The 57,671-nt window shown below is 37.5% G+C and carries 44 protein-coding genes and 1 pseudogene (2 of these 45 cut by a window edge); 17 read left to right on the forward strand and 28 right to left on the reverse strand.

Annotated elements, in window-relative coordinates:
• Window positions 1–60, forward strand: partial view of a DUF2256 domain-containing protein gene (locus AC0L3W_RS05970; protein WP_290037993.1) — the end only. It extends 93 nt beyond the left edge of the window; the window shows 60 of its 153 coding nt (coding positions 94–153); its start codon lies off the left edge, out of view; the stop codon is at window positions 58–60.
• A 23-nt stretch (window positions 61–83) separates the two neighbouring features.
• A complete protein-coding gene (locus AC0L3W_RS05975) occupies window positions 84–1,634 on the forward strand; it encodes a cryptochrome/photolyase family protein (protein WP_409439413.1) in 1,551 nt (516 codons plus the stop codon).
• A 39-nt stretch (window positions 1,635–1,673) separates the two neighbouring features.
• On the opposite strand, the gene AC0L3W_RS05980 is transcribed toward AC0L3W_RS05975, so the two are convergent.
• Window positions 1,674–2,216, reverse strand: coding sequence for an NUDIX domain-containing protein (locus tag AC0L3W_RS05980; protein WP_290037990.1), 543 nt, complete (start codon window positions 2,214–2,216; stop codon window positions 1,674–1,676).
• A gap of 975 nt (window positions 2,217–3,191) precedes the next feature.
• Between AC0L3W_RS05980 and AC0L3W_RS05985 the strand changes: the two genes are divergently transcribed.
• Window positions 3,192–3,947: an SDR family NAD(P)-dependent oxidoreductase gene (locus tag AC0L3W_RS05985; protein WP_290037989.1), complete on the forward strand. Its 756-nt coding sequence runs from the start codon at window positions 3,192–3,194 to the stop codon at window positions 3,945–3,947.
• A 122-nt stretch (window positions 3,948–4,069) separates the two neighbouring features.
• Here the strand turns inward: AC0L3W_RS05985 and AC0L3W_RS05990 are convergent, their stop codons facing one another.
• Together AC0L3W_RS05990 and AC0L3W_RS05995 are read right to left on the reverse strand one after the other, a co-directional pair.
• Complete coding sequence (locus AC0L3W_RS05990; protein ID WP_409439412.1) at window positions 4,070–4,765, reverse strand: tRNA (adenine(22)-N(1))-methyltransferase TrmK; 696 nt, start codon at window positions 4,763–4,765, stop codon at window positions 4,070–4,072.
• A gap of 13 nt (window positions 4,766–4,778) precedes the next feature.
• Complete coding sequence (locus AC0L3W_RS05995) at window positions 4,779–6,965, reverse strand: Tex family protein (RefSeq protein ID WP_409439411.1); 2,187 nt, start codon at window positions 6,963–6,965, stop codon at window positions 4,779–4,781.
• A 138-nt stretch (window positions 6,966–7,103) separates the two neighbouring features.
• Between AC0L3W_RS05995 and AC0L3W_RS06000 the strand changes: the two genes are divergently transcribed.
• On the forward strand, window positions 7,104–8,105 hold the full coding sequence (locus AC0L3W_RS06000; RefSeq protein WP_473574770.1) for a Gfo/Idh/MocA family protein: 1,002 nt from the start codon (window positions 7,104–7,106) through the stop codon (window positions 8,103–8,105).
• A gap of 90 nt (window positions 8,106–8,195) precedes the next feature.
• Here AC0L3W_RS06000 and AC0L3W_RS06005 read toward each other — a convergent pair whose 3' ends face one another.
• Together AC0L3W_RS06005 and AC0L3W_RS06010 are read right to left on the reverse strand one after the other, a co-directional pair.
• Window positions 8,196–8,534 (reverse strand): hypothetical protein, encoded by a 339-nt coding sequence (locus AC0L3W_RS06005; protein ID WP_290037983.1) that lies wholly within the window; start codon window positions 8,532–8,534, stop codon window positions 8,196–8,198.
• 20 nt (window positions 8,535–8,554) lie between these two features.
• Window positions 8,555–8,923 carry a thioredoxin domain-containing protein gene (locus AC0L3W_RS06010; RefSeq protein ID WP_290037982.1) on the reverse strand — a complete coding sequence of 123 codons (369 nt, stop codon included), beginning with the start codon at window positions 8,921–8,923 and terminating at the stop codon, window positions 8,555–8,557.
• Between the two features lie 234 nt (window positions 8,924–9,157).
• On the opposite strand from AC0L3W_RS06010, the gene AC0L3W_RS06015 reads away from it, so the two are divergent.
• The 4 genes from AC0L3W_RS06015 (at window position 9,158) to AC0L3W_RS06030 (ending at window position 13,505) form a co-directional block, all read left to right on the forward strand.
• Complete coding sequence (locus tag AC0L3W_RS06015) at window positions 9,158–10,450, forward strand: DEAD/DEAH box helicase (RefSeq protein WP_290037980.1); 1,293 nt, start codon at window positions 9,158–9,160, stop codon at window positions 10,448–10,450.
• A gap of 242 nt (window positions 10,451–10,692) precedes the next feature.
• Window positions 10,693–11,694 (forward strand): class 1 fructose-bisphosphatase, encoded by a 1,002-nt coding sequence (gene fbp / locus AC0L3W_RS06020; protein WP_290037978.1) that lies wholly within the window; start codon window positions 10,693–10,695, stop codon window positions 11,692–11,694.
• A 425-nt stretch (window positions 11,695–12,119) separates the two neighbouring features.
• Entirely contained in the window at window positions 12,120–12,689 is a 570-nt protein-coding gene (locus AC0L3W_RS06025) for a DUF2057 family protein (protein ID WP_409439409.1), read from the forward strand.
• A gap of 213 nt (window positions 12,690–12,902) precedes the next feature.
• Window positions 12,903–13,505, forward strand: coding sequence for a hypothetical protein (locus AC0L3W_RS06030; RefSeq protein ID WP_290037976.1), 603 nt, complete (start codon window positions 12,903–12,905; stop codon window positions 13,503–13,505).
• A 60-nt stretch (window positions 13,506–13,565) separates the two neighbouring features.
• Here AC0L3W_RS06030 and AC0L3W_RS06035 read toward each other — a convergent pair whose 3' ends face one another.
• From AC0L3W_RS06035 to cynS, 10 genes are all read right to left on the reverse strand, one after another.
• A complete protein-coding gene (locus AC0L3W_RS06035; RefSeq protein WP_290037975.1) occupies window positions 13,566–14,084 on the reverse strand; it encodes a VF530 family protein in 519 nt (172 codons plus the stop codon).
• 120 nt (window positions 14,085–14,204) lie between these two features.
• The gene (locus AC0L3W_RS06040) at window positions 14,205–14,660 is read right to left on the reverse strand and encodes a GNAT family N-acetyltransferase (protein ID WP_409439408.1); all 456 of its coding nucleotides are present in this window, start codon (window positions 14,658–14,660) and stop codon (window positions 14,205–14,207) included.
• 14 nt (window positions 14,661–14,674) lie between these two features.
• The gene (locus AC0L3W_RS06045; protein ID WP_290037973.1) at window positions 14,675–15,106 is read right to left on the reverse strand and encodes a VF530 family DNA-binding protein; all 432 of its coding nucleotides are present in this window, start codon (window positions 15,104–15,106) and stop codon (window positions 14,675–14,677) included.
• Window positions 15,107–15,114: 8 nt separating this feature from the next.
• A complete protein-coding gene (locus AC0L3W_RS06050) occupies window positions 15,115–16,755 on the reverse strand; it encodes a PfaD family polyunsaturated fatty acid/polyketide biosynthesis protein (protein WP_409439407.1) in 1,641 nt (546 codons plus the stop codon).
• 10 nt (window positions 16,756–16,765) lie between these two features.
• The gene (locus AC0L3W_RS06055; protein WP_409439406.1) at window positions 16,766–22,540 is read right to left on the reverse strand and encodes a hotdog fold thioesterase; all 5,775 of its coding nucleotides are present in this window, start codon (window positions 22,538–22,540) and stop codon (window positions 16,766–16,768) included.
• 9 nt (window positions 22,541–22,549) lie between these two features.
• Window positions 22,550–25,045 carry a PfaB family protein gene (locus tag AC0L3W_RS06060; protein ID WP_409439405.1) on the reverse strand — a complete coding sequence of 832 codons (2,496 nt, stop codon included), beginning with the start codon at window positions 25,043–25,045 and terminating at the stop codon, window positions 22,550–22,552.
• Between the two features lie 2 nt (window positions 25,046–25,047).
• Window positions 25,048–33,279, reverse strand: a complete 8,232-nt coding sequence (locus AC0L3W_RS06065) for an SDR family NAD(P)-dependent oxidoreductase (protein ID WP_409439404.1) — start codon at window positions 33,277–33,279, stop codon at window positions 25,048–25,050.
• A gap of 38 nt (window positions 33,280–33,317) precedes the next feature.
• A complete protein-coding gene (locus AC0L3W_RS06070) occupies window positions 33,318–34,130 on the reverse strand; it encodes a helix-turn-helix domain-containing protein (RefSeq protein ID WP_409439403.1) in 813 nt (270 codons plus the stop codon).
• A 192-nt stretch (window positions 34,131–34,322) separates the two neighbouring features.
• On the reverse strand, window positions 34,323–35,135 hold the full coding sequence (locus AC0L3W_RS06075; protein WP_290037966.1) for a formate/nitrite transporter family protein: 813 nt from the start codon (window positions 35,133–35,135) through the stop codon (window positions 34,323–34,325).
• Window positions 35,136–35,318: 183 nt separating this feature from the next.
• Window positions 35,319–35,762, reverse strand: coding sequence for a cyanase (cynS, locus tag AC0L3W_RS06080; RefSeq protein ID WP_409439402.1), 444 nt, complete (start codon window positions 35,760–35,762; stop codon window positions 35,319–35,321).
• Window positions 35,763–36,108: 346 nt separating this feature from the next.
• Here cynS and AC0L3W_RS06085 point away from each other — a divergent pair, with 346 nt between their 5' ends.
• Window positions 36,109–37,959, forward strand: coding sequence for a sigma 54-interacting transcriptional regulator (locus AC0L3W_RS06085; RefSeq protein ID WP_409439401.1), 1,851 nt, complete (start codon window positions 36,109–36,111; stop codon window positions 37,957–37,959).
• Between the two features lie 45 nt (window positions 37,960–38,004).
• On the opposite strand, the gene AC0L3W_RS06090 is transcribed toward AC0L3W_RS06085, so the two are convergent.
• From AC0L3W_RS06090 to AC0L3W_RS06100, 3 genes are all read right to left on the reverse strand, one after another.
• Window positions 38,005–38,895: a J domain-containing protein gene (locus AC0L3W_RS06090; RefSeq protein WP_290037962.1), complete on the reverse strand. Its 891-nt coding sequence runs from the start codon at window positions 38,893–38,895 to the stop codon at window positions 38,005–38,007.
• Between the two features lie 266 nt (window positions 38,896–39,161).
• Entirely contained in the window at window positions 39,162–39,440 is a 279-nt protein-coding gene (ppiC, locus tag AC0L3W_RS06095; RefSeq protein WP_409439400.1) for a peptidylprolyl isomerase PpiC, read from the reverse strand.
• A gap of 257 nt (window positions 39,441–39,697) precedes the next feature.
• Window positions 39,698–41,422 (reverse strand): AMP-binding protein, encoded by a 1,725-nt coding sequence (locus AC0L3W_RS06100; RefSeq protein WP_290037959.1) that lies wholly within the window; start codon window positions 41,420–41,422, stop codon window positions 39,698–39,700.
• Between the two features lie 258 nt (window positions 41,423–41,680).
• Here AC0L3W_RS06100 and AC0L3W_RS06105 point away from each other — a divergent pair, with 258 nt between their 5' ends.
• Window positions 41,681–41,935, forward strand: coding sequence for a DUF2960 domain-containing protein (locus AC0L3W_RS06105; RefSeq protein ID WP_290037957.1), 255 nt, complete (start codon window positions 41,681–41,683; stop codon window positions 41,933–41,935).
• An 83-nt stretch (window positions 41,936–42,018) separates the two neighbouring features.
• Here AC0L3W_RS06105 and AC0L3W_RS06110 read toward each other — a convergent pair whose 3' ends face one another.
• Window positions 42,019–42,681, reverse strand: coding sequence for a 7-cyano-7-deazaguanine/7-aminomethyl-7-deazaguanine transporter (locus AC0L3W_RS06110; protein ID WP_409439399.1), 663 nt, complete (start codon window positions 42,679–42,681; stop codon window positions 42,019–42,021).
• A 201-nt stretch (window positions 42,682–42,882) separates the two neighbouring features.
• On the opposite strand from AC0L3W_RS06110, the gene AC0L3W_RS06115 reads away from it, so the two are divergent.
• From AC0L3W_RS06115 to AC0L3W_RS06125, 3 genes are all read left to right on the forward strand, one after another.
• On the forward strand, window positions 42,883–43,542 hold the full coding sequence (locus AC0L3W_RS06115; RefSeq protein ID WP_290037954.1) for a regulatory protein RecX: 660 nt from the start codon (window positions 42,883–42,885) through the stop codon (window positions 43,540–43,542).
• A 66-nt stretch (window positions 43,543–43,608) separates the two neighbouring features.
• A complete protein-coding gene (radA, locus tag AC0L3W_RS06120) occupies window positions 43,609–45,021 on the forward strand; it encodes a DNA repair protein RadA (protein WP_290037953.1) in 1,413 nt (470 codons plus the stop codon).
• Window positions 45,021–45,542, forward strand: coding sequence for a class I SAM-dependent methyltransferase (locus AC0L3W_RS06125; protein ID WP_409439398.1), 522 nt, complete (start codon window positions 45,021–45,023; stop codon window positions 45,540–45,542). Before radA ends, AC0L3W_RS06125 begins: the two co-directional genes overlap by 1 nt.
• A gap of 121 nt (window positions 45,543–45,663) precedes the next feature.
• Here the strand turns inward: AC0L3W_RS06125 and cysC are convergent, their stop codons facing one another.
• From cysC to AC0L3W_RS06150, 5 genes are all read right to left on the reverse strand, one after another.
• Window positions 45,664–46,296 (reverse strand): adenylyl-sulfate kinase, encoded by a 633-nt coding sequence (gene cysC, locus AC0L3W_RS06130; protein ID WP_290037951.1) that lies wholly within the window; start codon window positions 46,294–46,296, stop codon window positions 45,664–45,666.
• An 86-nt stretch (window positions 46,297–46,382) separates the two neighbouring features.
• Window positions 46,383–48,110 carry an SLC13 family permease gene (locus AC0L3W_RS06135; protein ID WP_290037950.1) on the reverse strand — a complete coding sequence of 576 codons (1,728 nt, stop codon included), beginning with the start codon at window positions 48,108–48,110 and terminating at the stop codon, window positions 46,383–46,385.
• Window positions 48,111–48,174: 64 nt separating this feature from the next.
• Window positions 48,175–49,584: a sulfate adenylyltransferase subunit CysN gene (cysN, locus tag AC0L3W_RS06140; RefSeq protein WP_290037949.1), complete on the reverse strand. Its 1,410-nt coding sequence runs from the start codon at window positions 49,582–49,584 to the stop codon at window positions 48,175–48,177.
• 46 nt (window positions 49,585–49,630) lie between these two features.
• Complete coding sequence (gene cysD / locus AC0L3W_RS06145) at window positions 49,631–50,539, reverse strand: sulfate adenylyltransferase subunit CysD (protein WP_290037948.1); 909 nt, start codon at window positions 50,537–50,539, stop codon at window positions 49,631–49,633.
• Window positions 50,540–50,876: 337 nt separating this feature from the next.
• On the reverse strand, window positions 50,877–52,007 hold the full coding sequence (locus AC0L3W_RS06150; protein ID WP_409439397.1) for a site-2 protease family protein: 1,131 nt from the start codon (window positions 52,005–52,007) through the stop codon (window positions 50,877–50,879).
• A 158-nt stretch (window positions 52,008–52,165) separates the two neighbouring features.
• On the opposite strand from AC0L3W_RS06150, the gene AC0L3W_RS06155 reads away from it, so the two are divergent.
• Entirely contained in the window at window positions 52,166–52,525 is a 360-nt protein-coding gene (locus AC0L3W_RS06155) for a DUF2750 domain-containing protein (protein WP_290037945.1), read from the forward strand.
• Window positions 52,526–52,613: 88 nt separating this feature from the next.
• Window positions 52,614–53,219 carry an RNA methyltransferase gene (locus AC0L3W_RS06160; RefSeq protein ID WP_409439396.1) on the forward strand — a complete coding sequence of 202 codons (606 nt, stop codon included), beginning with the start codon at window positions 52,614–52,616 and terminating at the stop codon, window positions 53,217–53,219.
• 156 nt (window positions 53,220–53,375) lie between these two features.
• Here the strand turns inward: AC0L3W_RS06160 and AC0L3W_RS06165 are convergent, their stop codons facing one another.
• Complete coding sequence (locus tag AC0L3W_RS06165; protein ID WP_290037943.1) at window positions 53,376–54,755, reverse strand: PhoH family protein; 1,380 nt, start codon at window positions 54,753–54,755, stop codon at window positions 53,376–53,378.
• A 278-nt stretch (window positions 54,756–55,033) separates the two neighbouring features.
• Here AC0L3W_RS06165 and AC0L3W_RS06170 point away from each other — a divergent pair, with 278 nt between their 5' ends.
• Window positions 55,034–55,336: a DUF496 family protein gene (locus AC0L3W_RS06170; RefSeq protein ID WP_290037941.1), complete on the forward strand. Its 303-nt coding sequence runs from the start codon at window positions 55,034–55,036 to the stop codon at window positions 55,334–55,336.
• Between the two features lie 146 nt (window positions 55,337–55,482).
• Entirely contained in the window at window positions 55,483–56,244 is a 762-nt protein-coding gene (locus AC0L3W_RS06175; protein ID WP_409439395.1) for a 4'-phosphopantetheinyl transferase family protein, read from the forward strand.
• A 62-nt stretch (window positions 56,245–56,306) separates the two neighbouring features.
• On the opposite strand, the gene AC0L3W_RS06180 is transcribed toward AC0L3W_RS06175, so the two are convergent.
• From AC0L3W_RS06180 to AC0L3W_RS06190, 3 genes and pseudogenes are all read right to left on the reverse strand, one after another.
• Window positions 56,307–56,600, reverse strand: a complete 294-nt coding sequence (locus AC0L3W_RS06180) for a PilZ domain-containing protein (protein WP_290037937.1) — start codon at window positions 56,598–56,600, stop codon at window positions 56,307–56,309.
• Between the two features lie 243 nt (window positions 56,601–56,843).
• The gene (locus AC0L3W_RS06185; protein WP_290037935.1) at window positions 56,844–57,245 is read right to left on the reverse strand and encodes an acyl-CoA thioesterase; all 402 of its coding nucleotides are present in this window, start codon (window positions 57,243–57,245) and stop codon (window positions 56,844–56,846) included.
• A gap of 1 nt (window position 57,246) precedes the next feature.
• Window positions 57,247–57,671 (reverse strand): annotated as a pseudogene (locus AC0L3W_RS06190) (low molecular weight protein-tyrosine-phosphatase) (it continues 34 nt past the right edge of the window).

A 57,671-nucleotide genomic window follows, 5' to 3' on the forward strand; every position in this document is an offset into this window, starting at 1 on the left:
GTGCGTTATTGCTCGGAGCGATGTCGTCGCCATAAAGCAACATCAACTAAGCAAGTATAATGCAGACAAGACAAGGAAAACTAATGAAAGCAAAACAGCTTAAATTAATATTAGGCGATCAACTAAACCCATTACACAGTTGGTTCCAACAAGTTGATAATGATGTTGTTTATATCATTGCAGAGTTACAACAAGAGGCTGATTATACTAAGCATCATATTAAAAAAATAACCGCCTTCTTTGCAGCTATGGCAGACTTTTCAGATCATTTAAAGAAGCAGGATCATCAAGTGTGTTACCTCACTTTAGATGAGACCAATGAATATCAAGATTTACCTGATCTATTAACGGCATTGGCCAAGCAATATGGTTGTGAGGCAATCCACTACCAGCAACCTGATGAGTATCGTTTACGAGATCAACTACATCAGATGTCAAAGCAAATCACTTTACCTATGTTTGAGGAGGACACAGAGCATTTTTTACTGCCCTTTGAGCAGTTACGAGAACACTTTACGCCTAAAAAACATGTGCGAATGGAAACTTTCTATCGTTTTATGCGCAAGCGCTTTGATATATTGATGGAAGCAGGCAAACCACAAGGTGGCGCTTGGAATTATGATGCGAATAATCGCCAATCATTTAGTGTATCGGACCTTAAAAAGATCCCTCGTCCATTGATTTTTGATAACCCAGCAAAATCCTATTTGACACGTATTGAGGCACACAAAGTTAAAACCATAGGTGAATCCTCTGAACAAGTGGACTATCCAATTAATCGTCAACAATCGCTACAATTATTACACTATTTTTGTGAACATCAATTACCAAACTTTGGTAATTTTCAAGATGCGATGACAGTTAACTCACCATATTCATGGAGCTTATACCATTCTCGTTTAAGCTTTTCCTTGAACTGTAAAATGATTAATCCTATGGAAGTGGTGCAAACTGCATTACATGCGTTTACACATTCACGTGGGGCGATCACTTTACCTCAAATTGAAGGTTTTGTTAGGCAGATCATTGGTTGGCGTGAATATGTAAGAGGTATGTATTGGGTTAATATGCCTGATTATTCATCTCAAAATGTGCTTTCTGCCAGTAAAGATTTACCAAAATATTTTTGGGACGGGAAAACGAAAATGCAATGTCTGAAGAGCGCTATTTCACAATCTTTAGAACATGCCTATGCACACCATATTCAGCGATTAATGATAACGGGTAATTTTTCGTTATTAGCAGGAATCGCTCCTGAGCAAGTAGATGAATGGTATTTGGGAATTTATATTGATGCCATTGAATGGGTCGAACTCCCCAATACACGAAGCATGGCTTTATTTGCAGATGGCGGCTGGATTGCCACCAAACCCTATGCCGCTAGCGGTAATTACGTCAATAAAATGAGTGATTACTGTAAAAACTGTCGTTATAAGGTAAAAGAAAAAGTCAGTGCCGATGCCTGTCCTCTTAACAGTTTATATTGGAACTTTATCGACCAGCACTATGACAAGTTTTCCAAAAATCCAAGAATGTCCTTTCCAGTGCGAAATTGGGACAAAATAGATAACGGCCAAAAAATCGCTATTAGAGAAAAAGCAGCAAACATTTTAGCCAATCTAAATGAGCTATGAGCATGTTTTAATCATGCTCTGACACTTACTTTGTAATCATTAAAGTAAACGCTGTTTAATCTGTTGCATTAAATAAGTTTCACGTTGAATAGATAGGCCCTGCTTTGGGTCGTGCTCAATGGTATGCAAGTTATGTTGAATGGCTTCTTCAATATCTACCCAACGTACATGCATACCATTCTTAACTTCATAATCTTCTAACTTATTTTCTGCAAGCTGATCAGCAATATCACAAGTATAACAATAGGAAAGCATGTGCATAATTGAGCATTCAGAGCGATGTTTTGCACTGTTATGTGGGCGGTACTCTTCAAATAAACCAAAAGGCTGAATATTTGTAATCTGTTGTGCGCCAGTTTCTTCAGATAATTCACGCTCTAAACCTTCTGTTATTGCCTCCCCCAGATCGACACCGCCACCTGGTAAAGAGTAATCATTATAACGCTCGGTGAACATTAACAGAATTTTACCTTGTTTAATCACAATAGCTCGTGTTGCAAGGCGAGTGAAACTTTCGGGGTGTTCTGGTGTTAAATTGATGTCTGTGATCGACGGATGGACAACACGTTTTAATAACTGCATAACAATCTCTAAATAAATAACGACTTATATATCCTCCATACTGGATAACAAAAGCGAGGCAAAATTCTTATTTATGCAGATTTCTACGTTAAATAATTTACTTGAACTACCTACAGCCTAATAAAAACCTAACCACCTGATTTTAAATCATGTTTCGCTTCCGTTAACCAGAATGAGGTTATACATGGAAATAATATGAAGCGGCATCATACTCAACATTGACTGCACATCATACTAACCCATCAATTTATTGATAATTTATAGGGAGAGGCTTAAAAATTGAATGGGAACAAAGCTACCTAAATATTAAATTCTCACAATACATTTGCTCACATATCTGGAGGTAAAAGCTCTAATAACTTAAAATAAAAACTTAAATTAATGCATTATGTACAACAAATAGAGTATAGAGTGATGAGGTGTCGATCACAATTTGGCACTTAATTAAATCATACAAAACAGCTTATAAATCATTATATTTATCCATGTATTAAACTAAGTTAATTCAACACACTGTCAAAGAAAAAGTTAAACAACAAAACAACGAACAACATTAATATCATAAAAATCAATAACATAAAATCATAAAGATAGATTAATTTAATAATATAACTTATCTGATTACAATTCACCTTCCATCATTAGATCAAAAATTACAGTAGTTAAAACGTATTTTTAGATTAATTTACCCTTATTATTGTTTGATAAACGATTTTACAAACGCATTATTTGTAATACAATAACACTGTGATTTAGATTGATATGTATTTACAGCGAATGCTTTATATCAATTAACTTTTAAAGGTGATCACCAAGGTTATAAAGTAACAAGACTGACATTGTGAATATAGAAAACAATTTCTTCTTTAATACCAAACTTTAATAATAAATTAAGGACCTCTTTATAACATTGTTGATCGCCTCCTTCGTGCCTCTGGCATAACGATCAATTAACTAGTCAATGAGAATATAAATATGTCTAAAAAAATTGCTTTAATCACTGGTGCAACTGGTGGAATTGGTTTCCAAGTAGCTAAACGCCTTGGTCAAGATGGTTACACAGTAGTACTTAACGGTATCGAAGATGAAGTCGGTGCAACACGTGTTGCTGAGCTTAAAGCTGAAGGTATCGAAGCTGAATACTACGGTTTTGACGTAACTGATGACGTTGCAGTAACAGAAAATGTAACTGCAATTGGTAATAAATATGGTCAAATTGATGTTGTTGTTAATAACGCTGGTGGTCTAGGCGGTCGTAGTCCAATCGAAGAGATGACAACTGAGTTTTACCGTTTTGTAATGGCACTTAACCTTGATAGTGCTGTATTTGTTTCTCGCGCAGCGATTCCATTCTTGAAAAAAGCTGAAGGTGGTTCAATCATTAACTACACTTCAAATGCCGCATGGAACGCTGGTGGCCCAGGCGCTGGTATTTACGGTACGTCTAAAGCAGCTGTCCATACCTTAACACGTGCACTTGCTAAAGAATTAGCACCTGCAGGCATCCGTGTAAATGCAGTATCTCCAGGTACTATCGATACTCCATTCCACGCACAAATTAAAGAAACTAAACCAGAAGTATTTGCGTCATGGAAAGATAGCATCATGTTGGGTCGTTTAGGTCAACCTGAAGATGTTTCTGGCGTTATCTCTTTCTTAGTAAGTAAAGATGCGGCATTTATTACTGCTGAAACAATCCAAATTGGCGGTGGTCAAGCTCTAGGTATCTAGCATCTAGCATCTAGCATCTAGCATCTAGCATCTAAAATCTAGCTTAACCAAAACAGTAAGCCACATAATATTTTTATGTGGCTTTTTTTATTAGCGTATTATTTGATTAAACAGAAGTATTTTTATAAGTATCGTTGTTCAACACGACGGTAATCATCTAAGGCTAATTGATTTAATTGATTATGTTTATCAGCAATGACACTGCGTTGATAATGAGTCATCAACTTTTTAAGGTAAATCGTAGCGGATGGATGACTTTTCCATAACCCATCACTCCCTGTTAAACTGATTGCTTGCCCTTCTATTTGGCTTATTAACAATAATTCATAACCACGTTTGTTCTCTAGTACTAAACGTTCAGCTTTTGATTTGAACTCTAATTCCCTTAATACTTTACGTAATTTATAGGTGTGTTGTACAGGGCATAAAAGGAAGTCAAGGTGCAAGTCCTTACAAGTCGTCACAAGGCGTTTCATTATATCAATCATTAAGTCTCCGCCTATACCACTGATAATTACTAGTTGTTTAGCCGTCATGGGTAACTGCAATGCTGATTCTGCTAACTTAATTTCACTTACATCCTGACATAACACCTTCCATCTGACATCTGCAGGTAAATGGTGACCATGTTGCTGTAATTTTAATGCCAGTTTATCCGTAATTTCTGGGACTACATCAACAAAATTCAGTTGTTTAATAAGTCCACCAGCGAGAATTTTAAAACCTAATAACCCATGGTCACAACAACAGTCCCATACCAAATCATAAGGTTCATTCACCATTTCAGAAAGAGATAATAAACGTTTGTTTAACTTCATAATGTAATTCGACTTAATTCTTAGGCTGACTGACGTGTTTCATGGTTAATGCAATACGTTTTCGTTGTATCTCTACACTGACTACTTTAACGTTAACGATCTGCCCTACTTTTACAATTTTATGAGGGTCATCCACGAAACGATCAGTCAACATAGAAATATGTACCAAACCATCTTGATGTACGCCTATATCAACAAAAGCACCAAAATTAGCAACATTAGTTACCACCCCTTGTAATTCCATCTCTTCTTCTAAATCACTAATTTTATTAATTGATTGCTCAAAGCTTGCCATTTTAAACTCTTCTCTTGGATCGAGACGCGCTAAAGTTAAGGTTGCTAAAATCGTTTTATATTGTTCAAGCGTTTGTGCATCGTTCGCAGGAGGTAAAGTTAAATTAGACGTTTGTTTTTCAATAATAATCTCCGCTAACGCTTGTTTATTATGAGCCGCTAATTTTTTTGCTTGTGAGTATTGCTCCGGATGCAAAATGGTTTGATCAAGGCAATTATCGCCGTCTACTACTCTTAAAAATCCAGCGGCCTGTTGGAAAGCTTTAGCACCTAAACGAGGTACTTTATTAAGTGCTTGTCTTGAATTGAAACGTCCATTTTCTTCACGATAAGCAACAATATTGTTCGCTAAACTGGCATTCAAACCAGCAACATGAGCTAAGACACAACTAGATGCGGTGTTCAAATCAACACCTACATTATTAACACAGTCTTCCACAACAGCTTGTAATCGATTGGCCAACGCAGTTTGATTAACATCATGTTGATATAAACCGACGCCAATCGCTTTCGCTTCAATTTTCACTAATTCCGATAATGGATCTTGTAAACGACGAGCAATAGATACCGCGCCACGTAAAGTTACATCTAATTGTGGAAACTCTTGCGCTGCTAAAGCTGAAGCAGAATACACAGAAGCCCCCGCTTCACTGACCGAAATAGCCTGAATTGGAGAACCGAGTTCTTTGATGATATTAGCAATAAAATGTTCACTTTCTCGAGAGGCTGTACCGTTACCAATGGCGACTAATTCCACTTTATATTGGTTAATTAGCCTAGTCACTACCTGTGTGGCCTTATCAATGTGCGCTTGTGGTTGATGAGGGTAAATAGTTTCAGTCGCTAATAGTTTACCCGTTTGATCAACCACAGCTAATTTACAACCGCTTCTAAAGCCAGGGTCTAACCCTAACGTTATTTTAGCACCCGCAGGAGACGCCATTAATAAGGCTTTTAGGTTATTAGCAAATTGCTCAATGGCTTCAATGTCAGCTTGCTCTTTGAGTTGTACTAAGCACTGTTTTTCTAGACTCGGTAATAGCTTTGTGTGCCAAGCATTATCAATAACGTACCTATGCCATGAATCATGGTCTTCTTTATCAAGATAAATACCTAACTGTTTTGCCATCATAGTTTGGCAATAACTGTAGGCATTTTTATGTTTTTGAAAAGGATCTGGATTAATTTTTAAACGTAAGAAGCCTTCCGCTTTACCACGTAACATAGCTAATACTCTATGCGCTGGTAAACGATTTAAACGAGCGCTAAAATCAAAATAATCTTTAAATTTAATAGCGTCATCAATTTTAGATTTTACCACGGTGGAAGTCAGTTCAGCCTGTTCAACAAGATGATCTTTTAACATGCTTTGTAGTTTCACATCCTGTGCTATTTTATTGATAGCGATGGCCAATGCCCCTGCTAACACTTTCTCTTTACTCTCAAAACCTTTAGCAACATTAATGTAACGAGTAGCTAATTTACTTAGGTCTTGTTTCGGTGATTGCCAAAGTTGTTCTGCCAAACTCCCTAAACCAGCATCCTCTGCTAGTTTCGCTTTCGTTATTCGTGATATTTTAAAAGGCGCATAACAATGCTCTAAAGTAACTTTATCTTTAATGGATTGGATTTGATTTTTTAAGGCTGTCGTTAATTTACCTTGCTGTTCAATAGCATTAATAATGCTCTCTTTTCGTGATGCTAGCTCTCTAAAGTAGGTTAACTTACTTTCTAATAGTCTCAGCTGACTATCATCTAGCGATTCAGTTAAATGCTTTCTATAACGTGCAATAAATGGGACTGTATTGCCATCATCCAATAATTGTATGGCACTGTTAACTTGAGAGGCTTTGATTTGGCATGCTGATGCGAGATCGTCGATAAGTTGATTAGCAGGTAATGGCATTAGGTTATTCTTTTATGGTTCAGATAATTAGCCGGTATTTTTATCACACTTTGTTACTTTGTTCGATGCGATTTTATTGTTAACCTTGGTTTATGTGTGATCTTGATGGTCACTAACAGTATTTTTATACAGGATTGAATGATGATTAAATTTGCAGTGATCGGCACTAACTGGATTACACAAAAGTTTATTGAAGGTACTAATAATCCACCAAACAATCACGATCAAGTTATGCAGCTTCATGGAGTCTATTCGCGTGAACTTGAAAGAGCGAAGTCCTTTGCGAATAAGTTTAATGCATCGCTGTCTTTTGATGATTTATTACATTTAGCCATGTCAAAAGAGATTGATGCGGTTTACATTGCAAGCCCTAATTCATTGCATTATGAACAAAGTAAATTGATGTTGGTGCATGGTAAACACGTAATCTGTGAGAAGCCATTGAGCTCTACTTTTGAACAAGCACAAGATTTATATCAAACAGCTAAAGATAATAATGTCATCTTCTTTGAAGCCTACATGACAGCACACTTACCAAACTTTAAGGTCATACAAGATAACTTGCCGCGCTTAGGCAAAATTCGTAAAGCCCACATTCAATATTGCCAATACTCATCAAGGTACCCAGCTTACTTAGCAGGAGATAAACCTAATACGTTCTACCCGAAATTTTCTAATGGTTCGATCATGGATATTGGCTTTTATTGTGTTGCATTAACCTGTGCTATATTCGGTAAACCCAACACAATTAAAGCACAAGCAACATTGCTTGAATCTGGTGTTGATGGTTGTGGCAGTGCCATATTAGATTATCAAGACTTTGCAGTGACCATCAATCATTCCAAAATATCTGGTTCAAGCCAAGTAAGCGAAATTCAAGGAGAGTCAGGCTCTTTATTAATAGAGCATGTTGGGCAGTGTTTTAATGTTGTTTACCAAAACAACAAAGGGGAAGATCAGCGAACGCTATCGCAGGCACAATCTGATAACAGTATGTGTTATGAAGCATTGGCTTTTGTTGCTCAAATCAAACAAGCTCAGATTAACCCTGTGTTGGAGCAGCGAGCATTGCAAACATCTCAAGTTATAGAAGAAATTCGACAGCAAACAGGTGTGGTTTTTCCAGCTGACAAACAGTAGCAACCTTGATAAATCACTATTCACCTAACAGGTGAATCTAGACAAAATTATTAAACACCTTATTCGATAGTGGATAAGGTGTTTAATGCATTAACGACCAAAAAATTGATCTACAATTGCTTCTAAATTGGTTTCTAACTGATCTTCAAAATGTGCAAAATCTTCGTCAAATAGTGCTAAGTATTTCTCAACTTGCGTTTGATTTAAACTTTTGTTGCCTAATACAAAACTCATCTCTGGTAATGTTTTATCAATTCGTGCTTCAATAAAAAAATTAAGATAATAAGCCGCACAAGCTTGCAGTTGGGTTTGCGCAAATGTACAAAATTCTTCGATATATTGTAAGCCATCGGGCCCCAACGACCCGGGCTCCATACGAAATATAACGGCCATTTTTTTTTCAGCAGGTAATGTTGTTGGTGCAGACATACAATTCCTTAAGAGTTCCTTTAAGCACTTAATAATGCGTTGAATTTATTCGCTAAATTAATTAAATCTTGTTGTTTAATAACTTCTACATTATCCGTGCTTAACACTTTACCAGCTATCACTAATACTGTGCGAGGATAACCATGCCCACCAAGCTCATCAACTAAATCTTGATGTTGTTGATCAATAAAAGCGCCTTTAGTCTTCTGTGCAACCAATTGAAACACTGCTAGTTTTGCATCTAACGTATCTACTAAACGATTAATATTTTCTTGCTGTTGAGTACAATCAGAACACCATGAAGCAACAACATTAAGCACAAAGCTATGTTGTTGTTCAATTTTTTCATAAAACATATTAGGTTTAATCACCGTAATAGGATTAGGCATAGCGATTCCTTTTAAAGGGCAAGTTAATGGTAAATGATTGATCTATATTACAACAGATAATCTAATATAAAAACCTATGTTATCAATATCTTACCAAAGCAAGCTAATCAGAAATATTTTACACTCAGTTCATTCCCATTTAGTTCCGATCAATCTTTGTTTTTCATAACATTACAAAACAGAGTTTGTTATACTGCGCGATTATTTTGTAGTGTATAAATTTAGGACATAAATATGAGTGTTGATGCAGCAGGTTTATCTGCAAATCTATTAAAGGCAGTTAAAGCATGTGGTTATTCAAAACTAACGCCGATCCAACAGCAGGCTATTCCAATGATCAAAGCAGGTCATGATATATTAGCAAGTGCGCAAACAGGTACCGGTAAAACAGCTGCCTTTACACTACCTTTATTGGATATTTTAGCAAAGAACCAGCCTGAGAACATTGGTTCTTCACGCACCATTAAGGTATTAATTTTAACACCAACCCGCGAACTTGCATTACAAGTTGCTGAAAATGTAAAACAATATAGTCAATTTTTACCATTAACATCAGGCGTTGTCACTGGTGGTGCAAATATATCACCACAAACACAGATGTTAAAAACAGGTGTTGATGTCCTAGTTGCGACACCAGGTCGATTAATCGAGCATGTTAATGCGAGGCAAGTTGATTTAGCACACATTAAACACTTAGTACTTGATGAAGCCGATCGTATGTTAGACATGGGCTTTTTGACGGACATACAACAAATCACCGAAATCATTAAACAAAAACATCAAACACTGATGTTTTCTGCTACTTTTTCGAATAAAGTTAAAACTCTTGCTAATCAAATTTTACATACACCAAAAAATATTGAGACAGCAAAGCAAAACTCAACATCTGGTAAAGTAAAACAACAAGTTTACTGGGTCAGTGAAGCGCGTAAACGTGAGCTATTATCTGAATTAATTGGTGTTAAAAACTGGAAGCAAGTTTTAGTATTTGCCGGCACTAAAGAGAGCGCTAATATACTTGCTAAAGAGCTGAAACTTGATGGTATTAAAACTGCTTTATGTCATGGAGATAAGACACAAGGTGCACGTAATAAAGCGATTCAACAATTTGCTGAAGGCAGTGTTCGTGTTCTGGTTGCAACTGATGTAGCAGCACGTGGTTTAGATATTCCAGATTTACCGCATGTAGTTAACTTCCACCTCCCGTTTTTAGCTGAAGATTATGTTCACCGTATTGGTAGAACTGGACGCGCTGGTAAAAGTGGTCATGCTGTTTCATTGGTTAGCCCTAAAGACGAGCAATTCTTAGATAACATAGAAACATTAATTGGTCGCCAGTTCGAGCGAATTGTCTACCCTGGTTATGAGTTTAATAGTGCAGTTGATGTACAAGAAGATGGAAAAGCCTTTAAGAAAAGCCGCTATAAAGCAACACAAGAGCGTAATCAACTAATTGCAAAACGCAAAGCTGAAAATAAACCTTCCGCAATCAGAAAAGCTAAAAATAAAGCTCGAAAAGCAAGATAATCTATTTACTCGCTTTATAATAGGTAAAGTAATCAAGTGATCACTTTACCTTTCTTTTACCCTCCTTTAATTATTTCAATCCCTATTATTAGATAATTTCACAATTTATTAATTTAACATCAACGTTTAATTTGTAATACAATACTACTGGCAAGTCGATTATTAAGAGGTAGCTCACACCTTTAATCAAACAAAGCTTATTATTTAGCTTATAATTAATTCCCAAACTTATTGGAGAGCATATGATCACTTTAGGCGAATACATAATTGAAAAACAACATGATTTCCCAGAAGCAAGCGGGGAATTAACAGGTTTATTAGGTGCAATACGCTTAGCATCTAAAATTGTTAACCGTGAAATAAACAAAGCTGGGATTGCCAATATTATTGGTGCAACTGGTATCGAAAACATTCAAGGCGAAACACAACAAAAACTTGATTTATACGCAAATGATAAATTCAAACAAGCTTTAGAAGCACGTGGTGAAGTTTGTGGTATCGCCTCTGAAGAAGAAGACGACTTTGTCAGCTTTGATAGCGAACGCGGTATGAACAGTAAATATGTTGTATTAATGGATCCATTGGATGGCTCAACCAACATTGACGTTAATGTATCCGTAGGGACTATTTTCTCAATTTATAGACGTATCAGCCCTGTTGGTACACCAGTAACACTAGAAGATTTTTTACAACCCGGTATTAAGCAGGTAGCCGCTGGATATGTTATCTATGGCTCATCAACTATGCTTGTTTATACGACAGGTAACGGCGTACATGGCTTTACTTGTGATCCTTCATTAGGTGTATTCTATTTATCGCATGAAAATATGCAGCAACCTAAGACAGGAAAGTGTTATTCAATTAACGAAGGTAATTACCTTAAGTTTCCGGTCGGTGTTAAAAAGTACATTAAATATTGTCAAGAGATCGTGCCTGAAGATAACCGACCTTATACGTCTCGTTACATCGGTTCATTAGTGGCTGATTTCCACCGTAATTTATTAAAGGGTGGTATATTTATGTATCCATCTACTGCCCAAGCACCTGAAGGTAAACTGCGTTTATTATATGAGTGTAACCCCATTGCGTTTTTGGCTGAGCAGTCAGGCGGTATCGCAAGTACCGGTACACAACGTATAATGGAAATTGATCCTACTGAGCTACACCAACGAGTACCTTTCATGTGTGGTAGTGCTGATATGGTAAAAACAGCAGAAAAAATGATTGCTGATAACCCAGAATAATATCTATCTTAAAAACAGAGGGGTTAATAATAACTCCTCTGTCCTTTATTCAGCCCTTCTTTATCTACGCTATTTATCAACTCATCCCTCCACACCTCTATTTGTATGATTTAATAAATCATTATTGTTTATTACTCATATTTTTACATACCCATTTTTTACTTTTATTAGATAAAACTGCTTACGATGAAGTTCCAATCACAGCATTCTTCAAAAGATGTTAATGGTCGTTTAAATGAAACATAAATCAGTTATATTCGATGTCTGAAGAAATTGAATTTAATCACGCGTTAAATTAGATTAAATTTCACTCACTCAATTCACTTTATTTTCGTTTTATGGACATAAATCATTTATCACGATACCAAAATCGCTAATGATCTGTCATATTGACGTAATCAAAAAATATTTAGTTAGGAAAACATATGAGAATCACAGGATTAATTTTATCACTAGCCATTAGCCCTTTCGCTTTTTCAGGTGAGATTGTTACTAATAACGACTTACAATTAATGGCCGTTGATGGTGCTAAGGTAAAAAGCTCTTTTTTTACTGATAACTCATTAGAAGTAAAAGACGGTACTCATCAGGTAGTGGTTAGATACTCGAATGCATTTAGAGATGAACGTTTATTAGAAAGTAGACCTTATGTCTTCAATATTGAAGTAAAAGGCAACACTAACATTTCTACCAATCAACTACTTAGTTATGCACAAGCAGAACAAAAAATCTCTACAAAATTAGATTGGTTCGTTGAGAACGATTCTGGTGAATACCAGGTAGAAACATCAGACCAATTACATGGGGAAGGTTTTGCACCCTATGCTGATATTGAAGGATTAGTAGGTAAATATAACCAAAAAAATAATCTGCAAGTCACTGAAGGTTCAGTCACTAAAATAACTACAAACAGTTTAATTGAACAATATAAAGCAGCTGATGCAGAACAAAAGAAACAATTTAAAATCTGGTTAATTAATAACGATATTAAATAGTTTTTACCTTAATAAACACAAGTACCACTTAGCGGCGCCACTCTACAAACAAACACTGAACGTGCCGCTATATTATTGATATCACGCTTGAATACTAACTAAATATCTCCAACCCCAAAACAAGCTAATTACACTGCTTTATTTTCAAACGCTTTATGCTTATAGTGAGGAGATAATTTTTTACTTCAGGTTATATGACATAAGGAGCTTCATATGGTCACAGTCGAAACACCTACCGGTTTTGAATGGAATGATCTAAATCGCAATTGGGTTAAACATTATTTAATGCCTAAATCTGCACTTTTATCACCTTTAATAAACGGTAATGAGCTAGATGTCGACACTATGGATGAAGCTGACTTTATTAACTTTTGTCACCTATTAGAAACCTCTGCAGAAGGACGAGAACTGCGAAATAAGATGTTCAAAGCTTGGCGCAGCAAAAAATCCCGAGATAGTGATAACGGTAAAAAACTTTATACCTTCAACATGTCATTAAAGGCCGGTGATCAGCTCAAGAAAATTGCCAAAAACTCACCTTTAAATGCAACCTTAGAACTATTAATTTTTGCTGAAAGCGAAAGTCACCGCTCTATTCAGTCTTTGCAACAGCAACTTAAACAAGCAAAACAGGAAAACTTGCAATTAAAAGCACAACTCAACTCTGCTTCATTACAGGGTTCGACAGAAGATGATCAAGCAGACATACAAGCTTTACTTAATACTGAGCTACAAGTAACTGAATTAGCAAAATTAGAAAAGTCTAAGTTAATTAAACAGATATTGCTGTTAAAAAGGCAATTAGAAGAGTCGTAATGATAACAAAGCAGCGCTTACCACCGCTTTGTTAACTGAGTTGTTGTTTAAGAATATAAACTATACATTCCAAGGATTACTTGGATCGTATTTAGGCTCGCTCTTACTTGAAGTTGTAGGCTGAGACTTAACTTTAGCATCACGCATTGGGTGTTTACTGGCCTGCTCTTTACGATGGCGCATATTATTACTGTGACGCTTTTCATTTTGTCTTTCTTGGAATGCTGAAGCGGCTTTGGCTTGCGATAGTTCAATAGACTCAATAGTAAGTTTCATTGGCGACAATGGCACTATACCATGTTCAAAACCACGTTCGCGCGGATTCAGATTAAACTCAACATCATTTGGTTTTGGCATACGTTTAAAACGATACAAATAGAAGCTTTCTAACTTCAATCTTGCCCATTCTTGCTTTTGCAAAAATTTCAAACTGCCTTTGATGGTAGGATTTACATCAAAACACTTAAAACGTGTTGCGGCATATAATATTTTCCAACCATAAAACTCAACGAGTTCAGTTAACATGGTTTCTGTTTTTAAGCCATGTAGTGGATTGTTACGTTGCAACTCTGCAGACATCTTTATTCCTAAGGATATATATTTAGTTATTAAAGTATAGCAGGCTTCATCATTTGAAGCCCATTACAGACAATTATATTAGTTAAATCGTCATTAATTAAGTTGTTATTAGCTAAATAATTAAGTAAAAATTAAGCGCATAGTAATATGCTCAATACCATCTTCATCATAGGGTTCTGATATTACCAAAAAACCCAGCGATTCATAAAAGCGTTGTAAATGACTTTGTGCTGAAATGGTAATAGCTGACGCCTGCATTTCGGTTTCAATAAATGTGATTGTTTTTTCCATCAACTTCTTAGCAATGCCTTTGTTTCTGGCTTGTTGATTAACCACGACGCGTCCTATCGCTACATCATCATAAATAACTCCCGCAGGTAATACACGACAGTAAGCTAATAGGCTATCATCTTCTTCATTGATCAAAGAGATATGAGCTGATTGCTGATCTAACTCGTCTAAATCAGCATATAAACAGGTTTGCTCCAGTACGAATACATCTTGTCTAAGTTTTAATATTTGATACAAGCGCTGTGCTGATAACTCTGAAAACAACTGAAACTGCCAATCTTGCATAGTTTACTTCCTACTTATTTTTTATTAATGCCCCAAGGATCACTTGGATCATAAGCGGGCTCACTATTTACTTCTGCCTTTTTCTCATAGATACGGTGTTTACATGCGATGTCAACACGATCAATCAAGCTATCGCTTATCACAGCCGGCTCTCCACTAACCGCCCCTTCTGGCAGGTTATGATCACGTGGCTGTTTGGCCAAAATTTTAGGCTCTGGATAGGGATAAGCCTTAAACTCATAAAGATAAAACATCTCTACTTTTTCTCTCGCCCACTGATTATTGCGTAAAAACTTACAGGTTGATTTCATTCCTGTATGAAAATTAAATCGGTCAATACATAAAGCTTCACTCAATCCTGGCCACGTATAATGATCAGATAACTCAGTAAGTAACACTTCTAGCTTTAAACCAAAGAGTGGATTGTTCTGTTTTTTTGCGGTCATGTAATACCTTATTTTGCTAAAAATGTCGTATCAGGCTGATAATTTAGTAAACTATTATGGATGTTAATCCCTTGTAATTTCAGTTGATTAATGCGTGCAAGGTATACTGCACCGGTTAACAAATGTAAGGCAACATCGACTGCTTTACGTTGTTCATAATTAGCTAAATAGGTGTGTTTAACCCAGCTGTTAAAGGCTCCTAAACTTGGTCCTGCCCAGATTTGGTAATCCATCTCTCGGCCTACTTCACCTATGTTTGACCAACGAGAAGATAACCCTAAATACCAGCGGAAAATTAATGCCATTTTACGTTTCGGATCATTTTTCGCTCTTGCTAACATAGCGGGATCGCGTTCATGGAAAAACGCAATGGTGGTTTGCCAAACCTGATCCAAATTCTGACGGAATATCTGCTTTTCTATTTTTTCACGCTCTACACTTGGTATCGCCTCGATACTTGGATATTGGCTATACAGTTCATACAATTTGTTAGCGCGCATCGCAAACATCGACCCACGCTTAACCACTTGTAACTTTACTCCCATTTCAAACATATCAGCCGCAGGAGCCATGGTCACATCTGCCATCTCAATATTAGCTAATAATTTACGAGTATATTCAGAAGCACCTGCTTCCACACAAGCTTGATTTACCGAACCTAATACAATGTAAGCAGCTCCCATGTTAAATGCAGCAATTGCTGATTCAGGAGTACCAATACCGCCACCTGCGCCAACACGAAGCGGTACGGCATAATTATATTTAGCTTGTAACTGGTCGCGTTGCTTAATGATGGTCGGTAATAAAGTCAAAAACGGACGATTATCAGTATGCCCACCTGAATCGGCTTCAGCAGTAATATCATCGGCCATAGGCACTTTTAAAGCTAACTCAGCTTGCAGAGGAGTGATCTTACCTGCGGCAAGTAACTTATCTAAAAGCTTCTGTGGCGGTGGCGACATGAAGCGTTCTGCGACTTCCGTGCGTGAAACTTTTGCAATGACTTTATTGTTAATGTTCACCGAACCATCGGGGTTTTGTGATAATCCTGCAACACGGTAATGCACGATATGTTGAGTTAATGCCATGAAAGCTGAAGCTTCAACGGTATTAACACCTAGTTTTAGAAAACGTTCAACAGCACCAGACTCTAGGGCTTCTTCACTTGGCGCATGAATTAAATTCACCGCAAAAGGACCATTTGGTAATGCCTGTTGAATACGTTTAATAGATGCTTCAATCACATCGGGAACTAAACCTGCAGCACCAAATGAACACAACATACCCGCTTTACCCAACGCAATCACTAGCTCTACAGAAGCGATACCATTCGCCATTGCCCCACCATGATACGCATACTTAACACCATGCGCTTGTTTAAATTGTTCACTCCCCAATTGCTCTGGTGTTAACGCTTGCGCAAAGCCAATCACCGGCTTAGTCGATTGTTGCTCCGATTCGCCAGAAATATGATGACAAACTCCTATCCCCTGCTCTGTTTGCGCAAGGTAAAGTGGTTTATTTATCGCTAATAATGCGCTTTTAATACTTTCATCTTGATGTTGTAAGGTATTTTCAGCCACTGCCCAGTTCCAATCTATGGTGTTAGCATTAGCTTCAAGTAATGTGTTTTTGCTTGCTTGTGTCATAACTGTCTCTTTACGCCTCTATAATACTCAGCACGATATCTTCAACTTGGTAAATACGTAATCCATCTTTAGATAAATTTGCATCACCTATAATACGTACTTCTGACGCATTTCTGATAATCTGTTTAATATGAACATCTAAGCTCATTTGTTTATTTAATGGGGTTATTTGACCTCGATACTTCCAAGCTACTTTTGTTTCTGGTGCAATAAAACGAGGGTTAGTAAACTGTTGTCCCAAATCATTTTGTAATGCATAACATTGTAACAACTCAATAATAGCTTCTACACCTAAAGAGCCAGGCATCACTGGATCCTGGTGAAAATGGTAACGAAAGAACCAATCGCTTGCGTCTATGGTACGTTGACCATATACATAGGCAATTTGATGGTCACCACCACCTTCCACTATAGTTACTTTATCTACAAAATTTAACTGCCCACCCGCTAAACGATAAGCAGGTTTGGCGGGGTTTAAAACAAACAAGCTTGATTGTTGATTAGTCAAATCTAACTGGGTTAATTGCGTTGCAGGTGTGTTGTTAGTAACAAACCAAGGCTCAGTAATTTGTCCATTATCAATGCCCAATTGATTCGTCAATGAGTCAGCACTGAAGTAACCAAATACAGCACCACCACGGTAGATACATAGTCCTTCCACACTTAATTCAAAACTAAAGCTTTGAATAATCGCACCACCCGCCATACTGGTCGATAATAATACTGATTTATTTACAATGGTTTTCCCCCGTAAATCAATGCTATTTACTATCTCTCCATGGCCATCTAGGTTACGGAAGTATAAATCTTTTTCAGGATATTTTAATGTCGTTCCCATGTAAGCAGAAATAAAACCATTAGGTTGTAAAGCAATCTCCATTAACAATGAATACGGCATCCAATTTTCTACACTATTTTTAGTAAAATACCAGGCGTCTTCAGGTACAACATATTCTGCAACACAACTTGATGGTGTTTTAAAATCCATGCGTTGGCCTGTCACTTCAGTGACCTGCGTAACTACCTGTAGATCACCACAAGGAGTACGGGGCGGAGTACGACCTTGATACACAGAAAATTCAGGGCCAAAACATTGGCTAATATCACCCGTAGCAAATTCAAATAAATGCCAAGGGGTAAAAGGCACAGTATCAGGAGTACGATTTTGTTGTTCTACAAATGGCGCTGTAAAGTGTTTAATCGGTACCACGCCTTTATTGGTAGGTGCAGTAAGGTCTGATTCGACACGCATTAATGGGCGCTCGATATGGGCAAAAGAATTGATGCCCCTTTCATCCAATAATGATTGTCCACTATGTGGCACCACTTTATCGTCAACTAAGTGATTAAGTTGCTGCACAGTGTCCGGTAACATCACTGGGAACGGACTATCTTGATCTTGTTCTTTAATCTCAACACATAAGTTTTTGAAGTCAACCACGACTTTGCCATCTAATATAATATCAATATTAGCTTTGATAAATGGACGTGGTGACATACCTATTGCTGTTACTTCCATACGGTAAGTTAAGATATTATGTTGTGGACGTACTTGACCACGACAACGTACCGTTTGAGCTTCTCCTGGCATAGGTTGGAAACGTGCATTATTGACCTGACTATTCATGCCTAACCAAAGCATAAAGAACATTGCCATCTGCCCGCAACCTTCAGACATTAATGAGCCAGCCATTACTTGATCATCTTTAAAATGACACGGGAAATACCAATGCTCAGGCGCTAACGCCTTTTGCCCTTCTAATAATCCCAATCCCCAATGTCCACCCTGTGGATCTATTTTAGTAACCCTTTCAATCATTAAGAATTTTTCAGAAGAAAATTTTAAAGATGGGTTTCGACCTTGTTGATCGTAATCTTGACCAAAACATCCAGCAATATCACCATCAACCAGTTTTAACATATCATGGTAATTATATTGGGTCTGAGTGTTTTTAATTAACGGAGTAAATCGACTCTTTTGTGCTTTATCTAACTGCGCCTGATCATGCGCGGTACTAATCACCCCCTTGCCATCAGCGAGCTCCTCATCGGTAAAGAAACCAGCACAACCATTACGCATAATAAGTACTTTTTTATCCCCAACATAACAATCGTAATGGAAGAAGAATAATAACTGATCGCCGTTCTTGGCATAAGAATCGATATGGATTTCATAACGCAATGTCTCACCACCAAAGGCCATCTCTTCTAAAAAGGTCAATTCACAATCTAACAAGCGGTAAACACGCTCACCTTTATTTTGAAAGTCGATACCGATATAAGCAATAAGCATTAAATCACACTGCCCTGATTCAACTGACACCGACCAAGGAATTTGCCCATCTATTAAAAAAGGAGCATCCATGGGAATATCATACTCAGTGGTCATTGAAGATTTTTTGTATTGATTTGTTGTTGCTTGTAAATCAGTCACACGGCTAACTAACAAATAATCTGTGGTTGGTAAACGGACTCGTCTTGGGTAGCTATCGATAATACGATACTGGTCACCAAATACATTGCCAATATCTCCTTCAGCAAATTCCACTAGTTGAGCCGTATCGAAAATCACTTTGTTTGGTTGATTATATTGTTCAATTAACTGCAAAGGTGGATAGGTATAACCGTTTTGTCCTTTGATATTGATTAACCCAGGTATTAACGCCTTTATTGACGAATCGCTCTCCAAACTATCATGATTTGAGTTATGTTCAGTGAAGGGGCTTGGCTGTGTTAGTTGAGATTGCAATTTAATCAAACGGGCAATGTGTTTCTCCGCCATAAAACGATGGCGTAAGAAAGCTTGATGGGTTTGATGTTGTTGGCAGATCTGCTCACTCACCTGAGTTTGTACTATTTCACCTGATTGTTGTGTCATGGTCATTGGCTTATTATTCATTGGTGCTTCTTGTGTTTTATCCATTACAAAACTGTTTTGCAATGCAGTATTCTGCACGCGCTGATGCTGCTTAATTGGCTGTACTGTGGCAGGGGTAAAATGTTTAATAAACTGTTCTTGTATAGTTTGTATTTCAGCACTATCTCTTAACTCATGTATTGCATTGAAGATAGATTTACCACCTAAAGTCACTGTTTTCATTAAACTTAATTTAGTTTTAACTTGCGGTAACAGGCTGACCATTTTGTCTGCTTGTGTATTAGACAAAATCAAGTGAGCAACGCTCATATCTTGCCCTAAACCATGCACTGCTACATACTTGTTGTTTTGGTTATCAGTCACTTTAACTTGGTAACTATGTAACGCAATAACACTAGACAATAAACTCGCCATACCTGATGCATTGTAGCAATGACCAACATACTGCTTAGAGGATACAAAGGCAGCAGTTGGGTAAGCTTGTGCTAATGTATCATGCTCGTTAGCGAGTTGTTCTGTATCACCAACAGCAAAGGTTTCAACTTGGCAAATATCCTGTGCAGTGATTTTGGCTTGTTGCAAGGTAGCATGAATTAGCTGTTCTTGATTAAATGGGTCACTATGATTAGCAAACAAACAAGCATCAATATTTGCGTAGACTTGCTCTGATTTAACCTGACCACTGGCTTTGACAACAAATGCACCGGCACCTTCACCAACTAACCACTGTGATTGTTGCCTAGCTGTTACAGCAACTTCCGCTTGTTCAGAGACAGGTAAAAACTGTTGGCGAAGACTGATATTTTCAAAACTACCAGCAAGATCTACACTAGCAATAATCACTGCCTCAATATCAGAGGTTTTTAATAAATTATCAGCAATATCCACACATTTATAAACTGAGTTTTCTTCACTAGAAACGGTAAAAGCAGGCCCACTAAAATCCCATAACGCAGAAATACGTGACGCCATAATATTACCAATAAAACTGGTATATTGGTTTAACTGTGCAGGATCATTAATACTTTGTTTACTCATTTCAATCAATTGCGACTGTTGTTGCTCAGTTAATTCTATCCCAATCTGCTCAAGACTGTGTTCAATTTGAGTTGCTAAATTAACTCGGCCGCGATACTGATGAAGATCTAACTCCAATCCCATAGCCACTAATACTGCTACTTTTCCACCCGCAACTAAGCCTGCGTCTCTTGCAGCATTATCGGCCACTTTCATCATTAATAATTGCTGTGCGATTAAACTATCTTGCTCATTGGGCGGTATTTTAAAACGCAAAAAATCGATATCGAACTGGCTAATATAATTACCCTTAGGCGCATTGTTTAGACCAATTTGATTCAATACTGAAGATTGTTTTTCAATTCCCTGCCAACGCTGTGTTGGTAAAACACTGAAACAGCCTTGTTTGTTGTTAATCGCTTCCTGATAAGCCAGCATGTTATCAACTTGCCCAAAGTGACAATCCATTCCAACTATAGCTAGTTTTTCTACTTGATTGATTGGCTGTGTGTTTTCAACATACTCACTATTACCTGGTTGTAGCACCAAGTGAGCATTACTTCCACCAAACCCAAATACGCTAACCCCCGCTGTTCTTTGGTGAGCAGTTTTCGGCCACTCCACGGTTTGCGTTGGAATTTGGGTTGCTGAAAAATAACCCTTTTGTGTGCTTATCGCATTATCCACATTGATGGTTGCCGGAATAAGCGCATTATTTAGAGCATAAATAGCTTTCGTCATACCCGGCATGCCTGCAGCTGTCAACAAATGCCCTAAGTTTGATTTAGCAGAGCCAAGTAAGGGCTTATGTTGATATTCGCTAAAGTATTGTTCCATCGAACTAAGCTCAACTTTATCACCTTTAGGTGTCCCCGTTGCATGACATTCAATGTAATCTACTTGTCTAGGATCAACCTCGGCATTACGGTAAGCCTCTTGATATGCTAGTACTTGTCCTTTGCTATTAGGACTTAATACAAACTCCCCTTTTCCATCATTAGTTAACGCACCACCTTTAATGACGGCATGGATCTTATCCCCATCACGTATAGCATCACTATGTCGCTTAAGCACCATCATACCGGCACCTTGTGCTGCAAATAACCCCTGAGAATCCTTATCAAATGGCGCGTGGCGGTTGTTTTCTGGAAAGGCTTGGAAAATAGAAAATCCCATATTTACAAATAATGAATCCGCTGCTGATACCGCTCCAGCTAGCATCATATCTGCTTTTCCTGTGTGTAAATAATCACAGGCTAATTTGACACTGTAACAAGATGATGCACAGGCAGCATCTAACGCAAAGTATTGACCACCTAAGCCATTAACTTGTGCTAATAAAGCGGCTGGATAGCCGCCTACTAGGGCATTCTCCGGTTTTACTTTTTGCTGTTCTGCAAACGCCGACAGTTGGAATTTAGGGTGAAGGGTTTCTTGTAAAGCTAATTCAACTACTCGGCGATAAGATTCCAAAAACAGATGATTAGAGCGTTTTGTTGGGAATGATAAATTACCTAAAATTAAACCACACTGCTTCAATTTTTCACTTTGCCAATAACCAGCATCTTGCAAGGCACGTTTAGTCACGTAAAGAGACCATTGATGCAAATCATCCAATTGGTGCAAGTCATCAACACTAAAGGATGAATCTGTAGCTGGTAAAAACTCCTCAGCATCAAACTCGAAGTCACGAACATAACCGCCATATAGACAGTAATATTTATCGTTGTCGCCCTTTTTACCTAAGTACTGCTCTGGTTTAACACCTAACTCATGCTCTGTAATGGCTGTGCGATTATCTTGTTTTTGTAATAATTGTTGCCAAAACTCTTCTGGTGCACTTGAGCCTGGAAATAGATTTGCGATACCAACAATGGCAATGTTTTCCATAAATACTCTCTATGATACTAATACGGATTCAGCTATTTTATTCACCGGACGTACTAACGTTCCGTTATAAAAAGGCTGTAAATTCACTGGATAACCCAGACTGACTAATGTCGCCACAGTTTTGAGAATTGCAGTATAATCGTCTAAATTTTTCTGATTTACTGACAAACAGGTTACAGAACCTTGATTACTCTTTAAAATCCTTTCAATCCATGTGCTTAACGACTTTCCTGCCCCCATTTCAATAAACACACGTTCTCCAGTAGCATAAATATTTTTAATTAAACGTGGAAAATCGACAAACTCGGTTAGGCATTTGCTGATACTAACGGCGATCGCTTTTTCAGTGATGGGTACAGGTAAATAACAAGAAGTAGAAAATAGCTGACAAGCTAATTTTTGCTGGACAGGTAACGAGTACATCGATTGCATTCGCTGATATTCACTCCGAGATAATTCACAATGAATAATATTAGGTACATTCAATGCAATTGCCCTCACCCCTAACTGCTTAGCTAGCGCTAAACATTGCTTGGGTTCACCTGCAATCACTAAGCTTTCAGGCGTGTTACGAATAGTAATGTAAACGCGCGGGTATTCAGCAATAATAGCGTTGACCTGCATTAACCCGACTTTAATATGAAATGACTCCCATGCATTTTCATTACCATTTTTTGCTTCACCCCAAGCCAGATCCAGGCGCTTTAAAGGCCCCGCTAATTGCTCAGTAAAAATAGGGCTTTGACGTAATCGTTCGCTCAATAAATCTGGGTTTTTCCAGCAACCTAGTGCGGCAAACATACTCACTTCTCCCATACTATACCCTGCTGCACTGCTCGCATTTAAGGACAGTCCACATTGAAATATATGGGTAAGTAAATAGGCATAACTAACACCTGCTTCAGCAATATTTGCCAAACTTCGTCTTAAATTTTGTTGGTCTTGAAGGGGATGCTCGTCACTAACCTTTAGGTGTCTAGGTGTGATCAATAGATCTTGTAAGCTACGAGATAAATCAGAGCTCATCAGGTTTAGTGCTTGATGCGAATGCGGGAATAAACGTAATAGATCTTTTCCCATATTGACATATAAAGCACCCACACCTGGATAGACAAAACTGAGTGGCTTTTTATACTGATTTTCTTCAACCAAGTGACCACTACAATAACTGCCCAGCGGGGTTTTCCAGACTTGTTTATTACTAATTGCTTTTGGTAGTCCATTACAAGCTAATACTATTTGTGCAATTAGCTGTTCAAAACAATCAGCTAATAAGACTAAGCAATAATAACCTTGTTGATTTTGGTTAAATTGCAGACTTTGGTGTTTAAAGTGACCATGTCTAAGATGATTTTCGCTAAATTGTGTAAAGCTCTGTGCGGTTCGAGAAATAGATTGTTCACAGCAGTGTAACGCTTCAATTAATTGTTGTACTGAAGTACTTTTAAATATAATTGGTTTCATCTTTTGTTGCGCTAGGAAACCATTGTTGTAATTAGGCTCAATTTGCTTGTTATTAGAGGAATCACTATTAGACACTAATACTAATTGATGTGAATGCTCTGCTACAAAGCTCAATACCAACTGCCTTATTTGATTAGCGCATTGAGGTAAATAACTTGTTGATTCAGATAATAAATAATAAGGTAAATCGGCGCATTTTTCAGCGATTGAGTCAGTAGGCTCCGATCTTGATAACAAATCAGCACAATAACCTAAGCGATATTGTTGATCGACACATAGCACAGTTGAAATTAGGCTAAGCAAGGCCATAAAGTCAGCATCTTCACTATCATAACAATCGATACTAGTTAACAGTGTGCATTTATCTGTAGAGGCGCTTTGCTGCCCATCTATATAACTTAGCGATAAGCAGTGTTGCGCATGTTCGTCAGCTGAAATCGACGACATGGATTGATTGATAATGATTGATTCGATTTGCTCGTAATTTGAACTATTACGAACGAAAAAATCATAAATATGCTGTTCAATTAGTTGGCTTTTCGCTGTTGCATCAAACGCACTATTCACGATACTTTGCGCATTAATATAAGCATAACAATGGCACTGACTTAATTGTGAATTAACATCTTGAAATGCATGTTGCGTGCTAATTAAAATAGCAGCACAAGCATTTAAATCGCGACCATCAACACTCATTAGTATAGTTGCTTTAGATTGCTCAACGGACACCTGAGAACAAACATTCAAGGCATCACTAAGTGATTCACAGTAAAGTACATCTGAAAATGTATTTGTAAATGATTGAATGTTATCGTTTTTAGCATTACAGATAACCACTTTAACCTGTGAACGATTAAGATGATTGTTCACTAATAGTTTGTCACTTAATACATTCAGTGCCGAAATCAACTTATCAGCACGGGGTTCAGGTCGAGTATCTATTTTCAAACCTTGGTATAAATAGTAATCAAATGCATCAATAGCAATCTGCTCATTGCTATTTGAGCTAATGTTTACCTCAATGCCCAATACCGCTAACATGATTAAGCGCTGGCCTTAAATAATTCTGATAAGCTCGGGCTACAAGTTACTTCCGCAGCGCTTATCTGACTAATCACTTTATTCGCTTGATCAATCAATAGTAAATCACCAAATACGCTTTGTCCTTGCTGTTTAGTCACGATTAGCTTAATAAAGAAGTGCTCACCTAATTTAACTTCACGAAACACATCCCAGCTTCCTGTACTGGTTGGTAAGCTACCAGTCCCTAACTGTTTGCTGGTCCAGACTAATAAGGCTTGATAGACTAAATCATTAGCAGCCACATTAGTCTCATTGAGATCAAACTCTCCGTTACCTTGGTTTGCTGCCATTTCAATAGCGCACTCAAGTAGTAAACCAGTTTCATCCAATTGATGAATATGTTGAATACCTTGTAAGCTTTGACCATGGAACAAGCTGCCGTCAGCATATAATTCAGCGGCTTCTTGGGATTGTTTTTTAACAAATTCAGGCAATATTGTCTGGTGCTCTTTCAATGACAATCCGCCATCCAATGGTTTAACCAAGGTCACTATTCCCTGGTAATGATAAACCAATTTGCCCTGTGCCGTTTTGCTACTTACCAATACTTCTACATTTAATTGTGTGTCAGATCGCTCTACTAGTTTAGTGTCCAGCATAAATTGTTCCGCATGTGCCCCATCGAACACAACGCCTTTAAACAATTTAAAATCTTTAACACCTTGGTATTGATAATCAGGGTACTGTTGTTCACAGGCTGATTTCAACCATGCCATTGCACATACTGTTGGTAAGACAGGCTGGCCAGCGATTTGATGATCAGATAACAGCATACTTTCTTGATGATTAAATACCTTGATAATTTGACCATCAACCTTTATCGACTCAGGTTCATTATCAGAGCCAGACATATCTGTACCAACCACAACCTGTACGCAGCGGTTATCTACTGCTGCAAGCTCACTAGCAAACAATTTAGCACCCGATTCAACTGGAATAATGTACACACCACGCTGATTAAACATATGTTTTAACTCTGCTGTGACCATACCACCGTCCCAAGGCCCCCAGTTAAAACTCAACACTTGTACTGCTGGGTACAAAGCTTTAAAGCGGTAAGCGGTTTTATTCAAAATTTCGTTAGCAATCGCGTAATCAGATTGTGCTGGATTACCATAGAAACCTGCTGCCGAAGAGAATAGTGCAAGATGCGTTAACTTGTCCATTTCGCAACAAGACAACAAAGCCGCTAATCCATCAATTTTAGTGCTATAAACCTGTTCAAACTCGCTTAATGTCTTATCTTCAATTAATTTATCCGCTAATACACCTGCACCATGAATAACCCCTGTAATACTCCCCCACAAGGTGGTAATCGGAGCGACTGCTGTCTGTAATGCTTGTTTATCACACACATCTGCCGCAACATATTCAGCCACCCCACCAGCTAACGAAATAGCATGTAAGGTTTGCTTAATCTCACGGTTAGCTAATACAGAGTTAATTAACTGTTTCACTGATTTTGGGTTTGGTTTTTGACCTGTATTCAACAAATGTTGCATGGCAGCTTTTTTAAGATCAACGTCAGTGTCTATTCCCATTGACCAGGCCCCTTCATCAGCTTGATACTGCGAACGACCCAATAAAATAAATTTAGATTGATGCTGCTTAGCAAGTTCGATAACACAATGTGCTGTCACCCCTTTTGCACCACCACTAACCAAGAAAACAGACTCTTGATTAATCGACTGACCATCAGTTAATTGGTAGCTGTCGGTTTTCTGTGCCACTAAAGTTAATCGCCCTTCACTGTTATAACCCACTTCTGTAGGCAAAGTAGCTTTATCATTAAGCTCAGACACGACTATCTTAGAGACTTTACTGGTTGTAAATTTACAAGGCAGATCAACGATACGACAGAAAACCTTGTTCCACTCTTGCGCTAAGGTTTTTACTAATCCAGATAAACCACCCTGTACTAAATCTGCTTTGCTTTCTAAATTGTTTGTTGCAAAGTCGCCACCTTGACGTGTCACCACTAAAAATGATGCACGGACTTCATTATTTAATTGGTTTAATTTACATAACTTTGCCAACAAAAACACCAGTTGCAGTCCTTGTTTAGCTTGTTCATCAAAATCAATACCTGGTGCATTCGTTTTAGGATGTAAATAGATAACAGATTGCCATTGTTGAGCAGACATAATGTCTGCAATAATCGCTTCATCAAGCGATGGTAAATCAACAAGTTGGATCTGTTGGTCAAACTGCTTGGTTAATTTCACTTTAATCCAGTGAGGTGTTAGAACAGTGACTTTCCATCCAGCTTTTATTAATTCATTAGCAGTTAAAACACAACTATCAAGCCCGTCATTAACCAATAATAATTGTTTACTACCATCGGTTTCACCTTTCACACTTGAGTCATCGTATTCAAGTGCTGAAAGCTTTTTTATTGCCACCGTTGCACTGGGTGCAGGTTCAAAGGTTTCGGTTAATGGTACATATGACGCATGACTAAATGTATTAACGGTTATTACAGACGTATTATCCGCTTGAACCGAGTGCATGTAGTTAACAATTTCAGCCAACGTGGACATTTGTGATAATTGTTCTGCATCTAACTCAGGAAGTGCTGATATTTGGTCTTGTACACCGCCCAGGATTTCTACACGTTTGATAGAGTCTATACCCAAATCCGCTTCCATATTCATGCTTAACTCCAGCATTTCCGTTGGATAGCCTGTTTTATCAGCCACAACTGACAACATAGTGCGTTCGATATGCTCTACATCTATTGTTTGCGGTGCCTCTTCAGTCGCTTGTACTGTATTAGCATTAGTCACGCCCATCACTGAGTTCATGTAAGCCACAATTTCTTCAAGCGTACGCATTTGTGCAAGTTGCTCAGCGTCTAATTCTGGTAAGTCTGCCACTTGATCTTGCACAGCCCCTAGGATTTCAACGCGTTTGATTGAATCGATACCTAAATCCGCTTCCATATCCATGCTTAATTCAAGCATCTCTGTTGGGTAACCGGTTTTATCAGCAACAACTGCAAGCATGGTTTGTTCAATCAATTGAGCGTCAACGCTATTAGCCGTTGTGTTGCCAAGGGAGTTATTTTCTGTTGCAGCATTGACTGGCATATTCAGTGTGTCGCCCATCACTGAATTCATGTAAACCACAATTTCTTCAAGCGTGCGCATTTGTGCAAGTTGCTCAGCGTCTAATTCTGGTAAATCCGTCACTTGATCTTGCACGGCCCCTAGGATTTCAACGCGTTTGATTGAGTCAATACCTAAATCCGCTTCCATATCCATGCTTAATTCAAGTATCTCTGTTGGGTAACCGGTTTTATCAGCAACAACCGCAAGCATGGTTTGTTCAATCAATTGAGCGTCAACGCTATTAGCCGTTGTGTTGCCAAGGGAGTTATTTGCTGTTGCAGCATTGACTGGCATATTCAGTGTGTCGCCCATCACTGAATTCATGTAAACCACAATTTCTTCAAGCCTGCGCATTTGTGCAAGTTGCTCAGCGTCTAATTCTGGTAAATCCGTCACTTGATCTTGCACGGCCCCTAAGATTTCAACGCGTTTGATTGAATCGATACCTAAATCCGCTTCCATATCCATGCTTAATTCAAGCATTTCTGTTGGGTAACCGGTTTTATCAGCAACAACCGCGAGCATGGTTTGTTCAATTAATTGAGCGTCAACGCTATTAGGCGTTGTGTTACTAAAGGGGTTATTTGCTGTTGTCACACTTGCTGGTTTATTCAGTGTGTTGCCCATTACTGAATTCATGTAAACCACAATTTCTTCAAGCGTACGCATTTGTGCAAGTTGCTCAGCGTCTAATTCTGGTAAATCCGTCACTTTATCTTGCACAGCCCCTAGGATTTCAACGCGTTTGATTGAGTCAATACCTAAATCCGCTTCCATATCCATGCTTAATTCAAGCATCTCTGTTGGGTAACCGGTTTTATCAGCAACAACCGCAAGCATGGTTTGTTCAATCAATTGAGCGTCAACGCTATTAGCCGTTGTGTTACCAAGGGGATTATTTGCTGTTGTCACACTTGCTGGTTTATTCAGTGTGTCGCCCATCACTGAATTCATGTAAACCACAATTTCTTCAAGCGTACGCATTTGTGCAAGTTGCTCAGCGTCTAATTCTGGTAAATCCGTCACTTGATCTTGCACGGCCCCTAGGATTTCAACGCGTTTGATTGAATCGATACCTAAATCCGCTTCCATATCCATGCTTAATTCAAGCATCTCTGTTGGGTAACCGGTTTTATCAGCAACAACCGCGAGCATGATTTGTTCAATCAATTGAGCGTCAACGCTATTAGCCGTTGTGTTACCAAGGGGGGGATTTGCTGTTGCCACACTTGCTGGCATATTCTGTGTGTCGCCCATCACGGAGTTCATGTAAACCACAATTTCTTCAAGCGTACGCATTTGTGCAAGTTGCTCAGCGTCTAATTCTGGTAAGTCTGTCACTTGATCTTGCACTGCTCCTAGGATTTCAACGCGTTTGATTGAATCGATACCTAAATCCGCTTCCATATCCATGCTTAGTTCAAGCATCTCTGTTGGGTAACCGGTTTTATCAGCAACAACCGCGAGCATGGTATCAGCTATCGCTTGATTTGAAGCAATCTCACCACTTAGTGGCGACACTTTGTCATCAACTGTATTTTGTTGTACTTTTCTGACAGGACTAGTTTGTACACCTTTAACCGTGTCATGTGTTGCCTGTAATTGCTCTTGTAGACTCAAATTGGTTGTTAATGGCTTATTTCCACTTTGCAAGTCAGGGGATTTCTGAAGTTCATTAACTGGTGCTACTTGTTGAGGATTGTCCCCTTTATTATCAGACACTCTACTTAGCATATGCTGCATATTTTCGGTCTGATTATTCAGGTATGTCTCATGTACTCTTAATGTTTCTGTTTGGAAATCATGGTACATACTTAAAGTTTTATCCAAACCTTCAGGTAATTTTTGTTGGCCAGCTTGCGCAGTTAATACCGTTTTAAAGGTGTCTGCATATTGATTAGGCCCTTCTAAATACGCTTGATGTACGGATAATAGTTGTGATTGATGCTCAATTAACCGCTTAACACTATCTTGAATATCATTAGCCGAAATTTGAGTATTTAGTGTATCTGTTGGCTGCGTTGCCACCGCTGATTGATCAGCTAAAGGCTTACCTTCACTGTCGACATAAATCATTTTTTCTACAACTTTCTCAACAATGACCTCTTTGATCACTTCTTTGACTTCAGTGACAGGTTGTTGATTGTTACCTATCTTCCAATTGTCAGTTAACGCATCTTGGAAAGCCTGTTTTGTTTTAGGACTGACATAGGCAGCACCCGATAATTTCATCGCTAATGGTGATTTTTTAGGTGCAACCGTTGGGCGACTAACTGCGGAATAAGGGTCAATGTTATCTAGCTCAACGCCTAAAACAGCTAATTGCACAGCGGCTAAACGTAATTGAATATCAGCACTTTGTTTGGTATTACCGTTAGTCGCAATGCTCACTACATCTGATTTATCTTGCAGAATATTATCCACTAAACCGGTAAGTACATTTTTAGGGCCGAACTCTACAAAGATACGACCACCAGCCTTGTATAAATTCTCAATCTGTTTACTGAATTGTACCGATTCTAGAATATGCCCTTTAAGCGCAGCTTTTATCTTTTGCGGCTGCTCACTGTGTGCTTCACCAGTACCATTAGCAAACACATTTATCGTTGGTTTAGCAAATTTGACTTGATCAATAGCCTTAGCAAATGGTTGCTGAGCATGCTCAACTAATGGCGTGTGGAAAGCAGCAGAAACAGGTAACTCAATCACTTTTAAACCAAGTTTAGTGAGTTTTGTACTCGCATCTAAAATGGCTATTTTACTACCAGCAATCACCGCTTGATTATGAGCATTATAATTAGCAATGCTTACTCCAGCGATCTCCGCAATTTCAATCTCTACTAAAGCAACTTCTCCAATAACAGCAGCCATTGCCCCTGCATCAAAATCTACTTGATTGGGTGCTGACATAGCTTGGCCACGGGCAATGGCAAGTTGCATATAATCATATTCTGAATACACACCTGCTGCCCATAATGCCGTTAACTCACCGAAGCTATGTCCTGCGGTAAAGTCAGGTTTAAAACCAGCTTGTTTAAATGTATTAAATAAGCCAACTGATAAACTGCCTATCGCAGGTTGTGCATATTCTGTTAGTCGTAAAGTCTGCTCTTGTTGCGCTTTTTTAGATGCATCAAATACTGGAATAGGATAAAGCACATCACTTACCTTACCCGTTGAACTTAATGCAAACTGTTTATCCATGGCTACTTGACTGGCCATCATAGTTGGGAAATGACAAACCAATTCACGCCCCATGTTCACATATTGGGACCCTTGACCTGAAAATAGAGCAACCACTTTACCTTTACTATTGATAGCCTGCTGTTGGTAATAGATACCCGTTGGCATTGACCATTGTTCAGATTGATCTGTTGTTAGTTTATCGATTGCTTGCGTTAATAACTGTTTAGCATGATTAACGTCATTGGCTACAAAACCACAACGCACTTGATCAGCAGCAATTTTACGTACAGGAAAGTCAATTATAAATTGATTATAAGCATAGGGTTGATTGTCTTGACCAACCTTTAAAGCCTGATGCTGCGCCGTTAATATCTCAATTAGCTGTGCTTTATTATCAGCGGCAATTAAAAATGACTGCGCAACCTCGTTTAATCGATAAGCATGTTGATGTTGCTGTGAGTATTCTTCTAATACTAGATGGAAGTTAGTGCCACCAAATCCAAAAGAGCTGATCCCCGCTTGACGCTTAACACCATCAACACGCTGCATCCAAGGACGTGTTTCAGTATTAATATAAAGTGGTGTATTTTCGATATCTAAATTTTTATTCGGTAGATCAACATTAATCGTCGGTGGTAATACTTTGTGGTGTAACGCTAGTGCTGCTTTAATTAATCCGGCAGTACCTGCCGCCGCTTTAGTATGGCCCACTTGTGATTTAACTGAGCCTAATGCCACGTGTTGCTTTTGTTCATTATTTTCACTGAACAATAACTCTAAACCTCTAAACTCTGCCGCATCTCCGGCTTTAGTACCAGTGCCGTGCGCTTCAATTAATCCACATGTTTTTGGATCAAAACCTGCATCTTGATAAGCACGTTTAAGTGCTTTTAATTGCCCTTCTGGACGCGGCGCATAGATGGATTTAAACTTTCCATCTGAAGAGCTACCAATACCTTTGATCACAGAGTAGATTCGGTCACCATCACGTTCAGCATCTTCTAAACGTTTAAGTGCAATCATACCCACACCTTCACCAATCATCATACCATTGGATTTATCATCAAAAGGACGAATGCAATCGCCATCAGTAAATGCTGGTGTTTTTGAAAATGACATGTACATAAATGGTGAGTTATCACAACATATACCACCCGATAACATCATATCTGAGCGGTATTCCAATAGGTCTGATACTGCCATTTTAATAGCGGCTAAAGAACCTGCGCAAGCGGCATCAACCACACAGTTTGTACCACCAAGATTAAAACGATTAGCAATACGTCCAGCAATAACGTTACCTAACATACCTGGGAATGAGTTCTCTTCCCATGGAATATACGCTTTTTTAAATTTATCCACGATCACATTAGTATCATCTTCACTGACACCTGATGCTTTTAACACCTTTTCTAGTACAGGACCTTGCAATCGGGACATTAACTGCCCACCCTGTTTTTGGCCGCCACCCACCCCTAGGATAATCCCCATTTTATCGCGATCAACATTACCTTCAACACTTAAACCCGCATCAGCAATAACATCACGTGCAGTCACTAATGCCATTAATTGGGTAATATCAGTTAATTCTAGTAAATTAGGTGGAAGACCAAATTCCATCGGATCAAAATCAATTTCAGGTAAAAAACCACCACGTTTACAATAACTTTTATCTGCTTCTTTTTTATCTGCAGAGTAATAGTCATCAATAGCCCAGCGATCTTCAGGTACATCTTGAATGCCATTCACAGAATTAACTATGGTTTCCCAAAACTGTCCTAGATTTTTACTTTCAGCAAAAACCGAAGCCATACCAACAATTGCTATTGGCGTTTCTTGTAAGCGTGAATTAATACGCTTATCAGCCGCTGTGTTGGTGTTTTGTTTTTTTGACATTATGTTCTCCAATGGCATTACTATCTGTTTGCTAGTGTTTATACTTCACTAAGCAAACGGAATCGGCTCAAAAATTCGTTATAATTTGCCGCTAATAAGCGACGAATATGAAATGGTGCATGCTTTAACACGTAACGCATATAACGTCGTGCAGCATCGGCTTCATCGTCTTGATAAAGATCGACATACACCCACTGGCTATCAGGGTCATGGGCAATCAATAAACGATGTTGGTTAGTTGTTTTTTTATCTAAGATAGGCAGTGTTGTCACACTTACTTGCACTACATCTGAACAGGTTAGTGAACGTGTTTTCGCACTTCGTGCATGATCTGCTAATTGACTGCTATTGGTTTTCTCAGCCGCTTCACTGCGTAATTGATTTAGTACTTCGCTCATGGCCTCAGGGCTAACCACTGAATTGAGTACTTGGTCTGAACTGTTATCTTTAATAGCAACACTGACTTGCTGCTCTAATTTAACTAACTCGCCGGCAGGGTCAATATCCGCTAACTTAGACACACCATGACGTTTCAAACAACGCTGTAGACCCGCCCTAGAGGTGTTTTCATTAATAAATTGCCGACAAACCTGTAACAGATCATCCAAGGAGAGCATTAATCGAGTGCGCAATTGCACAACAACATATTGTTGCTGCACTGAGAGAGTCGTTTTGAAGTGTTTTGGTACGTGCGAAGCATCTTCAACGGTTTCCCGTTTACGCCATTTACGTACGGTGGATTCAGAGATTTTTAACAGACGTGCTAGTACTGCGGTCGGCAGCTCAGAGTCATGAATAAAAGCTCTTATCTCGGGGGTCGTCGTTGCGTTTTTATGCTGCTTGGCGCTCAATATAATGAATTCACTTAAATATAAAAGTAAGCTTAATATACACAGGTATCACACCCTATACAATCAACCGATACTTATTATTTAGTGAATTGTGCTTCGAATGGTTAATTTTAGATGAAGTGATATAAAAGTAGTTACACTTAAACACGGCGGCTATCCAAATGTGTTTAAGTGCAACACCTTACTATTACATTAACTTAAAACACGTGCTTTAGAGGTTTTAACATGCGTGAAGTACAAAGGTAATCCTACTAATAGTAAACCACCCGCTAAATTACCTAATACCGTTGGAATCTCATTCCACAATAAATAATCATAAACGGTAAAATCACCGCCCATGATCATTGAAAATGGGAATAAAAACATATTCACGATTGAATGCTCAAACCCCATATAAAAGAATAACATTACAGGCATCCACATAGCAGCCATTTTACTGCCAGCTGAAGTTGAAATTAATGCACCAACTACACCCATTGAGACCATCCAGTTACATAGCATTCCGCGAATAAAAATAGTAAACCATCCACCAATGCCATGCTCTTGATAACCTAGCGTTCTTGATTCGCCAATCGCACTTACTTTTGCTGCCAATGCGCCGCCATCTGTTGCATAACCGTAGGTTAATATAAAAGAAACCATAAAAGCGGTTGTCATAGCACCTGCAAAATTACCAATAAATACTAAACCCCAATTACGCATAACACTTGAAAAAGTGACTCCTGGACGTTTATCTAATAAAGCTAAAGGGACTAAAGTAAATACACCCGTTAACAGGTCAAATTTCATTAAGTACAACATAATAAAACCAACGGGAAATAGACAAGCGCCTAATATTGGACTCCCAGTTTTAGTAGCAACTGTAATTGCAAAGACAGCTGCCAATCCTAAAATGGCACCCGCCATAAAAGCACGTATTAAGGTGTCCTTAGTCGACATATAAACTTTGGATTCCCCAGTATCAACCATTTTGGTTACAAACTCTGCGGGCTCTAAATAAGACATAGTTTTTCTCACTTTTATTCTGGTAAGTATTTAATATGCTAAATAACTTACGGGTTAATGTAACTTCCTGTTGGCAAACATCCTTTTAAAGAGCAATTACGTCTTTACAGTAACTCTCAATATCGGTCGCCCTTTTATTAAAAATGCAATAATTCGAAAATATTACCTACTTCAATAAGCTACCTACCATGCGTTATAAGGTAAAAACTTACCATTCATCGTCACTACTACACGGTCACCTTTTGGGTTCTCCTCTTTATCAACTGACATAGTAAAGTCGATAGCACTCATAATACCGTCACCAAACTTCTCTTGGATAACCTCTTTCAATGTATCTCCATACACTCCTACTACTTCATAAAAGCGATAGATGAGAGGGTCTTGTGGCACTGACTTATCCCATTCTTTTGTTGGGTTTTCTAATAAACTAAATTTTGTTTCTGTTGGTAAACCTAAATATACGATCAATTTATCGGCAGTCGCTTCCGTAAAACTGTTCATGCCTAAACAAGCTGAAGTAGTCCATACGGTTGACATACCAATGGCATCCGCAATCGTTTCCCAAGTTAAATTTTTTTCTTTTTTGATCGCGAAAATAGCTTCTGTGACCTCTATTTTTTTTAACATGTTATTTCCTTAACTGAATGATAATGGCATTAATCAGAGTGAATCTTGCCCTTAATTGGTGCAAAGAGAAATATACCAAAAGACCTTTTTCTCATACTTCCACCTAACAATACTGATATAGCATTTACTATGCCACCTCAATGAAAGTTACCTAAACATTTGTTTTATATGGAATTATAAAACAATAAACCGCAAAATAATTACCACGACATTTCGTGTTAAACGATTTTTCGTTGCTCTATCAACTAAATCTCGTTGTCATGGCTTCAAATTTGCAGTGATAATGGATTCTCGAACGCTAACTTGGTGTTAATACCACCGATTCATTTTGTTGATGGAGTAAACTATGTTGGAGCAACTATTTTTAAATGCCCCTACTGCGATGCTATTAATTAACCCTATTACCAATCGAATTTTGATAGCTAATAAGCAAGCAGAAGCTTTATTTACCTTAAATAGAAGAGCATTAACTCAATATACAGTGACCCAATTTTTCCCAGACTGTCTTGATAAACTGCATAACTTTACCCAGCAAGTACTGACAGAAGGTACAGCTTGGTCTAGCGAATTAAATATACAAACCGCGAATAAAAACGTGAGTATTGGGATTAATGCTTCTAAATTTGCTAATAATATTTTATTAAGCTGTGAAGATGGCAGTGTCACTTTTGAACGTCACTTTAAATCTCGAATAGAATCTAATTATCGACTCGGTTTGTCGCAATGGGACACAGATGAAACAGTATTTGAACAAATTGAGCGTCAAAACCAGCTACTCTTAACAGCAGTCGGTGATGGTATCTACGGTGTTGATTGTGAAGGTAAAACAACCTTTGTTAATGCCGCCGCCGAAGCTATTATTGGTTGGAAAAAAGAACAACTAATGGGAAAGAAGATTCACGATATTATTCACCATACCCATGTGAATGGTAGTCACTACCATGTGCATAATTGTCCAATATATGCGGCCTTTAATGATGGTGCGATCCACAGTGTTGATAATGAAGTATTTTGGTCTCGACAAGGCAAAGCTATCCCCGTTGAATATACCAGTACACCTCTAACAGAAAACGGTACATTAATTGGTGCAGTTGTTATTTTCCGAGATATTACAGAGCGCAAGCGAACGCAAGATAAATTACTTAATGCGTTAAAAGAAGTTGATGCTCTTAAACATCGTTTGGAGATGGAAAATGCATATTTACAAGAAGAGATTAACGCCGACTTTAATCATCAATATTTAATTGGTAACAGCAATAAAATTAAGCATATGATGAATCAAATTGAATTAGTCGCCCCCACCGATGCGAATGTATTGATTATAGGAGAATCAGGCACAGGTAAAGAGTTAATAGCGAGAGCAATTCATGAGGCAAGCCAGCGTAAAGTCAGGCCACTAATACGTGTTAATTGTGCAGCTATTCCAACAGAGCTCTTTGAAAGTGAATTCTTTGGCCATGTAAAAGGCGCTTTTTCAGGCGCTCTTTCAGATCGTGTTGGGCGTTTTGAACTAGCCGATGGCGCTACCCTCTTTTTAGATGAAGTCGGAGAGATACCATTACAATTACAAAGTAAGTTATTAAGGGTATTACAGGAGCAACAATTTGAACGAGTCGGTGAGTCGATCACACGTAATGTTAATGTGAGGGTTATTGCAGCAACGAATCAAGATCTAAACAAACTCGTGGCAAATAATAAATTCAGAGAAGATCTGTATTTTAGGTTAAACGTCTTTCCTATCAACTCTCCACCACTACGTGAACGTTTCGATGACTTACCTTTGTTAGTGAAACACTTTATCGATAAAGTCTGTGTTAGGTTAAATCAACCTTCCCCTCAAATTTCCATTGCACAAATGCAACACCTTCTTACTTATAATTGGCCAGGTAATATTCGTGAATTGGAAAATATTATTGAACGACAAGTGATATTGTCAAAAAGTAATAAGCTAAATTTTGAATTTATGAATAAAAATGAGAAGAGTAACGTAAATAACCTGTTACATACAAAGCACAGTAACGTCCTCAATGCGCAGCAACATAAACAACTAGAAAGAGAGAATTTGATTCAGGCTTTAAAAGATTGTCGAGGTAAAATATACGGTGAAGGAGGAGCCGCTGAACTGTTAGGATTAAAACCAACGACTTTGAGCTCTAAGTTGAAGAAACACGTCATTCAAAGGCGTGATTTTATTTAATGTGTAGCAAAGTGACATTAACTATTACTACACAATAAAATTGCTTTAAGTAGACTTTTTAGCAAGTTGCCCGCTGAAAATAAGGTCATCACAAATCAGGGTAATTTGTTGGAAGTCATTAAACATATCTAATTTCACACTATCAAATAGCCAAATAGAAAAAATAAAGTTCTTATCAACTGTTGCACGGGCAAAAGGATTAATTAATCCAACACGCTGATAACCATCTACGGTTAATGCGGCTTCACAAGATCCATGTTTATCATTACGTAATTTTGCCTTTTGCTTACTACTATATAAGCTTTGATCGATTTGTAACATCAAAGTAGGAATGCCTAATTCTGTGATAAGAATAAAATCACCGAAATCCCCCTTCTTGGAATAACCAGGTAAATGACTCCAATCCCGTTTGATTGCCTTTAGTTCAATTTTAGGTTTTTCCGGCAAAACTTGAGGGACTGACGTTAAAAAGAATCTCGGATCGATATTGGTGTTTTGCTCTTTTTCACCGAAATTGGACAAAAGCACCATGGCGCCGCCAAGCATCATTATAAACAAAGCACTTAATGCTAATTTAAGTTGGCTTGTAACTTTAGCGACATCAGAATTAACAGATAACTTACGAATTTGCGCATTTGCTTCATCTAAGCATTCTGTTTTGATTTTTACTTCTTGTAATAGCTGATGTACTTGTACTCGTAGTGCTTCTTTATCTTGAGGTGCTTGGTTAAGATCAATCTCTTCCGAAGGTAAATACACAAACGCATCATTACCTTCTCCGGCCATGACTTTCTTATAAGCGATGTGTACGATTTTAAATAATTCACTCGATCCTGATTTATCAGGGTGAATTTTTATAGACAACAATTTAAATTGTTTACGGATTTCTTTTTTAGACCAAGAATCATTTGTCCCTAAAATATCATGGTTATTCATCGTATAAGGCACTTTCCAATGTGTAGGAGTATAGAATCAATCTTTATTGTATCCGAGAAGCAAAGATGATGATTAAGCTTTCATCTCCAATGACCGAATTGTGACATTCTGATCGACTAAAATCAAAAAAATAGATAAAAAACAACTAAATATGCTAAAAAATAGAGTTTCAGCGTACAACTTATATTGATTTTATACCTTTAGAGATAGAGGGTTTAGTGACACATAAACAGAACTTTAAGCATCACTTGATAGAAAAACAAGCCTTAGGTTCGATACAGTACTTTCACAATATGATACCCATGTTTAGTTTTGACAATTGTTGGTGTTAGTATTTCACCAGTAAAACAAAATTTATCAAAAGCAGGTACCATTTGCCCTTTCTTAAATTCACCTAAGTCACCTCCTTTTTTACCTGAAGGACAAGTTGAATATTTTTTAGCTAATGTTTGAAACTTAGCTCCCTTCTTCAATTGCGTTAAAATATCCTCTGCTTTATCTTGATGTTTTACCAGAATATGAAGTGCTGATGCGGTTTTTGCCATGATGCTTTCTCTATTTATGTTGCAGTTTTTAACAAACAATTGCGCTTCAAACTGACTATATCCAATATTCAAAGATGATCAATGAAATAGCTTATAGGTTAACTAAAATCAGTTTTAAAAATGCAGTATTAAATTAAGGGTATGTAGATATTGTACTTTGCCTTACAAAAACGATAAACCAGTACGCAGATAAAAGCCGATAATAACGTACTGTTGAACATCATTATCGACTTGTAAACTTATAAAATTAAACAGTATTACATATGTAAATAACGCTTAATTTTTTTAGTCGGTGTCTTTATAAAAGGCTCTGTTTGCTCAATCACTGAATTTATTTTGGAAAACGAAGAAAGTTGCTGATTTGAACTCACTTTAATCTCCTCCAATAAATTAATAATATCCTTATGCAAATCAAAATCGCTTTGCTTTTTTAGATTATGTTGTTCATCGAATAGGTCGTAATCAATGTAGATTTTAGCCACTAACTTTTTATCTAATTCATAGACCATGGAATCAACAACTAGTGGGTGTTGCTCAATAACACTTTCTATTGATTCTGGATAAATATTTTCGCCACTGGCACTGATGATCACATTCTTACTGCGCCCACTAATGGTTAACACACCGGCTTCATCAATATTACCCAGATCACCAGTATTAAACCAACCTTCATCATCTAAGACTTCTTTGGTACGCTCTTCTTCTTTGTAGTAACCTAACATGACATTAGGTCCCTTCACATGTAGTTCACCTTCAGTATCATCTTCTGCTTGTTTAATGAGACGGTATTCCATCCCTTCTACCAATGTACCTGTTGTGCCTAACCGTGTTGTGCCTGGAACAGCACCTGCAATAATCGGCGCAGTCTCAGTTAATCCATAACCGATCGCATAGGGAAAGTTTGCTTCAATTAAAAACTGTTCAACAAAGCGCGATAATTTAGCACCGCCGATACCAAACAACTTGATCTCTCCTCCAAAGCTTTCAATTAATTTATTACCTGCGATTTTATTTAGCTTTTTACGTATAAAGCTCACATTGTTGTACAAGTATTGAATAATTTTATTTTTATTAAACTCTGCCAACACTTTGTTTTTATATATTTTTTCAATAACCAAAGGCACACTCAAAATACAAGTTGGTTTTACTTTCTGCATTGCAGATAAAATCACTTTCGGTGAAGGTATGCGGTTAATATAATAAACAGATGCACCCTTTGAAAATGGTACAAGGAATCCGATTGAACATTCAAAGGTGTGTGCCAATGGTAAAATAGACAAGAAGCGATCTCCTGCCACTATTTCAATTAATCCATTAGCCTGATGAACTTGAGACAATAGGTTATGATGACTTAACATTACTCCTTTTGACTGCCCAGTAGTACCGGATGTATAGATAATCACAGCCACATCATCAGGATTTATAGTTAATGTATTATCAATATCACTCATTTTTAATAATTTATTCTGCTTGGCAAATTTAATCGCCTTGCTTTTCATTATTGCAATCGCTTGTGCACTTTTAATCAGTAGCTCAGAATGCTTCGGTGTTTTATCTTCGATAATATCAAAAGTTTCAAGTGAGAAAACATATGAAAGCTCTGAACTGAAATCATCTTCATTTAGCTTTTGTGCTATCTTTTGAGAGATAAATAACGCCTTCACTTCAGAGTGCTTGATAATGTGATGGATCTCATTGGTATGAAAATCTGGCAGAATAGGCACAGCAATCACGCCCATTGCCGTTATCGCTAAATACACGATCCCCCAATGCGGCATATTCTCACTGCAAATGGCTATTTTATCGCCTTGCTTAATACCTAGATCTTTGAATAAAGCTTGCAGCTGAATGACTTTTTGCTGCGCTTCACGGTAAGTAAACATCCCTTCATCAACATAACCAACAAAATCATTATCGGCATATTCTTTAAAGGAGTGATCCGCAAAAGACATGAAATTATTATAAGGAAGTGTCAACGTCATATTTAAACCTATCCATATGTAACAAGTAAATCCATTAAGTCTCAAAAGATGGTTTTAATGGGTCGAACAATACTGTAATTGTAACGTATTCAGCCTAGGTATTACGACCAAAAAATACTGAAGTTTGCTTATAATCAGAGTCTTATAACATTTTTTATTTAAAACAATCACGCTATTTTGATAGGTTCTCGTAAATGCTTGTTATAAGCATTGAACAAGCTGTGATAATATTATGTTTTTAATTATTGAGACAATGTTATGGCACGTCAAGTCAGCTACTTTTACCAAGGCACTAAAAAAACAATCGCATTTTCATTTAGCCAACACTTTGATATTTATGAAGCAGTGGCAGCAGCTGAGGGTGTTGACTTAACTTCGTTTTGGGCTATGGAAAAACAATTAGAGATGACCTCTCGTGGTCAAGGCATCATGAAAAACTATCGAGCAAATGAATTTGAACGTATGGGGTTTTCTGAAATACGATTTATTAAAGATGAAGAGCAAGAAAAATAATTTATAAGGCTAAATTTAGTTAACCTGAGTAGTTAATAAACAGCCCTCCCTTTGAACTGTTTATTAACTAACAATTATTCTATTTATGCGATAGATGATTCATTATTTGGCACACTAATGATGCGTTTCTCTAGTGTTTTTAATAACACACCGTAAGCCGGTAAGAATAAACAGATGCTTACTAATAGTTTAAATCCGTAATCCACCATAGCAATTTCCGGCCAGTTTTCAGCCATAAATACATCGGTAGATGCGTAAAAAGCAAAAGAGAAGAAAACTAAAGTATCTAATAGATTACCTAATAAAGTTGATGCTGTTGGTGCAACCCACCATTGTTTAGTGGCACGTAATTTAGCAAATACTTTGATATCTAATAATTGACCAAACAAGTATGCAGCAAAGCTAGCCAATGCAATACGTAACACAAAACTATTGTACTCCGCTAATGCATCCATTCCCTGTAATGCACCTTGATGAAATAACACACCAATCACATAAGAAACAACTAAGGCTGGCACCATTGCTTTAAAGATGATGCGGCGAGCACTTTCTTGACCAAAAATGCGCACAGTTAAATCAGTTGCTAGGTAAACAAAAGGAAAGCTAAATGCGCCCCAAGTGGTATGCCAGCCGAAAAGTGTAAAAGGAAGTTGTACTAAGTAGTTACTAGCACAAATAATAAGAATGTGAAATCCAACCAATAGCATCAATGCTCGGCGAATTTGCGAGTGTGTAAGTGATAACATATTTTAACCTTTTTATATGTAGTAACGGGGTGAGGGAACCCGCTTAATTATTTATCCCGTAATGGGGGCGCACATTATAGAGTGATAAATAGACAATTCAACCTTTTGGACAACTATTTTATTAATCTGATTTGATGCCCACTGTAAATTTTATCGATTTGAATATATACTGTATATAAACACACTTAGTAGAGAGCCCTGATGTTTGCTAATAAGCCAATTAAAATAGCTAAAGATATTGAAGCGGTTCGCCGCAGTGCTTTTTGGCATTTATCCCGTCGTGACCACAGCCAAGCAGAATTATTAAAAAAACTGCAACGCAAAACAGACAACCAACAATGGATCGAAGCGGTTATTAAAGAGTGTGTAGATTTTAAATATTTAGATGATCAACGTTTTGCACACTCTTTTTTACGTAGTGCCCAAAACAAAGGTCATGGTATCACTCGTATAAAACAAGATCTTACCCTAAAAGGGATCAATGAAAGCTTAATTAAGCAGGCAATGCAGGAAAGTGAGTTCAACTACAACGAATCTGCACAAAGACTTTTAGCTAATAAATATCATGAAGCAATTGTAACCCAACATCTAAAACAAAAAGCCATGGGCTTCCTTCAAACTAAAGGCTTTAGCTTCGACATTATTAACTCAGCCATTGAAGATCACAATCAAAACTTCCCTACTCCTACATTTAACGATTTACAACAAGCCTGTGAATTATTAACAAAAAAATTCAAAGTGAGTATTGATGATCAAAAACAAAAAATGAAAGCAATAAGAATATTAACTTCACATGGTTATGCTTATGCTAAAGCTAATGATGCTATCAAGTTATTTAATGAAGAAAAGAATGAACAATAATAAACTCGGCTAATAGAAATGACTGAGTAAAACTGAATAAATAATTTACATACAACGGAACAAACCATGGCAAAAGCAAAAACCAAAATCTCTTACGTATGCAGTGACTGTGGTGCGGATTATACAAAATGGCAAGGACAATGTGGCGAGTGTAAAGCTTGGAATACCATTACTGAATTTCGTGAAGCATCCGCTGCAACCAAATCAGTTAATGCAGCCATCAGCCGCAGTCAATCTGGGGGCTATGCAGGTGTCACCACTAATGGTGTAAAACGTATTTCCTCAGTACAAGTTGAACATGCACAACGTGTTTCTACAGGGTTAAGTGAATTAGACCGAGTGTTAGGTGAAGGCATTACTTTAGGTTCAGTGGTATTAATCAGTGGTGACCCCGGATCTGGCAAAACCACCCTACTGACTAAAGTCGCTTCAGTTATGTCTCAAACAATGTCTACTTTGTACGTCACGGCCGAAGAAAGTCTTAGCCAATGGGCAAAACGCGGCATTGAGCGCCTACAACTTAACTTCAATGAAGATAACTTTCTGCTTTCAGATACCGATAGCATTGAAGATATTGTCGACCAATGTATTGAAAATAACGTTAAATTCCTTATCGCAGATTCTATCCAAGCTTTTGAGTCGAATACTGTTGATGGCTCAGCAGGCGGCGTAACACAGGTTAAAACCTGTGCCAAAATACTCAATAGATTGTGTAAACAACATGGTATTACTCTAATTCTAGTTGGACAAGTAAATAAAAATTCGCAAATGGCGGGCCCACAAACCTTAAAACACATTATAGATACCGCCATTCATATTGAAGTAAATGATGCATCAGTGCGTATTTTACGGGCAGATAAAAACCGTTTTGGTGATACAGAACAGGTGGGTATTTTTCAAATGACCGAAAAAGGTATGCGCTCTGTAGATAATCCAAGTCGTTTATTTTTATCTGGTAGTGAAGAGCATTTCGAAGGTTCAGCTATTTCGGTGATTAAAGACGGTGCCCGTAATTTGTTAATTGAAATTCAAGCCTTAGCAACAGAAGTTGAAGGAGAGAAATCAATACGCAACTGTATTGGTGTGTCATACAGCCGTTTATCATTAATTACTGCAGTGTTAAAGAAGCATGGCGGCATCCCTACTTACTATGATATTAATATTAGCTTGGTAGGCGGACTTAAAATGGCTGACTCAGAAACATCAACGGATATGGCTGTCACCGCAGCTTTACTTAGTTCAATTAATTCTAAACCTTTGCCTAGTGATGCTGTTTTCATTGGTGAATTAGCGTTAACTGGTGAATTACGTCAAATTCCACAAATCGTTCCCCGTGTACGCGAAGCATTAACACATGGTAAAAAACAGATATTTATTCCAGCCGTTGCTTATCACGCATCAATGCAACAATTCGTAAAAGGTGACCAGAAAATTATCCCCCTGAAAAATGTCAGGGACCTAATAGAGGCACTACAATAATGGCAATTGCAAATTTACTGCAGGCTCATTTGCACCTATTTAATTCAGATAACGGAGTAGTCCTAGACCTCGCTTGTGGTCAAGGTCAAAATGGTTTAGCACTACATCAATCAGGCATTGATGTGTTGTTTGCCGATATAAAACAGGCTCCTTTATCAGCGTTACAAGACCAACAGAAAATATTAAAAGAACAACTCTGGCAGGCTGATTTCGAATCAAAACAAGATACCGATAGATTACAGTTAGCACAATTGACTTTACAAGGCGTTATTGTATTTCGTTATTTACACCGCCCACTATTTGATCATATTAAACAAGCGGTCAAATCAGGAGGGATTGTAATTTACGAAACTTTTACCGTTGAAAATAGACAGTTTGGCCGCCCTCACCGAACTGATTTTTTATTGAAAGAAAATGAGTTAAAAACAATTTTTAAAGATTGGGAAATCTTATTTTATTTTGAAGGGATAAAGCGCAACCCTGATCGAGCAATTGCACAGATTGTGTGTAAAAAACCGTAGCAAAATACAAAAGTAAAATGGGTGACAAATACCTTGTCCCCCATCTGATTGGTCAACTATTGTCGCTCAGTAAATCAAATAATTAATGATCTTCATGTCTACGATGAGTAATGAATATTTACTACAGGTAACTATTTTCTTTTAAATAGTCAATAACTTGTTGAGCACATGCTTCGATTGACTTTTTATCTGTCTCAACATGTATTTCAGGATTAACTGGCTTTTCATAAGCACTATCAATCCCCGTAAAGTTTTTAATTTCACCAGCACGCGCTTTTTTGTATAAACCTTTTGGATCTCGTGATTCACAAACCGCTAAAGGTGTATCAATGAACACTTCGATAAACTGACCTTCAGGTAATTGTGAGCGAACCATTTCACGGTCTGCAACAAAAGGAGAAATAAACGCAGTTGACACTAATAACCCCGCATCAGCAAAAAGTTTTGATACTTCACCTACACGACGAATATTTTCGATGCGATCTTTATCTGAAAAACCTAAGTCACCATTTAAACCATGACGGACATTATCGCCATCGAGTACATAGGTTTTAGCTTGATGTTGAAATAGCATAAGATCAACAGCATTAGCTACAGTAGATTTACCTGAACCACTTAGCCCTGTAAACCATAAAACTGCGGCTTTATGACCATTTAATTGACAATGATCTTGGTGGGACACACTCGCTTGGTGCCATACAACATCAGATGATTTTTCACCATCAACTTCTTTTTCTATATATGGGGTAGTCATAATAATTCTCTCTTAAAGTACTTATATTCAGTCTTATATTCAATTGATAAATTGCTGAAATAAAATATAAATAAACTGCGAATCTGTTATAAGCCAAATACGGCAACAATCGCAAAAATACAGGTAACGCTATACACCAGACTGACAGGTACGCCGATTTTAATAAAATCATTGAGCTTGTATTGCCCTGCGTTAAATACCATTAAATTGGTTTGATAGCCGTATGGACTAATAAAGCTAGCACTAGCGCCAAACGCAACAGCCATAATAAAAGCGGTTGGGTTGGCATCGATACTATTGGCAAGTCCATAAGCAATAGGAAAAATCAATGCTGCAGCAGCATTATTGGTCACTAATTCTGTTAATAATAAGGTGATCGCAAAAACAGCAATCAAAGCAATTAATGGACTAAATAGATGTGTACTACTACTCATCAACTCATTAAAGTTGTCAATAACACCACTATTTTGTAAGGCATAGGACAACACAATAGCCGAGGAGATAATCACCCAAATATCCGTAGGGAAACGGCGTAGTAGTTCACTACTGGTCAAGCAACCACTCAACAGTAATACACCGAGTAACAGCAATACTGCTTTAAACAAAGGAATAATACCAAGCGCGGCTAATGCAATTGCAACAAAGAAACCTGCAATCGCTAGTAATTCTTTTTTCCCTGACAAACGTGAATCTAATTCAACATCAGATAATAGAATAAAATTTTTGCGAATATTACGACGTGACTTAAAATCTTCACCTACCGCTAATACTAAAAAATCACCAGGCTTAATTTTTAACTTACCTATTTTACCGGAGACCTTTTCACCATCGCGTTTTATTGCCACTACAGCAGCATCAAATAAAGAACGGAAACCAACCGATTTAAGAGAATTACCATTTAAAATGCTTTCTGGTCGAACGACTACTTCACGAAGATTACCAATGGGCAACCCCGTACTTTCAGCAAAAATAGATAACCCATCGAATAAATGTAGCTGACTCACTTTAGAAATATCACCACTGAAAATTAATTTATCGTTGGCTTGAATAACTTGATTAGGATTAATTGCAGTTAGCTGTAAATCACCACGCATAATTTCAACTAAGAACAATGATTGCAAATGACGTAAGCCGTTTTCATCGATACTTTTACCCACTAAACTAGACTCAGGTTTAACCTTAGCTTCAATAAAATAAGCTTGAGCAGTATCACTTTTCATATTGCGATCGGGTAACAAAGAACGACATAGGTATAAGGTCACACCACAGGCTGCGACTACACATATACCAACAAGAGTAAAATCGAAAAACCCTAAAGAAGGAAGATTAGCATCAAGTACTAAACTGTTGACTATTAAGTTAGTTGACGTACCAACTAGGGTAAGTGTGCCACCTAGAATAGCCGCATAGGAAAGAGGTATTAATAACTTACTGGCTGAGTGGTTAGGATTATTTCTGATTGGCCCGAGCATCGTTGAAACAACCGCCGTATTATTTAAAAATGCCGATGACAATACGGTTAAACCAAACAGTCTTAACCAAGTTGCACTGTAATCAGGCTGGATCACTTTCATTGCAACTAAGCGTAACAATCGAGTTTTTTCTAATGCTATAGAGCACAGCATTAATAGAATAAGGGTTAATAAACCTTGATTAGACAGGCTTTGAATAACTTGGTCAGTAGTGACCATTTGAGTTGAAAATAAAGTTAATAGTGCAACGCCAAATACTTGGCTTGGGCGTTGTTGAAATTTAATTAAACCAATGATGGTTAGTATGAAAACGGCAAGTACAAAATAAGATTGAAATGTCATGAATGCGCCATCAATGAAGCGTGATCAGAAGTCAGTATCACTGACTGCTGATCACTTTTTAGAATTACCCTTTCAGGATATCTTTTGCTTCCCAATGTGGGAAATGCTTACGTACTAGTGCATTGAATTCAACTTCAAAATCACTGTAAGCTGTTTTTGGCGCAGCTTTAGCTTCAATTGCTTGTTTAATCATACCCGCACCAACTGTAGCATTAGATAAACGGTCGATAATGATGAAAGCACCAGTAGCTCGATTTGATGAATAAGCATCAAACTGTACTTCTTTTGCTACTTCAAAATTACAACTACCGATCTCATTTAGACCCAGTTTAGAAGCAGGTTTTTGCTCAATAGTGTTTACATCTGTTTGGTAGTTAACAGAAGTTACTGTACCAACTGTTGAGTTACTCCCCACTTTAATAATGTATTCACGGTCAACGTGTAATGCAGTTTCATCCATCCAAACTACGTCAGCTTCAAAGTTCTTAGTTGACTGAGGTTTTTCATGTGGACGAACAATCATATCACCACGGCTGATATCAATTTCATCTTCAAGCGTTAATGTAACTGCCATACCTTGGTATGCTACTTCTAAGTTACCGTCAAAAGTAACGATCTCTTTTACTTTACTTTGTTTACCTGAAGGTAAAGCTTCGATGGTATCACCAACACGAATTTCACCAGAAGCAATTGTGCCTGCAAAACCACGGAAATCTAAGTTTGGACGGTTAACATATTGAACACCTAGACGGAACTGTTCGTTATCATCGCTAGTAATTTGAACTGTGTTCAATAAACGTAATAATGGCGAACCAGGATACCAAGTCATATTTTCGCTTTGGTTTACAACATTGTCACCTTTCAGTGCAGAGATTGGCACAAAACGTATATCAGCAATATTTAACTGTTTAGCGAACTCACGGTAATCGTCTTTAATTTTTTTGTAAACTTCTTGGTCATAACCTACTGCGTCCATTTTATTGATAGCAATAACAACGTGCTTAATGCCCAATAGAGAACAAATGTAAGAGTGACGACGAGTTTGTACTTGTACACCGTGACGCGCATCGATTAGGATGATCGCTAGGTCACAAGTCGACGCACCTGTCGCCATGTTACGCGTGTATTGCTCATGCCCAGGTGTATCTGCAATGATAAATTTACGTTGCTCTGTTGCAAAGTAACGGTAAGCAACATCAATAGTAATACCTTGCTCACGCTCAGATTGTAGACCATCAACTAATAATGCTAAGTCAAATGATTCATCTGTTGTGTTGAACTTCTTAGAATCTTTTTCGATAGCAGCCATATGATCTTCAAAGATCATTTTGCTATCAAATAATAGACGACCAATCAGAGTTGATTTACCGTCGTCTACGCTACCACAGGTAATAAAACGCATCATGTCTTTGTTTTCATGGACACGTAAATATTCTTCGATATCCGATGCGATTAGATTTGTATCGTTAGTCATGTTTTTTCCTTAACTCTTTATAGGATCGGGTTATTTAAGCTATGGCCTAAAAGTAACCTTCCATTTTTTTCTTTTCCATCGAACCAGCAGAATCGTTATCGATTACTCGGCCTTGACGCTCAGAGGTCGTTGTTAATAACATCTCTTGAATAATTTCTGGTAATGTCTTCGCTTCAGACTCAATCGCACCTGTTAATGGGTAACAACCTAGTGTACGGAAACGTACATTTTTCATTTCAGGTACTTCACCTTCTTCAAGTGGCATACGCTCGTCATCAACCATGATCAAAGAACCATCGCGTTCAACAACTGGGCGAGGAGCAGAGAAGTACAGAGGCACCATTTCAATTTGCTCTTGGTAGATGTACTGCCAAATATCAAGCTCAGTCCAGTTAGAAAGTGGGAATACACGAATACTTTCGCCACGGTCTACTTTAGAGTTATAAATGTTCCATAATTCTGGACGTTGGTTTTTTGGATCCCAACGGTGTTTTTTATCACGGAAAGAATAAACACGTTCTTTTGCACGAGACTTTTCTTCATCACGACGGGCGCCACCAAATGCAGCATCAAAACCGTAATGATCTAAAGCTTGCTTAAGACCTTGAGTCTTCATTACATCAGTATGCTTAGCTGAACCATGTGTAAATGGCCCCATGCCCATTGCAATACCTTCAGGATTTTTATGAACTAATAAATCAAAGTCGTATTTTTTTGCAAGATTATCACGGAATTCAATCATTTCTTTGAATTTCCAATCTGTATCAACGTGTAATAGTGGGAAAGGAATTTTACCTGGGTAAAAAGCTTTACGCGCAAGGTGCAATAACACAGACGAATCTTTACCGATTGAATACAACATTACTGGGTTATCAAACTCAGCGGCTACTTCACGCATTATTTGAATTGATTCAGCCTCAAGTGCCTTAAGGTGAGTTAGTCTTTTATTGTTCATGTGTTTCCTTACAAAGTCACAAGATATATATAATTTTCTCTATTATGCAGTGTTATTTAATAAAAATCAGTAACGAAATTAGATAGTATATAGAAAATTGTTATAAGGACGTGCCTTTGTTTAATTCATTGAAAAAAGAAAAGTTTATTTAAAACTACTCTTTAATTACTTTGTGTATAGAGCAATTAAAGACAGCTAATAGTGATATTTTGCGTTCAAAGAGTTAATCACTCTTATCCATATTAGTGTCGCATGATTAAACAGCAAAAAATAGTCAAAGATTAGTTTCATATAAAACAGATAAGTTCAATTAACTATTGATTGCTATTAGCTTATATTAACTACCTAAAATGATTAGTGGTAACGATAATAACTGGTCACCTGATTTTGCAAAGTAAAAAATAATCGCAATCAAAGCCCCTACAGTGAGAAAATACCATGCACTTGAAAACAATTGTCCGTATCTGTCCAAGGGTAGCAAATGGCTATTAAATCGAGTTCGCCACTCTAAAACAATTTCAACACTGCCTATTAATAGTAAGAAGCCCAGTAATGCGAGGCCGAAATGATAACTTACTAGCACTCCAACTAAAGCAGTTATTACACAAGCTAATAGCCCCACTAAGCTATTCATTGAAAAACTAATACTTTTTAATATGTGTCCACCATCTAAAGGTAAAATAGGTAACAGATTAAATAGATTTAACAATGCATTAAATGTCGCTAAACCGGCAAAGAAAGGACTGTCTGTTAGCCAATATACAATTAAACACAATATCGACATGAACAAACCAAATGTTGGTCCCATAATCGAAATAACAACATCTTGCCAACGCGTATTAATTTTTTGGTCGGTGACCGCTAATCCACCAATAAATGGAATCAGGTAAATACCTTTAGTTTTCATTCCAAAATATTTCATGGCTCGAATGTGCCCATACTCATGAAAAACTAGGCAAGCGATCAATGCTAACGCAAATTGAAAAGAGAAAAACCAACTGTAAGCTGCAATACTTGCACCCGCTAGAACGACCTTGATAATCTTCGCGCTTTTAAATAGCTTTAATGCTAAAGATCCCAAGCCAAGTAAACTTAGTTTTTTAGGCTCTTGTGTGATTTTAACAGGTGTCTGTTGTTCAATATCCTTTGCATTTCTGGTTGTTTCTTCGATGAGTTTGTCGTCTACAAATAATGAATAAGACACCAAAAATGGCTGCCAAATAACATAAACATCTAGTTGACAGTCAATAGCAAGTTTCTCGGGGATAGCATCTGCTTGCCCCACTTCACCGGCTTTTATGGTTTGTTGTTGATAAAGTTGAAAATAATGTGTGGTATTTCCTTGGGCTGATTCACTGGCAGTAATCTGTGATACTAATTGATCGCCCCAATATAGCTGCTGCCACCCAGCCATTGATGCCTCTAACCTAAGTATTTTACCAAAATGTTGTATCTGTAATAATTCCATGATTTTTCCTTTTAAGTCCTTTTAATTATGACAGAATTAAAAACAACTAACTATCCGATGATTTCATCAAATGGTCACTATTTCTGGCTTTCAATTATTAGCTTAACCCGTATACTTAGCTTTTTTAATTCCACCCCTTACTTAATAGAGAGAAAACCATGACTGAAAATGTTGCTGCATTAGAAAAATTTCAAGATGATGTCAAAGAAAGCCAGCTTTTATGGGCTTTACAAGATAAAGCAAGCGGTGATTGGGTGGTAATGGACTCAATGAATTACGAAGAAACAGAAGTAATGCCTTTATGGTCTTCAGAAGCATTAGCAAAAACACACTGTATCGAAGAATGGGAAGATTATGCACCCGCTTCTATCTCTCTAGCAGATTGGTTTGAGTTTTGGTTAGAAGATCTAGTAGAGGACGATGTAATTGTCGGTCTTAACTGGGTTGGTGAAGAAGATGATATCGAACTTGGTTTATCAGAGTTTACTGAAGCACTTGGTCAAATAGAAGCACTATAAACGTACTTAAAGATTAAAGGCATGTGCACCACAGAAGCACATGCCTCTAGCACATTTGAAATCACTTTTATTATAACGTTAAAATACTATGCCAGAAAATAAAACGGAATCACCAACGACTTCACGTACCATTATTGCCCTCACAAACCCTAAGAGCTCATCTAATGTTGGCGGTGCAATGCGTGCGGCCGGTTGTTACGATGCACAAAAGGTTGTCTACTCTGGTGATCGTTTTAATCGTGCTGTACGACTAGCCGCAGATACCCAAAAAGTCCATGAAATTGTACCACTGGTTCATTATGAAGAGCTATTAGACGCATTAGAGCCTGGTATGAAATTAATCTGTGTTGACTTAATAGAAGGTGCAATCCCTTTACCTAATTTTGAACATCCAAAAAATGCGATGTATTTGTTTGGACCAGAAGATGGCACTATCAAACAAAAAGTGATCAATAAAGCTGACGCAGTGGTATATGTGCCAACCATTGGTTGCATGAACCTAGCAGCTTCCGTTAATGTGGTTATGTACGATAAATTAGCGAAATCTCAACAGCACCAGTTAGACAATGAGTTAATTAAAAAAAGTCGAGATCGTAATAATAAGATTAAAGTAAAAGCTTTAAAGTATGAAAAAAATAGAATTAAAGAAGAAAAAAGAGTTATTCGACAGGCGGCACTAGAAAAAGAATCATAAGCAAAGCTTCAACATTATTACAGCTATTTGAAATGCACTGTTTAATTGCTATCAAAGACAAATTGTTATAGTTAATATTACTAACAACAATTTGCTTTCTGTGGCTTTCACCTTAATAAGATGAAAGCCAACTATTTTAAGTTAACTCTGTTTAAATTATAAGTGCTCTTCAGCATACTCAGCAAGTCGACTTCTAATAACACCATTAAGGAATATATTTGCACTTCCTTCAAAGTCTTTAAAGCGTTCAACAATATAGGTTAATCCGGAAGTTACAGGCGTTAAATAGTTACTATCGATTTGTGCTAAATTCCCCGAACAAACAATTTTAGTCCCCTCTCCGCATCTTGTGATAATCGTTTTGAGTTGAGAAGCCGTTAAATTTTGGCATTCATCTAATAATACGAAACTGTTTTGAATACTGCGCCCTCTCATAAAGTTAACTGATTTAAATTGAATATTAGCTTTATCCATAATGTAATTAACTGAGCTACTACTACAGTTGTCATTTTTGTGTAGTACTTCTAATGTGTCTGTCACTGAGGCTAACCAGGGCATCATTTTTTCTTCTTCTGTTCCTGGTAAAAAACCGATATTTTCTGCAATATCTGGTGTGTTACGCGTCACAATAATTTTGTCATACTGCTTTTGTTCGATGACTAGCTCCAGTGCCGCAGCCACTGCTAATAAGGTTTTACCACAACCAGCTGGACCAGTAAGGACAACTAAATCAATACTAGGGTCAAGTAATGCATTAATGGCCATACCTTGATAAATGTTTTTAGGTGTTACCCCCCAAGCTTGTTGTCCCATGATGCGATCGTAACCAATATCAAGTAACTCTACTCCGTCAATAAATTGATCAGTAATTTTACCTACAAAGTCATGATTCTCATCGAGAATATACTGGTTAGGATAAGGTTGTTTAATTAAGTCAGTTTTTAACTGATGAAAGGTATCTTCGCCACGATTGAAGGTTTCACACTCTTTAATCGTATCCCAAAAGTCCCCTTCTACTTGTTGATAACCTTTACTTAATAAATCAACATCGTCGATCAGTTTATCAGTACGATAATCTTCTACATATTTTAGTCCTGCGCCTTTCGCTTTTAAACGCATATTAATATCTTTAGTGACGAGAACAACTTTTGACGGGGCTTTGCTTTGTTGAAGATAGAGGGCGGCGTTGATGATTCGGTTATCGGGCTCGTCCTCACTGAAGGACTCTTGAAGAAAGGAAGCATGGTGGTCAGCAAAAATTGAAATGGTACCACCTAATAACACGCCCTTATGGTCTATTTCCACCCCCTGTGATATTTGCTCAGTGCTAGCATCTTGGAAGAGTTTTTCTAAACACCGAATCGCCACTCGGGCATCTCGGCTAACATCTTTTTGCCGATCTTTGATACGGTCCAATTCTTCTAAAACGGTCATCGGAATAACAACATTGTGCTCTTGGAAGGAGTAAAGTGCTAATGGCTCATGTAATAAAACGTTTGTATCTAAAATGTAGAATTTGCGTTCGGCTTCTGTCATGAATAACTCCTCTATTGAAAAAATATTGCTGTTGCATTTTTTATATAAACAATAAGTTATGTCACTTTCATTACAACCATTACATTTACAAGAATAACCGTCAAGTCAAAGTTTCCGTCATTTATCGGTGAATTTTGAAAAAATGTGTTTCGTAAATAATCAGCGTGCGTATAATTGAATCAATGATACAAATCAGCAATTTAATCATTATATGAATGTTCAAAGCAGTTCATTGTTGGTTTAAAGTAAGTAAGACTATCAATCAAAAGGTGTGATAAATGAGTACAGTTCTTGAATTAGTAAAAAACACGCGTCGTAAAAACAAGTTAAAACGTGAAATCATTGATAACGAGAAAAAAATCCGTGATAACCGTAAACGTGTCGACCTATTAACCAACTTACTTGAGTACATTACACCAGCGATGACTCATGAAGATATCGTTAATATTATTAAAAACATGCAATCTGATTATGAAGATCGTGTTGATGATCACATTATCACTGGTGCAGAATTATCAAAAGAGCGTCGTGAAGTGAACAAACAAATCAATTCATTTAGACGTCCAGATGCGACTAAATAGTTAGCAAATACGCGTTATTTTTGAATTCAAAAACAATGAAAAAAGATAGCTAAGCTATCTTTTTTAGTTTTTAGCAAACCAAACTACTACTTAGTAATACCGAGTAAACCGACTTTCATTAGGATAAATAAAAGATAGGGAAAATAGTGAATTCAACGCCTTCATCCTTTTCACAGTTACAGCATGATCATATCGATCTGTGGTCAATTTCACCAAAGCAATTAAATGATTCAGAGTTAAAATACCTCAAATCTTTGATTACAGATGAAGAACAAACCAGGATCGCAACATTTAAAAGTAGTAGCGCACAAAAAACATCACTGGTATCACGAGCAATGTGCCGACTAGTATTAAGTCAATATATCAACATCCCTGCCCAGGCCCACCAATTTTCCCGTAATAAACATGGAAAACCTGGTTTATTAAAGAACTCTACACAGCTTCAATTTAACCTAAGCCATAATGAGGATTTAATTATTATGGCTGTTTCTGTTAAAGATGAGGTTGGTTGTGATATTGAAAATCCGACACGTAAGGTCAGCATTGAACCCATTACTAGAAGGTATTTTTCAACGCAAGAACATGCGATGTTAATGGCTAAACAAGGGCAAGCTCAAAATGCAGCCTTCTTTAAAACATGGACGTTAAAAGAAGCATTTGTTAAAGCGACAGGGGTAGGCATTAAGTTAGGTTTAGACTCATTTTATTTTTTGTATGACGATAAAGATAATAAACAAAATATCCAAGTCTGTTTTAATGAGCATTACCCATTAAATATCGAACAACCTTGGTATTGTTTCCATGACCAATTTCAACAACAATCATTTGCTTTATGCAGAGCAACAAAAACACTACAAAAAATATGTTATTTAGATGCGGCTCAATTGATACCGGTACCTAAACGATAGAGGATAGTCTTTGTTTATGCATCATATTAGTGATGCATCCATACAGATTTTTAATCTGTCACTTATTTTAATTCAACAAATTCGACTGCCGCAGAAAAGCCGCCTTGCTCACCCTCAGTAACACGTAGTAATTTAGCTACAGCATGCAAAGGTAGAAACCGGTTATCCTTTGTATCTAACAAGATCTCAACATGATCATCTGTACATAAACCAGTATCATTAAAAGTAATACGCATTCCTGTACTACTCAAATCATTACACGTCCCTTGATAAGAAAAACCACCTTTATGGATCTCTATCGGTAGATTTATCTCCATACGATGGAATGAACGTTTTTCATTTTGTGCATAATACATAAGATTCCCTCTTCAAAAGTCATAATAAAATGACTTATTAGTAACATATTTGCAAGTGTGGCTAACTTATTTTATGGCAATCTGAGTGTGATATAACATTTCTCAGTTATTCACAACAGTTGAGGTTGATTAAACCAATTTGGTGCGCAGAAAAATGAGATTTAAACTAACTAAAAAAGCAGCTTTATTCCTTAGTTAATATTACACGGAACGAATATTAATAATAAAATAAACATGCATAAATCAACTTGCTAATAAACTAATGATATCTTCAGGCATGGGTTGTAATTGCTTATTTTTGTCTAAACAAACCATCTCTATATCACCAATTACTGCAGGCCTCGTTGAATTAGGGCGCCATACTTCCTGTCGCCAAATAGTTTTATACTTTCCATCGATCACAAAGCTGGTACGAATATCGCAGATTTCTGAAAACTCAACACCATCTTGAAAAGTCATATTCGCTTTATATACTGCAAAACCTAAACCTTGTTCTTTCCATAACTTGTCCAAGCGCTGACTATCAATAACGTGCTCTCTAGCACGTTCAAAATACTTTAAAAAATTTGGGTGATATACCACACCAGAATGATCTGTATCTTCATAATAGATTTGTACTGGGTGATGATATATTTTATTTTCCATCTTAATCTGAACCTATTTTAACTAATATGTTTTCACTGGCTTTTTCTAATAAATCTAATACTAATTCAAAGCCTTGGTCGCCACCATAATAAGGGTCAGGAATCACCTGCTCACCTAGACCAGCAAATGCTAGAAACAAGTCTATTTTATATTGGTATTGTGCTGGACAGCGGTTAAGTAAATCTTGTTTATTTTCTTGATCAGCTGCAAGAATGTAATCAAACTCAGAAAAATCCTCTGCTATTACACCTCTAGAGCTGATCCCAGAAAATGAGTATCCACGTTTCTCACCGGCTGCTATTGCCCTAGTGTCAGGTTTATTCCCCTGATGATAATTAATCGTACCAGCAGAATCGACCTGTAAATTAATTCCCTGATTAACAGATTTAGTTCTCAACACGGCTTCAGCAGTTGGTGATCAACATA

The sequence above is a fragment of the Psychromonas sp. KJ10-5 genome, from assembly GCF_055808325.1.

Coding starts and splice junctions, on each gene's coding strand:
- AC0L3W_RS05975 (WP_409439413.1), top strand. CDS start 84: ATGAAAGCAAAACAGCTTAAATTAATATTAGGCGATCAACTAAACCCA.
- AC0L3W_RS05980 (WP_290037990.1), bottom strand. CDS start 2,216: ATGCAGTTATTAAAACGTGTTGTCCATCCGTCGATCACAGACATCAAT.
- AC0L3W_RS05985 (WP_290037989.1), top strand. CDS start 3,192: ATGTCTAAAAAAATTGCTTTAATCACTGGTGCAACTGGTGGAATTGGT.
- AC0L3W_RS05990 (WP_409439412.1), bottom strand. CDS start 4,765: ATGAAGTTAAACAAACGTTTATTATCTCTTTCTGAAATGGTGAATGAA.
- AC0L3W_RS05995 (WP_409439411.1), bottom strand. CDS start 6,965: ATGCCATTACCTGCTAATCAACTTATCGACGATCTCGCATCAGCATGC.
- AC0L3W_RS06000 (WP_473574770.1), top strand. CDS start 7,104: ATGATGATTAAATTTGCAGTGATCGGCACTAACTGGATTACACAAAAG.
- AC0L3W_RS06005 (WP_290037983.1), bottom strand. CDS start 8,534: ATGTCTGCACCAACAACATTACCTGCTGAAAAAAAAATGGCCGTTATA.
- AC0L3W_RS06010 (WP_290037982.1), bottom strand. CDS start 8,923: ATGCCTAATCCTATTACGGTGATTAAACCTAATATGTTTTATGAAAAA.
- AC0L3W_RS06015 (WP_290037980.1), top strand. CDS start 9,158: ATGAGTGTTGATGCAGCAGGTTTATCTGCAAATCTATTAAAGGCAGTT.
- fbp (WP_290037978.1), top strand. CDS start 10,693: ATGATCACTTTAGGCGAATACATAATTGAAAAACAACATGATTTCCCA.
- AC0L3W_RS06025 (WP_409439409.1), top strand. CDS start 12,120: ATGAGAATCACAGGATTAATTTTATCACTAGCCATTAGCCCTTTCGCT.
- AC0L3W_RS06030 (WP_290037976.1), top strand. CDS start 12,903: ATGGTCACAGTCGAAACACCTACCGGTTTTGAATGGAATGATCTAAAT.
- AC0L3W_RS06035 (WP_290037975.1), bottom strand. CDS start 14,084: ATGTCTGCAGAGTTGCAACGTAACAATCCACTACATGGCTTAAAAACA.
- AC0L3W_RS06040 (WP_409439408.1), bottom strand. CDS start 14,660: ATGCAAGATTGGCAGTTTCAGTTGTTTTCAGAGTTATCAGCACAGCGC.
- AC0L3W_RS06045 (WP_290037973.1), bottom strand. CDS start 15,106: ATGACCGCAAAAAAACAGAACAATCCACTCTTTGGTTTAAAGCTAGAA.
- AC0L3W_RS06050 (WP_409439407.1), bottom strand. CDS start 16,755: ATGACACAAGCAAGCAAAAACACATTACTTGAAGCTAATGCTAACACC.
- AC0L3W_RS06055 (WP_409439406.1), bottom strand. CDS start 22,540: ATGGAAAACATTGCCATTGTTGGTATCGCAAATCTATTTCCAGGCTCA.
- AC0L3W_RS06060 (WP_409439405.1), bottom strand. CDS start 25,045: ATGTTAGCGGTATTGGGCATTGAGGTAAACATTAGCTCAAATAGCAAT.
- AC0L3W_RS06065 (WP_409439404.1), bottom strand. CDS start 33,279: ATGTCAAAAAAACAAAACACCAACACAGCGGCTGATAAGCGTATTAAT.
- AC0L3W_RS06075 (WP_290037966.1), bottom strand. CDS start 35,135: ATGTCTTATTTAGAGCCCGCAGAGTTTGTAACCAAAATGGTTGATACT.
- cynS (WP_409439402.1), bottom strand. CDS start 35,762: ATGTTAAAAAAAATAGAGGTCACAGAAGCTATTTTCGCGATCAAAAAA.
- AC0L3W_RS06085 (WP_409439401.1), top strand. CDS start 36,109: ATGTTGGAGCAACTATTTTTAAATGCCCCTACTGCGATGCTATTAATT.
- AC0L3W_RS06090 (WP_290037962.1), bottom strand. CDS start 38,895: ATGAATAACCATGATATTTTAGGGACAAATGATTCTTGGTCTAAAAAA.
- ppiC (WP_409439400.1), bottom strand. CDS start 39,440: ATGGCAAAAACCGCATCAGCACTTCATATTCTGGTAAAACATCAAGAT.
- AC0L3W_RS06100 (WP_290037959.1), bottom strand. CDS start 41,422: ATGACGTTGACACTTCCTTATAATAATTTCATGTCTTTTGCGGATCAC.
- AC0L3W_RS06105 (WP_290037957.1), top strand. CDS start 41,681: ATGGCACGTCAAGTCAGCTACTTTTACCAAGGCACTAAAAAAACAATC.
- AC0L3W_RS06110 (WP_409439399.1), bottom strand. CDS start 42,681: ATGTTATCACTTACACACTCGCAAATTCGCCGAGCATTGATGCTATTG.
- AC0L3W_RS06115 (WP_290037954.1), top strand. CDS start 42,883: ATGTTTGCTAATAAGCCAATTAAAATAGCTAAAGATATTGAAGCGGTT.
- radA (WP_290037953.1), top strand. CDS start 43,609: ATGGCAAAAGCAAAAACCAAAATCTCTTACGTATGCAGTGACTGTGGT.
- AC0L3W_RS06125 (WP_409439398.1), top strand. CDS start 45,021: ATGGCAATTGCAAATTTACTGCAGGCTCATTTGCACCTATTTAATTCA.
- cysC (WP_290037951.1), bottom strand. CDS start 46,296: ATGACTACCCCATATATAGAAAAAGAAGTTGATGGTGAAAAATCATCT.
- AC0L3W_RS06135 (WP_290037950.1), bottom strand. CDS start 48,110: ATGACATTTCAATCTTATTTTGTACTTGCCGTTTTCATACTAACCATC.
- cysN (WP_290037949.1), bottom strand. CDS start 49,584: ATGACTAACGATACAAATCTAATCGCATCGGATATCGAAGAATATTTA.
- cysD (WP_290037948.1), bottom strand. CDS start 50,539: ATGAACAATAAAAGACTAACTCACCTTAAGGCACTTGAGGCTGAATCA.
- AC0L3W_RS06150 (WP_409439397.1), bottom strand. CDS start 52,007: ATGGAATTATTACAGATACAACATTTTGGTAAAATACTTAGGTTAGAG.
- AC0L3W_RS06155 (WP_290037945.1), top strand. CDS start 52,166: ATGACTGAAAATGTTGCTGCATTAGAAAAATTTCAAGATGATGTCAAA.
- AC0L3W_RS06160 (WP_409439396.1), top strand. CDS start 52,614: ATGCCAGAAAATAAAACGGAATCACCAACGACTTCACGTACCATTATT.
- AC0L3W_RS06165 (WP_290037943.1), bottom strand. CDS start 54,755: ATGACAGAAGCCGAACGCAAATTCTACATTTTAGATACAAACGTTTTA.
- AC0L3W_RS06170 (WP_290037941.1), top strand. CDS start 55,034: ATGAGTACAGTTCTTGAATTAGTAAAAAACACGCGTCGTAAAAACAAG.
- AC0L3W_RS06180 (WP_290037937.1), bottom strand. CDS start 56,600: ATGTATTATGCACAAAATGAAAAACGTTCATTCCATCGTATGGAGATA.
- AC0L3W_RS06185 (WP_290037935.1), bottom strand. CDS start 57,245: ATGGAAAATAAAATATATCATCACCCAGTACAAATCTATTATGAAGAT.